The sequence below is a fragment of the Nocardioides antri genome, assembly GCF_008373765.1.
Classification (GTDB): domain Bacteria; phylum Actinomycetota; class Actinomycetes; order Propionibacteriales; family Nocardioidaceae; genus Nocardioides; species Nocardioides antri.
The window spans coordinates 54,817-109,971 of the sequence record NZ_VUJW01000012.1 but is presented as its reverse complement, the minus strand read 5'-3'; the positions used below and the strand labels follow the sequence as shown (position 1 = coordinate 109,971).

Sequence of the window (55,155 nt, the reverse complement as noted above, 5' to 3'; positions counted from 1 at the left end):
CGATCAAGGCCGCCGAGAAGGGTCGCGACCGGCTCGACGAGCGGGGGAGGGTCACCGAGGGCCTCCCGCCGGGCCTGCCCGCCCTGCTGTACGCCGACAAGGTGCTCGGCCGGCTCGAGCGCGCCGGTCGTCCGGTGGTGCGGGAGGGTGATGAGGTCGGCGACCGGCTGCTCGCCGTCGTGGCCGACGCCCGCGCGAGCGGCGTCGACCCGGAGCAGGCGCTGCGCGACGCCGTGCGCCGGCTGCTCTGAGCGCCGGAAGTAAATTCCCCCGCAAGATCCGGGGTCGGTTCGTCGTTTCTCTGCGAGATTTGTGCGCATCGCAGATAGTTGAAACGTGAACCTTCGCAATCTCGGGGCGGCGTCCGTCCTCGCCACCGCGGCCGCGCTCGCAGTGGTCCCGCACGGTCCTGCTGCAGCCGACCCGACCGCACCTGCTGCACCGACCGTGTCGGACCCTCCTCCGACCGCGCGTGCCGCGGCGGACGAGGTCGTCGCGGCGCGTGCGCCGCAGCTCCACCTCGGCCCGCATGATGCGGTGCACGCCAAGCCGACGCTGCGGTCGGACGACCTGCGGTTCGTGCCCTACGAGCGGACCCACCGCGGCCTCCCGGTCGTCGGCGGCGACTTCGTGGTCGTGGTCGACGGAGCCGGCGACGTGGTCCACCTCAGCGTGGCGCAGACCGACGAGGTGCAGCTGCCCGACGTGGTTCCGTCGGTGGCCGCCCCGGTGGCGCGGACGAAGTCGGCGGCGAAGGTCACGCGCGCGAGACTGGGCCGCAGCCGGCTGGTCGTCCTGCAGCGCGGCGACCGGTCCGACCTGGCGTGGCGGACCACCGCCAGCGGGCGCCGCGACGGTGAGCCGTCCCGGCTCGACGTCTACGTCGACGCCGACAGCGGCCAGGTCCTCGAGACGAGCGAGAACGTGCAGCACGGCGAGGGCAACCCCGGGTGGTCCGGCCCCGCGCCCGTCAGGATCGACACCCTCCGCACCGGCCCGACCTACGCGATGACCACCCCGGGCGCGACCACGCTCACCTGCCAGGACTCGGCGACGAACCGGACGTTCACCGGTCCCGACGACGTCTGGGGCAACGGCAACCCCGCGTCGAAGGAGACGGGCTGCGTCGACGCGCTCTACGGCGCGCAGCAGATGAAGCTGATGCTGTCCCGCTGGCTGGGGCGCGACGGCATGGACGCCATGGGTGACTGGCTCCCGATCAAGGTCGGGATCGACGACGTGAACGCCTACTACGACGGCACCCAGGTGCAGATCGGACACAACACCAGCGGCCAGTGGCTCTCCGCGATCGACATCGTCGCCCACGAGTACGGCCACGGGATCGACGACCACACGCCCGGTGGGATCTCCAATGGCAACACCTCCGAGTTCGTGGCCGACGTGTTCGGCACGGCGACGGAGTGGTTCGACAACCAGCCTGCGCCGTACGACACGCGCGACTTCCTGATCGGGGAGCAGGTCGACTTCGACGGCACCGGGGAGATCAGGAACATGCACGACCCGTCGCTGGAGAACGACCCCAGCTGCTACTCCGCCACGGTCGGCAACCCGGAGCTGACCGGGGTCCACTCCGCCGCCGGCCCGGGCAACCACTGGTTCTACCTGGCGGCGATCGGCAGCAACGCCGCCGGCCAGCCGCAGAGCCCCACCTGCAACGGGGCACGGGTCCACGGGATCGGCGTCCCCAAGCTGATGAAGATCATGTACACCGCGATGCTGATGAAGACGTCGGCGTCGTCGTACCCCATGTACCGCCAGTGGACGCTCATCGCGGCCCGCCAGCTCTACGGCGCGTCCAGCTGCGTGGAGTTCAACCGGGTCAAGGCCGCCTGGAACGCCGTTTCGGTGCCCGCGCAGCCGGGTGAGGGCACCTGCACGCCGGGCCAGGACACCCTGCGGGTGACGAATGCCACCTCGCGCACCGCCACCGCGGGCACGACGATCTTCCCCTTCACGATGACGGCGACCGGCGGCACGGGGCCCTATGCGTGGTCCGCCTCGGGCCTGCCTGCCGGCCTGACGATCGGCAGCAACACCGGTGAGGTCGACGGCTCGCTCGGCACCGACACCGCCGGGAGCTACGTCGTCACCGTGACCGCCATCGACCAGGCCGGCCAGATCGCCCGCGGGTCCTTCACCATGACGGTGAACGGGTCGCCGTCGCCCTTCTGCACCGGACAGCGCCTCGGCAACGCGGGGTTCGAGAACCAGACGCGGGCGCCGTGGAACATGCCGCCCTGGCTTTATGAGGGGACCAGGTTCACGAGCCGCTCGGGGCTGAACCACGTGGTGATGGGTGGCATGGGCGTGGCCGGGTCCGACACGATGTCGCAGGAGGTGCGGATCCCCGAAGGCTGCCGGGCCACGCTGACGTTCTACGTGTCGTCGAGGACCGACGAGGCAGCGCCTGAGGCGCTCGACACGCTCACGGTGAGGGCCAACAGCTACACCCTGCTCACCCGGAGCAACCTCGATGCCTGCCTGTCGCCGTGCGCGAACAGCTACGTCCAGGTCACCAAGGTCCTCCCCGCGTTCTTCGCCGGCCGGACCGTGACGCTGTCCTGGACCTCGCAGGAGAACGCGATGAACCGGACGTCGTGGTACGTCGACGACGTCGCGGTCACGATCACCCCCGTGCCATGACGGTTCCTCAAATTTAGCCAGCAGTACGGGCATTCGCCTGCGGCGCGCGACGGGGGCGGGGACCATCGAGCATGCAGGCCCCGCGACGTACTCGACGGCCGCGGTGACGACCACTCCTGCACGGTGACCGCTCGGGCCGGGCAGGGGAGGGGTTGCGTGTCCCCCACAGCGCGCATCCCCTCCCCGTACCCCTCCACCTCGAGGATGAAATTTCCGCGGTTTCGGGGACGCCGGTGGGCGACGGTGTGACGATGCCGGGATGCTGCTCAGCCGCTCCCTCGTCACCTCGACGATCCTCGTTGCCACGGCCGCGCTCGCGGTCCTGCCGGGCGGGTCTGCCTCTGCGGACGACCCGAAGACGCCGCCGTCGAACCCGATCCCGACCAAGACCGTCGACCGCGACGCGGACGCACGCGCCGCGGCCGACGAGGTCATCGCGGCGCGCGCCCCGCAGCTGCACCTGAGTCGTCACGACAAGGTGCACGCGAAGCCGACCCTGAGGTCGGACCAGCTGCGCTTCGTCCCGTTCGAGCGCACCTACCGTGGCCTCCCCGTCGTGGGCGGCGACTTCGTCATCGTCGTCGACGGCGACGGCAACGTCGTCCACGCCAGTGTCGCGCAGACCGACGAGGTCAGCCTGCCGGACGTCAAGCCGTCCGTGGCGACGACGGCGGCCCGCAGCAAGGCGGCGGCGAAGGTCAACAACGCACGCCTGAGCGGGACCCGGCTGGTCGTCCTGCAGCGTGGCGACCGGTCCGACCTGGCTTGGAAGACCACCGCGACGGGCCGCCGCGGCGGCCATCCCTCGCAGCTCGACGTCTACGTCGACGCCGACAGCGGTCAGGTGCTGGAGACCAAGGAGAACGTCCACGCGGGCGACGGCCAGGCGGGCTACTCCGGCCCGAACCCCGTGCCGCTCAGGACGACGAAGGTCGGCACGACGTACTACATGACGACGCCGGGCGCGAGCACGCTGACCTGTCAGGACTCGGCCACCAACACCACGTTCAGCGGCGCGGACGACCAGTGGGGCAACGGCGTCACGACCAACCGTGAGACCGGCTGCGTCGACGCGCTCTACGGCGCGCAGCAGATGGACCTGATGATGAAGGGCTGGCTCGGCCGCAACGGGATGGACGGCATGGGCGGCTGGCTTCCGATGCGGGTGGGCCTCGACGACCTCAACGCCTTCTACGACGGCAGCCAGACCCAGTACGGGTACAACGAGGCGGGGGAGTGGATCACCTCGGTCGACGTGGTCGCCCACGAGTACGGCCACGGCGTCGACGACCGCACGCCGGGCGGCATCTCGAACAACGGCACCTCTGAGTTCGTCGGCGACACGTTCGGCGCGTCGACGGAGTACTTCGACAACCAGCCGGCGCCCTACGACCAGCGCGACTTCCTCGTCGGCGAGGAGATCAACCTCGTCGGAGAGGGTCCGATCCGCAACATGTACAACCCGTCGATGGTCGGTGACCCGAACTGCTACTCCGCCGCCGTCGACACGATGGAGGTGCACGCGGCAGCGGGCCCGGGCAACCACTGGTTCTACCTGGCCGCCATCGGCAGCAACGCCGCCGGACAGCCGGCGAGCCCGACCTGCAACGGCCAGGCGGTCACGGGCATCGGCGTCTCGAAGACGATGAAGATCATGTACACCGCGATGCTGATGAAGACCTCCGCGTCGTCGTACAAGAACTACCGGAAGTGGACCCTGATCGCCGCCCGTGAGCTGTACGGGCAGACCTCCTGCCTCGAGTTCAACCGGGTCAAGGCGGCCTGGAACGCGGTGTCGGTGCCGGCGATGGCCGGCGAGGCCACCTGCGTGGTCAACCAGGGCGCGGTGAAGGTCACCAACGCCACGTCACGCACCTTCACGGCCGGGACGACGATCTCGCCCTTCACCATGACCGCGACCGGCGGCACGACGCCGTACACCTGGTCGGCCACCGGACTGCCCGCGGGTCTCACGATGAGCCCGGCGGGCCAGGTCTCCGGCTCGCTCGCCCACGAGACCACGGGCAGCTACGTCGTCCAGGTGACCGCGACCGACAACGTCGGGCGGATCGGGCGGGCGTGGTTCACGCTCGCGGTCAAGGGCTCCGTCGCTCCGGCCTGCTCCGGCCAGCGTCTCGGCAACCCGGGGTTCGAGAATGCGGTGCCGGCGCCGTGGAACCTCTACGGCGGCATGCTGTTCGGCGACACCCCGCACAGCGGGCTGAGGTACGCCTGGATGGGCGGTTGGGGAGACGCGGTCGAGGAGTCGATCTCGCAGACCGTCCGGATCCCCGCGGGGTGCAAGGCCACGCTCACGTTCTGGATCAACATCTCCACGGACGAGAGTGGGACCACGGCGTGGGACACCTGGACTGCCAAGGCCGGCAACGCGACACTGATGACCCTCAGCAACGTGGACGCCACCAACACCTGGGTGAAGAAGACGAGGGTGATCCCGGCGGCCTTCTCGGGCAAGAACGTCAACCTGTCGTTCTGGAGCGATGAGGACGGCTCCCTGGCCACCAGCTTCAAGGTGGACGACTTCGCCGTGACCATCACCGCCCCCTGAGGAGAGTCCGGCACGGAGGGGTCTCGCGCTCACGAGAGTGCGCGGCCCCTCGTGTCGTTCACTGGTAGCGCGCGACGACGAGGTGGCGGCTGCCGTCGTCGCCGGTGGCGCCGGAGACGACGATCCGGCCGTCGTCCTGCAGGGCGAGGCTGCCGAGGCTGTCGTACCCGCTGACGTCCGTCTCGACCCGACCGCCGTCGCCGAAGCTGCTGTCGAGCGCCCCGCTCGGGCGGTAGCGGGCGAGGGCGAAGTCGCCGTCGCCGACCGGACTCACCCGTGCGGACCCGACGACCACGATCCGTCCGTCCGGCTGGATCGCCACGTCCTTGGCATAGTCGTACGTCGCCCCGAACGCCGTCGTCAGCCGGCCGTCGCCGTGGAACGAGGTGTCGAGCTCTCCGGCCGCGGTGTAGCGGGCGAGCGCGAAGTCGGAGCCGCCGCCGACGCGCCAGCCGGCGACCACCAGCCTGCCGTCCGGCCGGAGCGCGAGGCCTGCCGCCTTGTCCGAGCCGCCGAAGTCGGTGGTGACCTTGCCGTCGAGGTGGAAGCCGTGGTCGAGCGCGCCGCCGCTCCTGAGCCGCGCGACGGCGAAGTCGTGGTCGGCCGTGCCGCCGGCGTCGGTCCGCCCGGCCACGACCACCTTGCCGTCCGCCTGGACCTCGACGTCCATCGCCTCGTCCGCGACCCCGCCGAACCCGACGGTCACGCGCCCGTCGCCGCTGAACGCACCGTCGAGGGCCCCGGTCGCCGTGAACCGGGCGACCAGGAAGTCGAACCCGCCGCCGACCTGGGACCGTCCCGCCACCAGGATCTTCCCGTCCGGCGTGGCGGCGACGGCGTGGGCCCCGTCCCGGAAGCCGAGGTCGAGGCGGGCGATGCCGTCGCCCCGGAACGTCGTGTCGAGCGCGCCGCTCGCCGTGTAGCGAGCGATCGCGAGGTCCGAGTCGTCGGCGTCGGCGGGCACCGCGCTGGTCCCGGCGATCACGATCCGGCCGTCGGCCTGCACGGCCATGCCCCAGATCTCGGTGGGGGCGCCGAAGTCGGCCACCACCTCGCCGTCGCCGCCGAACGAGAGGTCGGGCGCGCCACTCGGCAGGAACCGCTGGACGACGCCGCCAGCGGGGCCGAACCCGGCGACGACGATCTTGCCGTCCTCCTGGACCTCGACCGACGGCCCGATCACGCCGTCGGCCGGGTCGACGTGGACGCCGTCGCCGCTGAAGCCCGGGTCGAGGTCGCCGGCGGCGGCTGCGGCCGCTGACGGTACGACGCCGAGGCCCGTCGCGACCAGGACGGCGCACAGCAGACGGATCCGGCGGTGCCGCACCTGCACCAGTGTCGCACCGCTGGACCCTCACAGGTAGGGGTCGGTGATCCTGCAGCGCCGCCGTGCGGACGACCTGAAACGATCGGATCAGGAGTTCCCGCGAATCCGAGACGCCCGGGCGCCCGCACCGCTAACGTTTCAACCGGACTAGGGAGAGTCCCGGCGCCTACGGGCGCTGACGACATTTTGGGAGGGACTCACATGGGCATGCCCCGACGTATCACCGGTGGGATCGCTGCGGTCGCGTTCGGCCTTGCGACGTTCACGGCGACGGGCGCGCACGCGGCCGACGACGCCACGGCGGTCGCCGAGACCACGACGGTCGTGCAGAGCACGAGCGACGACGCGCGCACCAAGGAGGAGCGCGTCCACCCGGCGCGCACCAAGGAGGAGCGGGACGCCGCACTCCGCACCAAGGAGGAGTGAGCCTTCGCTCACGACGGCTTTCGAAGACGTCCGATGGTCGGTGACCTGTCACCGGCCGTCGGACGTCTCGCATTTGCGGGACGTCAGGCCACGGGGAGCCCGGCAGCGGCCCGGTCGGCGCGCACGGCCGTCAGCAGCTCGTCCAGTGGCATCGGCCGGTAGAGCAGGTATCCCTGCACGTACTGGGCCTCCGTCTGCTCACGCAGTACGGCGAGCTGCGACTCTCGCTCGATGCCCTCGACCACCACGTCCAGGCCGAGGGACTGGCCGATGAGCGTCACCGACCGGAGGAGCACGCTCGCGCGCTCGTCGGTGTCGATGGCCTGGGACAGCGACGCGTCGACCTTGATGATGTGCACCGGTAGGTCGGCGAGGTAGCTGATCGACGAGAACCCGACACCGAAGTCGTCGATGGCGAACCGGACGCCCATCGCCGAGATCTCACGCATCGCGTCGAGGACGACCGGGTCGAGGTCGATCCCTTGTCGCTCGGTGATCTCCAGGGTCAGGTCGGCGCCACCCATGGCGGCCGCTGCTCGTGCGACGCCGTCCACGAAGCCCCGCGCCCGGAGCTGCACGGCCGAGATGTTGACCGCCATGCCGACCGACGCGCCGGCCACCGCCCGGAGCGCCGCGGTGTCGGACGCCACCGTGGTGAGGACGACCTCGCCGAGGTCGGTGATCAGGCCGCTCTCCTCGGCGATGCCGATGAAGAGCTCCGGTGACACGGGAGTGCCGTCGTGGCGCCACCGCGCGAGGGCCTCCGCGGCGACGATCCGTCCGCTGTCGGCGGCGACGATCGGCTGGTAGACCACCTCGATCTCCCGTCGGCGGACCGCACCTCGCAGGTCGTCGACCATCACCAGCCGATCGAGACGAGAGCGACCGATCGCGTCCTCGTACACGACGACCGCGGCCTTTCCGCGAGCCTTGGCCTCGTACATGGCCAGGTCGGCCTTGCGCAGCAGTCCCTCGGCATCGTCGGTCGGCGCGTTCCACGCGATGCCGGCGCTGGCGCTCAGCCGCACCCGCTGTCCGGACACGAACACACCGTCCCGCACCGCTGCGAGCACCCGCTCCCACACCTGTTCGACGGCGGCGTCGTCGGCGTCCTCGAACAGGACGGCGAACTCGTCGCCACCCAGCCGGGCCACCGTGTCCGCCTCACGGACGCACGACCGCAGCCGGCCGGCCAGCTCGACCAGCACGGTGTCGCCGGCCGCATGTCCGTAGCGGTCGTTCACGGGCTTGAATCCGTCCAGGTCGATGAACAGCAGTGCGACGCTCGAGCCACGCCTCCGCGCGAGCTGCTGGGCGTGGGTCAGCCGGTCCAGCAGGATGCCCCGGTTGGGGAGGTCGGTGAGCGGGTCGTGCCGGGCGACGTGCACCATCTCCTCGGTCAGCCGGAGCCGGGCGAACGCGTCCGACGCGACTGCCGCCAGCGCCTGGAGCGCCTGCTCGTCCGCGGCGATCGTCGACCGGGCCCGTTCCAGCGCCCGCGCGACCAGCCAGCGGGAGCTGTCGCCGTCATGGACCTCCGCGCCGATCTCCAGCCGGTTCGGGGGAGTGTCCCGGAGCGACACCCGCTGGAGGTGCAACAGCTCGCGCGCGTCGTCGACCAGTGCGGCCACGACCTGTTCCCGGTCCGGCAGTGTCTGCGCCCGCACGGCAGCGGCGAAGAGGACGGCCAGCCGGCGCGCGTTCTCGCGACCGCGCGTCACCGCTCGGGTGGCGATCAGGAGCGTCGCGAGGGGCACGGCGAGCAGGATCAGCGTCCAGTTGGGCTCGGCGCGGTAGACCACCGCGCCGAGGTAGCCGAGGGTGTCGAAGGGCACGAAGCACGCGACCGCGAGCAGGGTGCCGCGCTGCAGCAGATGGCGTCGAACGCTGGTGCTGGAGCTGATCGCGACCGACACGGCCGACGTCACGTAGTCGGTCGTGAAGTAGGCCACCGCGGCCAGCATCACCGCGGCGAGCTCGCGAGGCGTCCCCAGGTAGTCGGCACGGACCAGGTCCAGGACGCCTGCGGCGACAGTCCCGGCGATGATGCCGACGCCGATGTTGAAGGCCTTCGACGACCAGCGCTTCCCCGTGGTCAGTTGGGTCATCACCACGCCGATCGACCACACGAACAGGGCGTCATGGGTCTCGAGCGTGCACAGCAGGAACATCAGGATGCTCGAGTCGAACCCGACCTCGATGCCACCCTCCTGGTTGTCGACGACCATCGGGAAGCGGGCGACGACGAGGATCAGTGGGGCGCCGAGGAGTGCCGGCAGCGTGTGGGACATCCCGTCCTCGAGCACGTGGGTGAACGCGAGGGCGAACAGGGTGAGGCCGACACAGCACACGCCGAAGTCGAACCACCATCCGGCGGGCTTGCGCAGAAACGCGGGCGTGTTGGGCATTTCCGGCAACTCCCCGGACGCGGTCGACAGAACCCCCTCAGTCTCGTGGCTGGAGCAAGCCCCTGGTGCCGAACGCCCGAGGATCCACTGGTCGGCCCTGCGGCCTAGCCACTTCGGACTAGGTGGGCCGCAGGACCGTGTCGGAGGTCAGGGCTGTCGGACGAGGTCGGGCAGGGCGATGTGCCGGTCGCGGCTGCGGGCATCGGCCGGCCCGCCGACGAGCCGGCGGATCGGGTCGATCGCGTCCCAGTCGTTGACGTGCATCCCGGCCACGACGCGGCCGGCCCGGAGCCAGAGGGCGGTGACGACCCGGGCCTCGACGTCGCCGCGGATCACGACCTCGTCTGCCCCCTCGGCACCGACGTGCCCGACGTACTCCATGCCGAGGTCGTACTGGTCGGTGAAGAAGGAGGGCATCCGGACGTAGGGGGCGTCGTCGCCGAGCATCGTGCGAGCCGCGTGCTTGCCCTGCTCGATCGCGTTGTCCCAGTGCTCGACCCGGAGCCGGCCGAGGAGCGGGTGGTCGTGGTCGGCCACGTCGCCGGCGGCGTAGACGTGCGGATCGATCGTGCGGAGCCGCGCGTCGACCAGCACGCCGTTGTCTCCCGCCAGGCCGGCCGCGGCCGCGAGCCCGGTGTCGGGTACGGCGCCGATGCCCACCACGACCAGGTCCGCGTCGACCGCGCTCCCGTCGGCGAGCTCGGCGCGGCCGCGGTCGATCGCGGTGACGCCGGTGCCGAGCCGGAGGTCGACGCCGTGCTCGCGGTGCAGCTCGGCGAAGAGGGGAGCGATCTCCGGTCCGAGGACACCGAGGAGGGGGATGGGCGCCGTCTCCACGACCGTGACGGTCGCGCCGACCTGCCGAGCGGCTGCAGCGACCTCGAGCCCGATCCAGCCCGCCCCGACGATCAGGACGTGGCCGGTCAGCCGGGGCCGGAGGTAGAGCGCGTCGGCGAGGGTGCGCAGGTGGACGACCGGTTCGCCCGGGTGCGGGAACGGCAGCCGTCGTGGAGTGGCTCCGGTCGCGAGGAGGAGCCGGTCGTAGGCGATCGTCGTGCCGTCGAGGCCGACGTGGCAGCGGTCGAGGTCGAGCTCGGTGACCGGCGAGCCGAGACGTACGTCGACCTGCTGGTCGTCGTACCACTGGTGGTCGTGGACGAACACCGATCCCGGATCGGCGGCGCCGAGCAGCACGCCCTTGGAGAGCGGCGGTCGTTCGTAGGGCAGGTGAGGCTCGGCGCCGATCAGCGTGATGTCGCCGGTGTAGCCCAGGGTGCGGAGCTCTTCCACGGCGCTCGCGCCCGCGAGCCCGCCGCCGACCACGACGACGTTCACGGCGTGCTCCTGGCCCAGGCGAGAGCCGTGAGCGCGAGGGCGCCGACGAGGAGCCCGAAGTCGCGCAGGGCGATGTCGTAGAACTCGCCCATGGTGACCAGGTTGAGGATGATCCCGGCGAGCCAGGCCGCCACGAGCGGGCCGCCGAAGCGGGGGGCAAGGGCGACGACGAGACCGGCCGCGATCTCGACGACGCCGACGGCGAGCATCGCGTCGTGGGCGGAGCCCGGGACCAGGTCGTCGACCCACGGCGCGAGGTACTGCTCCCAGTCCGTCATCATCTCCGCGAACTTGTCGAGGCCGAAGGCGATCGGGGCGACGGTGAAGACGGTGCGCAGGAGCAGGAACGCCCGGTCCGCGCCGAGGTCGGTGCGGGTAGGGGAGGAGGTGGTGGACGTGGCCATGGTGCGCTCCTTGAGTTCTAAAATTGATGAACTTCGAAACTAGAACTGAACAGCGTCTTGTGTCAAGAGTCATCTGTTTTAGACTGGGGGCATGGACCTGCAATCGACGGCGGCCGGGATCGGCGCGCTGGCGGACGAGACTCGCCGTGCCCTCTACGAGTACGTCGTTGCCCAGGCCGAGCCGGTCGGCCGCGAGCAGGCCGCTTCGGCGCTCGGGATCGCCCAGCACAACGTCAACTTCCACCTCGACCGGCTTGTCGCGGAGGGCCTGCTCGAGGTGGAGTTCCGCCGCCTGTCCGGCCGGTCCGGGCCCGGCGCGGGACGCCCCAGCAAGCTCTACCGCCGAGCCGCCCGGGAGTTCGCGGTCTCGCTGCCTCCGCGCCGCTACGACCTGGTCGGCGACATCCTCGCGGCCGCGGTCACCCGCGCCGGCGAGGGCTCGTCGCTGCCGGAGTCGCTGCAGGCCGCCGCGCACGACATCGGCGTCGACGTGGGGCGCTCGGCCGAAGGCCTCGACACCGGCGAGCCGCTCGGCGCGATGGCGGAGGTGCTGCGCAGCCAGGGGTATGAGCCCCGCGTGGCGGACGACGTCGTCGAGCTGTCCAACTGCCCGTTCGACACGCTGGCGCACAAGCACACCACCCTGGTCTGCGGGCTGAACCGCGACTTCGTGGAGGGCGTGGCCGACGGCCTCGGTTGCTCGCAGGTCGCCGCCTGCCTCGAGCCCGAGCCCGGCATGTGCTGCGTGAAGGTGCGCACGGCGAGCTGAGATGGACCCGAGCGCCGACGTTCCCGAGGTCCTCTCCCGCTGGGAGGCCACGGGCGGGTCGTGGCGCGTCGTGGGGCGCTCGGCGGAGCGCGTCACCGTCGCGCTGTGCAGCTGTGAGGACCAGGAGATGGACCGGGTCGAGGTGACCGACCCGGACTTCGCACGTCGGTCACAACTCGGGGACGAGCCGGCCGGCTGAGTTCTCCACAGCTTGGTTCTTCCTCTCGCCAAGCGGGTTCCGGTCCCCTACGGTTCATCTGCCGCCGGATCTCATTCTCGGGAGAGTCGCCATGGCCATGCTGCAGCCTGCCCAGCCGCCGCCCCTGTCCGGGGCGGCCGACGCCACTGGGCGCAGGGTCGCGGTGCTGCGCACCCAAGACGACGTGGTCGGTCACCTCGACGAGGCGCTGCGCGCCGCCGTACGCCGCGACGGGCTGGACCCGCAGCGCGAGATCATTGCCGTCCGGAGGCTCGCCGAGTCGCTGGTGCGGGAGCACGACGACCGCAGCCTGACCGGAGTGGTGCTGCCGGTCGCCGACGCCGACGGCGTCGTCGACGAGCTGGTCGCGCGGGTGTCCGGCTTCGGTCCCCTGCAGCCCCTGCTCGACGACCCGACGGTCGAGGAGGTCTGGATCAACAGTCCGGACCGGGTGTTCGTGGCGAGGAACGGCCGCCACGAGCTGACCAACCTGATGCTGACCGAGGCCCAGGTCTCCGAGCTGGTGGAGCGGATGCTCAAGACGACCGGCCGCCGGGTCGACCTGAGCCGGCCGTTCGTCGACGCGATGCTGCCGCAGGGCCACCGGCTCCACGTCGTGCTGCAGGGCATCAGCCGTGGGTTCTCGGCGGTCAACATCCGCAAGTACGTCGTCCGCGCCTCCCGGCTCTCCGAGCTGGTCGACCTGCAGAGCCTGACGCCCTCCGCGGCGCTCTTCCTCGAGGCGTCGGTGCGCGCCGGTCTCAACATCCTCGTCAGCGGAGGGACGCAGGCCGGCAAGACGACGATGCTCAACTGCCTGGCGGCGGCGATCCCGGGCGGAGAGCGAGTGATCTCGGTCGAGGAGGTCTTCGAGGTGCGGTTCCCCCACCCCGACTGGGTGGCGTTGCAGACCCGGCAGGAGGGCCTGGAGGGCACGGGCGAGATCCGGCTGCGCGACCTGATCAAGGAGTCGCTCCGGATGAGGCCGAGCCGGATCATCGTCGGCGAGGTCCGCGCAGAGGAGGCGCTCGACCTGCTGCTGGCCCTCAACAGCGGGCTGCCGGGGCTGTGCACCATCCACGCCAACAGCGCGCGCGAGGCGCTGACCAAGGCCTGCACCCTGCCGCTCCTGGCGGGCGAGAACATCTCGGCCAGGTTCGTGGTGCCCACCGTGGCCTCCTCGGTCGACCTCGTCGTCCACCTGGAGGTCGACCACCGCGGCACCCGCCGGGTCACCGAGATCGTCGCAGTCCCCGGTCGGATCGAGCAGGACATCATCGAGACGGAGCCCGTCTTCGAGCTCCGGGAGGGACGGCTACGGCGCGGGATCGGGACCCCGCCGCGGGTCGAGCACTACGAACGGGTCGGCATCGACGTACGCCGTCTCCTTCACGAAGCCGAGTGACATGGGCGCGCTGGTCGGTCTGGGGTTCGGGCTCGGTGCCCTGCTGATCTGGTCCGCGTTCGCCACCCCGCGCGCGCCGCGACCGGCGGCCACCACGCCGGGTCGGCTCGAGCGGATGCTGGCCGAGGCGGGCCTGGCCGGGGTGTCGCCCCGCTCGCTGCTGTTGCTGTGCGGCGCCACCGGGGCGGTCGTCTGCCTGACGGTCCTCGCCGTCTCGCGCACGACGCCGCTGGCGGTCGTGGTCGGGGCGCTGGCGGCGTACCTCCCGGTGGCGGTCCTCTCCGGCCGCGTGCGAACCCGTCGAAGGGAGTACGCCGAGGTGTGGCCCGAGGCGGTGGACGACCTCGCGTCCGCCGTACGTGCGGGGATGTCGCTGCCGGACGCGGTCGCCGCGCTCGCGGTGCGCGGCCCCGAGCCGCTGCGGCCGGCGTTCGAGGCGTTCGCGTTGGACTACCAGGTGTCGGGCCGGTTCGGCGACTGCCTCGACCGGCTCAAGGGACGGCTCGCCGATCCCGTCGGCGACCGCGTTGTCGAGGGGCTGCGGGTGGCGCGCGAGGTCGGCGGCGGCGAGCTGGGCCGCCTGCTCCGCAACCTGTCGGGCTACCTCCGCGACGACCTGCGCACGAGGTCCGAGCTCGAGGCGCGCCAGTCCTGGACGATCAACGGTGCGCGGCTCGCGAACGGTGTCCAAGAAGACGTTTGCTGCGTACGATCGTTCCCATGACGAAGCGCGCGATCCTCTACGCGAGGAAGAGCACCCTGCAGGACAGGTCCGAGGAGCAGTCCGCCTCGGTGGCGGATCAACTGGTGATCACCCGAGCCTACGCCGAGCAGCAGGGTTGGATCGTTGTGGCGGAACACGACGACGACGGCAAGTCGGGCCTCCTCGATCGGTCGAAGCGCCCTGGCCTCGATAGCGCCCTCAAGCTGATCGAGGCCGGTGACGCGGACGTGTTCGTGACGCGGTGGACGTCGCGTCTCTCCCGTGAGGAGCGCGATCGAGCAGAACTCCTCGACCTGTTTGACCTCATCGGCGTTGAGTGGCACGCCGTTCACGACGGCGGCAAGATCGATCGTTCGACGTACGCAGGCTACATCCAGTACGGCGTCCACACCGTGTTCGACGTGGCCTACTCCAAGCGCGTCGGGGAGAACTGGAAGCGCGCCCACGAGAGGCGCATCGAGGCAGGTCTCCCGAAGACAACGAACCCGCAGTTCGGCTACGACTACAAGTTCGACCTCACCTCTGGTGGTCGCCGCGAGAACGGGCGCTACGTCATCAACGAGAGCGAGGCCGAAGCCGTTCGCGAGGTCTTCCGTCGGTACACCCGTGGCGAGGGTTTCACACCGCTCGTGCGCTGGTTGAACGACAGTGGGTGGCGGGTCAAGGCGACGGGATCGGAGTGGTCGGTCCGAACGCTGTCACGGTGGATGGATGCCGGGTTCAGTGTCGGTTTCATCAGCAAGGAGAAGGACCTCCGCGACATCCGAGGGGCACACGAGCCGATCATCACCGAGGCCGAGTGGTTGGCGTTCCAGGCCGAGCGCGAGCGCCGCGCGCCCTTGGGCAAGAAGGCCTCCGGTGCCGGCGAACGGTGGTGGCTCGCCGGATTCGTGAAGTGCGGAATCTGCGGCGGCTCGACCTTCATCGACTCGTACGAACGGCCGACCTCGCTGGCGGTCTGCTCGACGCATCGAGCTAATCCCGGCGCCTGCTCCGGCACCTCGATCCTGCGCGCGACCGTCGAGCGCGTTGTTGGGTCATGGCTCCTGCCTCACCTAGACGCACTGGAGGCCCTGACGCAGGCCGAGACGCAGACGGCGAGGGACGCGTCAGCCGCGGCGTACGCGACCGCCGTAGAGACGCGGGACAAGATCCGCGACGGCCTCGCTGACCTCGAGGTCCGTCGATCCCTCGGCGAGATCGAGGCGAACGTCTTCCACGCCGCGCAGGCGAAGCTGAACGCCAGGCTGTCGAAGGCCGAGGCGGCGGTCGCAGATGCGGCGGTCGCCCTTACCGGTGACGAGCCGGACATCGACGGACTCCGCAACATCGCCGACACGGGCTGGACCCCCGATCAACGAGCTGCGTTGCGCGGCGTCCTGGATCGTGTCGAGCTGACCAAGGAACAGCTCGTGGTCGTGCCGGTGCACGGTGACAGCGTGATCTACAACCGCGCCGACCTGGCGGCGACCTGCGAGATCTTCGGCTGCGACAAGAAGCACTACACCAAGGGCCTCTGCAAGAGCCACGGGATGCGGGCGCGGAACTACGGGGTTCTCGACGAGCTCGCAGAGCGGATCGCCCAGGCTCGCGAGAACGCCTCCCTGACGGTCACGCTGGATGAGGTCGAGACGGTCCTCGCGGCGGCGCGGGGGCTGAACAGTTAGTCCATAAAGACGAGCTGTACAAATAGGCGCAGTTATCGGACTGTGCACAAGAAGAGCGAACGTAAGGACGTTGATAATCGCCTGAGATTATCGGCGCTAAGGCCGAATCCGCCGGATTCCCTGGTAACTTCGATATCAGCGACACCGCAAGGATGTGCAGGAGGCGGGTCGCTCTTGGCAGAAGCGGATAACGCCGCCGACGCAGCTCGGCAAGTAGAGCGACGGGACCCTGGTTCCCCACCTCGAACATCGGATTAGCTGTTGACGCCGCAACCGCCTAGTGCCGGTAATCGACCCTAGGTAGATCGCGTCGAGCTTCCATGGCTCGGGTTTGCGACCAGGGGAACGGACCAGCGAGAAGCTGAGGGGTCGACCGTTCAGGAATCTGGGACCGGCGTGCCGATGGTTGGCGCGCCGGTCCCTTCCGCCATAACTACAGAGAAGGAATCGCATGAGCGAGCTTCTGGACCGACTCACCAACGTCAGGTGGGAGGCACCCCGATGCGCCGACTGCGGCGGCACCGAGGATACCGAGACCGATCCCGAGTGGCTGGCTGGCTGCCGTGCTCGGTCGCAGGTGTTGTGCGGGCCGTGCCGAAGAGCGTCATGACCGGCGACAACGAGCTTCTGCCCTGCAGCACCAGCGGCTGCGAGAGGAAGACCCGAGGCCGGTCCGAGGACGGCACCGTTCCGATCTGCATCGGCTGCTGGATGGCGCACTACCTCGCTGAGCCGGTAATCGACCGGTAGAGCGAGCCCCCGTTCCCAAGCAGTATTCACGCCTGGGGGACGGGGGTTAGTCACTTTTGCGATTTATGGTCGTAAAGGAAGCCTGCCAACAAACAAAGCGCTGGCGGGCGTCCAAGAGAGAAAGAACCTACAAAGAGATCGTATCTAATGTCTATCAATACATATGAACTTACAGAGTCGCATGCCGACCTTGTCAGGTGGCTTGTGACCTATCACGACCTGATCGAGCAGAAATACGGAAAGTGGTACTCGCTCACGAAAGCAGTCCTCTACTCGTACTCAAAGATGCTCAATGAACGCGATGAGGCCGATGTCGACCGTTTGGTGCCACATATCGCGAAGCTGCTCAACGTCGCCGGAGGCGGAAACTTGCTGCACAAGACCGGCCTGGTGGTGAAAAACCCGGACGGTAAGCGAGGTCTGTATCGCTTGGACTTGGAGGTGGCCGAAGCCTGGTTGCGCGGTGAAGGTCTCGTCCAGCGCGGCATCTACATCCAGAGCGATCCCCGCATCGAGCACGAGCAGGGCGTCCTCGAGGACGAGGTCGACGCCGACGAGGTCGCGGCGAAGCCCGACCAGGAGTTCCCGTACGAGATCGGAGACTCCGAATGAGCAACGAGTTCGAAGTCGATCAGAACGGCGTCCACTGGTACATCGAGAACGGCAAACGCGAGACCGGGATCAAGCCGGACGAGGTCTCGGCGCTGGACTTCTTCAGACCGGACTGGCGCGACCTGCCACGAGCTGAGGTCGTGAAGATCCTGACCACCACGGAGAAGCAGAAGGCGAAGCCATCGCCGCTGGTGTTCTCGTGGGAGATCGACCTCGACGCCGAGACACCGGCCCTGGTCGAGAGGTGCTTCCCCGCCGTTGGTGTCGGCTGCATGTACGCGCAGCCGGGCATCGGCAAGTCCGCCGTCGCCATCGACCTGTCCTACCGGATCGCGTCCGGAGCGGCCGAGTGGGCGCACCAGAGCATCAACCTGCACGGTGACGTCGTGTACGTCGCCATGGAGGGCGGCGAGTCCCTGAAGTCCTTCATCCGGGGTTGGCGGCGCGAACATCCGGCGGACTACGACGGCGCGCGGGTCGCGTTCTACTTCGCGTCGGAGACGGATCAGGAGCTGCAGCCGCTGGTGCAGCGGATGGACCCGAGGGACGGTCACTTCTATGAGGTCGGCATTCTCCAGCTCGACGAGTGGATCAAGGGCAAGGACCTCACACCGCGCCTGATCGTGCTGGACACGCAGGTGGACATGATGGATCCGGACAGCAGCGAGAACGACTCCGCGCCATCGGCGCAGATGTATCGCGCAGCAGGTCGGCTCGCCGAACGGCTCGGGTGCTTCGTCCTGTTCCTCCATCACGCGGTCAAGACCGCCAACCGGACCGACAAGCCGACCTACCGAGGCAGCTCGGCGTTCGCCGCGAAGGCGGACGTCATGGCCTACCTCCAGGGCGTCTCGTCGGGTCGCGGGAATGGCAAGCTGGTGTTCGAGAAGCGGAAGCCGTTCGGCGGCGACGACCCGAAGGTCAACTACCAGGGCGTGCGCGACGACATCGGCGACGACCTCTGCGTCTCGTGGGGATCGCCGAACCTGGCCGAGCTCGCTGACACGCCTGAGGCGGAGGCAGAGGAACGTCGGGCACGGACCCGCGTCGCGATCTGGGAGACCCTCCACGAGGCCACTAAGGCCGTTGTGGACGCCGACACGGGTGCGACCGTTGATGCCCCCGTCCCGTTCTCCGGCACCGGCGTGGTGAACGCCATGAAGGAGCTGGCGACGCGCGAGGACGACCGCCTCGACGTGTTGTTCGGCAGCAACGTGATCCGCGACCTCCTGGTCGAGATGAACGAGGCCGGCCAGATCGTCAACGTCGCCGACTCCGTGGGTCAGGGCAAAAGCGCTGCGTGGGTCGCTGGTCGTAGACCTTCGCCGGGGGGTGAGGACTGAACGTGGCGCTGCTTGTCGATCGGTGCCGTTCCGGCCCCTCGGAGAGGGGGGCGTAGCCCTCCGGTCGATAAGTAGCCCGACGTCCTTCGACTTTGTTTGTTCCCCCTGACTATTGGGGCCACAAATAAACGAAACAACTACACGAACCGTCAGTACGAATACCTTATCGAAATGAACACCAAATGGACTTTCACGCAGAACTCCCCTTCCTGAGTTGGGGGATCGAGGGACCGGACAGCAGCGCCGGGTGGAACTGCACCCGAACCGCCTGCTTCAAGATCGACGGGTGGGTGGTGAACTCCCGCAGCGGCACGTACAACGTGCGCGTCGAGGAGCAGGGTGCCTGGATCAACAGCATCCCCGACAGGTTCCTCGACATACATCCCGCAGGTAGCGACACCTGTCACGAGATCGCCTGGCCGGACTACTCCCCCGATCCCGACCTGGTGAAGCTCGCGCGCCGGGTCAGCGACAAGACGGGTGCTTGCTGATGAACAACACCAAGGCCGTGGAGTGCCTGATCTGCGGACTGAGGTTCGTGCCGGTGGTGGACGCGCTGCGTCACGCCGAGGGGACCGGCCACGTGCAGGCGAAGGTGGTGGACCGATGAGGATCCACGAGCTGATCAGCGGGACCGGGGATCACGTCATCGAGGTCACGGAGTACGGCGACGAGCTGGCGGACGACGTGGCGCAGGAGGTCTGGACCGTCAAGGTCTACCGACACCACAACGGCAACGTGGCGCACATCGCCTGGAACCTGTGGAGCGGCATGACGCGGACAGCCGCGATGGAGAGGTTGGCCGAGTACCTGGACTACCTCGACGGGGATGTCGATGAGACTCACTGACGAGGAACGCCGCCGCGCAGCTCGACAGGCGCAGGCCACGGCGAAGGCCAACAAGCAGAAGGTGCTGGACGATGCGGCGGCGTACGGCCGGACGATCTGCACCGCCGACCACACCACGTGGCAGGAGAAGGCCCGCTGCCTGTGGCCGGGGCTGCAGGTGGAGGGTGAGGGTCCGTACGCCGTGGTGGTGGGTGGCGTCGTCTACCTGACGGACAAGCCTCAGGTCGTGCGCCTGCACCGTGGGATCCACCGACCGGGTGGTGGCGGATGAGCAACCGGGGATGGCAGGGTGCGGCACATGGCCGAGTACGCGACGCGCATCATCGACTGCCCCCGCTGCGGGAAGGAGATGACCGTCACCGACAAGGTGGTCTTCGACTCGGGCGACGGCGACAAGGTGTGGGCCACCGTGAGAGCCGAGTGCGTCAGCCTGTGCACAGGGATCGAGGACCACGAGATCCCTCGGCGCCAGTAGGTCAGCGCCGCCCCCACCGCGACCACGCCTCACCGACTGCGCGTACAACCTCAGGCCGCTGCTCTGGAGGAACGCCGCGCAGTGCGACGGTGCCGAACCTCAACTTGCAGACCGCGATGACGGCGAGCGACACCGTCACCACCACCGGGACGATCAGCCAAACCATGTGCTTCCCCTACTTCAACAACGCAGCGAACAACTACGGCGGTCGGGGAAACTCCTGCGCAGCGTATCTCGCGCGAGCCACAGGTTGAGGTAGGCCGTCAACTTCGGCGTGTTGCCCATCCTCACGCCGCAGCAACTCAACTCAATACCTAACGACGGTAACGACACCCATTCCTATTGAAGGGAGTGCCAGGTGTCGGCACCGAAGGCGTGGTCAGGCCCGCGCGTAATGCAGATCAGGGCGCGTATGGCGACCCAACTACCCCAGCCGTGCGGACAGTGCGGGAAGCCCGTGAACCCCGGCGACAAGTGGGTGGTCGGGCACAAGATCCCCCAGTGGGAACGCCCGGACTTGATCTGGGTTAGCGCGAACTGGCAGCACGAACACGCGTCATGCTCGGCCAGCACCGGCCAGCACGAGGTGATGCGAAAAGCCTACGAAGCGGGCAGAAACGGCGAGAACTGGCCCGGTTTTTCGAGGAACGGCCGCCTAGACAACCCCCGCTCGTTTCAATCTCTCTCTCACGGTGTTGAAGCAGAGCCTGAGCAAGACGCCACGGACTGGAACGATCTCTGCGGATCCATCGAGTGGATGGCGGAGTTCCGCGAGGTTCCGCAGGATGGGGTCGCCCCTAGGTTCATGACAGGGCCGCATCCGCGCGCCACGGGCACCTACGGACCCGACTTCTGCGCGTGGGCGGACGACAATCCTGGTCTGCACGCCAAGCGGACCGGAGGGCTGCGCTGGTGGCAGCGCGCCGTGGCCTATCGGATGCTGGAGCACGACGCCGAGGGCGAACTCGTGTGGCGCAACGTCCTGGTGACGATGGCGCGGCAGTGCGGCAAGTCGTGGCTGCTGCGCGCCCTGCTGATGTGGCGCATCCAGCAGCGCGACCTGTTCGGCGACGAGGACCAGACCGTCCTCTCGGTGGCACACAAGGCGCAGACCGCCCACGAGATCATGCGGCCGGCCTCGCGGTGGGCGATGGAGCGCAAGGACCTGGGCTGGCTAGTCCGGCTCGCGTCTGGCGACATCCGTGTCGAGTCACCGGACGGCGGTAGGTGGCTTCTAGCAGCCGCCAACGACGGGATGGGCGTGGGCTACTCGCTGTCGATGATCGTCGTGGACGAGGCGTGGAAGGTGCACCGCAGCGTCGTGGAGGCAGCCGACCCCGCCCTGACGGAGGCGGTTTCGCCACAGCTGATGTTGATCTCGACTGCGGGCGACTCCGCGAGCGACCTTTTCATGACCTACCGGCAGCAGGCGCTGGACACGCTGCTGGAGCCGGAGTCCACCTTCATCGCGGAGTGGTCCGCGCCGAAGAGCATGGAACCTGGGGACCCCGAGTCCTGGCGGATGGCGTCGCCGTTCTGGTCAACGCGGCGCTTCAAGGAGATCGCGGACAAGGTCGAGAAGTTGGACCCGCTGGAGTTCAAGCAGAACTACTGCAACCAGTGGGTGTCCATGGCGGGCGGCCGGAACAACAACCCGGGCGAGCCGGTGTTCGGCGAGAACGAGTGGATCGACGCCTCAGCGCCGACACCTACCGGCACACCAGCCGCGTGCGCGGTCGAATCGTGGTTCGGAGAGGGCCTGAGTGTCGCTCTGGCGTACTTGCAGGACGACGGCGGGGTCGTCGTCGCCGTGACGTCGTTCATGACCGCCAATGAGGCCGCAGCGCACATCAAGCAGGCGGGCGCACCATCCGTGCTGTGCGGGAAGAGCCTCGCCCTCGACCCGGCGTTCGCCCAGATCCCGCTGACGCCGAAGGGAGGCACATCGAAGGTCGCCGTGCAGGACCTGCGCCGCCTCCTCGATGAGGGCGTGTTCCTGCATGACGGCTCGGAGTCTCTTGCCGAGCAGGCTCTCGCCGCTCGTGCCGTCCCGTCCGCAGATGGAATCCGCATCAGGTCGAGTGCCCGACTCGACGCAGTGAAAGCGGCCGTGTGGGCGTGCGCGGCAGCCCGCGCTGCCCAGGAACCTTCAGCCATCTACTGACAACTGTTACAACTGAAAGGTGACCGCCTGCTCGTTGTAGAAGTCGTCTGCGAACAACGGGAACGTCAGAGTGCCGCCCAGGTCCGAGTTCGCGTAGGCCACGCGCACCGTACCGAGCGAATCTGGCCCCAGTTCTAACGGGCCGAACACACCGCTGCCTTCGGACTCGACCTGACGACCGTCCTTGTTCCGGTAGCTGGAACTTCCCCAACCGACCTGGACCGGTTGAGACGCGGAACGCACATTCAGGACAACGAATAGGTTCCCTTCACTGTTCACTCGCGCTGCCACGAGTTCGATGGTGCCTAGGTTGCCTGCCTGTTGCGGCTTCCCGTCTCCAACGATGACGTTGCCGCGCAGCGGCTCTCCGTTCACCTTGTGGTCCACGATGAGCCCGTTTTCGCCCTCGAAGTCGGTGTACTCGTTGCAGTCGTTGGGTTCCGACGGATAGCAGGCTTCGAACCCGTTTTCGATCGGCGTCACTGTTGCCTGCTCCATCAACCCGGCGTCCCCGCTGGATATGACGGCAGTCGAGTTGCCGACCAGGTAGGTAGCGTACGCGTGAGCGAGGGACCCCTTGGCGGTGAATCGAAGAGAATCCTCGATTTCTCCAACAGTGTCAGATGTGGTGGCTTCGACGTACGCCTGCAGGTCTTCGTTCGACGGCAGGTTCGGGTCCCCGGTAGCCGACGTTTCCTCAGTGGCGCCATCGCCCTCTGAGACAGTGGTAGTGACGGTGGCGGTCACGACCTCCGCACTGTTGTCTCCGGATGCCGGTTTCGCTTTGTCGTCGTCGCTACATGCGGTGAGACCGACGAGAGAACCCACGAGGGCGAGTACGGTTGCGGAATAGCGGCTGGGCATAGCGCCCATCTTGGCGGATCTCGGCCTGTCAGCGGGCGATTACGATATTTCCACAGGCCAGAGTCGCGCCTTCCTTTTGTCGTATCCAGAGGAGCGCGATGCCGAACCCACCCCGCAGGCTCGCGGGTCACACCGAACAGCGCGGTTTGTGGCACCGGGCAACCGGCAATCTCCAACTAGCCGGAGGCGAGGGAATCGTCTACATCGGGTCCGATATGTGGCCTGGGGTTCTTGGGTCTAGCTCGACTGCCGAGGCGCTTCCCGTCGTGACGCGAGCGACGTCCCTCATCACGGGACCGCTCACCGCCGCACCGTTCAGGGTGCAGCAACTCGGCGCAGGCTCGCCGTTGCAGACGCCGCGCTGGGTCACCGACCCGATGCTGTTGCGTCCGGACAACCGGCTCGTCACCTCGGAGTCTGTCTACCCCGCCGTGAACCGGCTGTCCCGTTCCGACTTCTGGACCGGGTTCCTTCGCTCCGCGATCTGGTGGGGGCTTGGCGCGTTCGTGTGCCAGGAGGACGAGTCCGGCGCGCCGCTCGCTGGGACGCTGCGCCTGATCAACCCGAACCTGCTGAGCACGAAGCGCGCCAAGGATGACGGCTCGCTGAGGTGGGTGCTCGGTGATGGCGGCGATGAGGTCCTGTTCACGCGTGACGGGTACGCCACGGTTGGCCCCGTCACGTATCGCCTCGTAGCGATGCGGAATCCGCACTCGCCGGTCGATGTCGATGGCCGCAGCCAGGGCGTGTTTGGAATGCACCCCGCGACGTTCGGCCTCGCCTCGCAGGTCGACACCTACGCGTCGGGCACGTTCCGCAGTGGCGTCCCTGCCGGGTACATCAAGGTCAACCAGCCGGGACTCACGCAGGAGCAGGCGACCGCGCTCAAGGAGGCATGGCTCGGTGCCCACGGCGGTGACAGCCGCTCGGTGGCGATCCTCAACGCTACGACGGACTTCTCGCCGATCTCGATGTCGCCTGTTGACACCGCCCTCGTGGAGGTCAAGCGACTCGTCATCGCGGACGTGGCCTTCTCGTTCGGCATCGACCCCATGAACCTCGGAGTCTCGCTCGCCAACAGCGCGACGTACTCCAACACCCGCGACGCGTGGCTCAACCACCGCGACTTCGGCCTCAGCCCGTGGATCACCGCTCTGCAGGACACGTTGTCTGCGCTGCTGCCCGGCGACCGGACCGTGAAGGTCGCCGTTGACGGCTTCGCCAACCCGCCCGCAGGCGAGCGGTATCAGGCGTACAAGGTCGCAATTGACGCGGGGATCTTGACCGTGGACGAGGTCCGCGCACTCGAAGGACTGCCCGCGCTTGAACTCGAAAAGGCACCAAAGACGCCTCCTGACACCGAACTCCCAAGCATTTCTGAAGAAGAGGAAGCCACTAATGGCGACACGTAGACCCGCACCGCCCAAGAGGCGTTACGACCGCGCTCCGCAAGAGGCAGAGCAGCCGGTCGAGCAAGCACCGGAGGAAGAGGAAGACACCGATGAGCGTGACAGCGATTGAGCAAGGCTTGATCCTGCCGAAGCGCTTCGCCGAGGTTCAGCAGCGAAGCGTCGAAGCGGTCGACGTAGACGACGCGACCGGAGAGGTTCGTCTCCGCGCGGTGCCGTACGAGTACGAGACGCAACTCGGCGAAGGGCTGTTTGAACTGTTCGAGCGCGGGGCTTTCGCCAACGCATCGAAGGCACCCACGCGCTGCAAGTTCTTCCACAACCACAACGGACCGCTCATCGGCCACGCCCGTGAGGTCGAGGACCGCGCGGATGGCGTCTACGCCACGATGAAGTTCGCATCGACGCTGGCGGCGCAAGAGGCGCGGGTCCTGACGGTCGACGGGTTCATCGACCAGTGCTCGATCGAGTTCCGCGTCATGCGCGACCACGTGAAGGTCGCGCGGAAGCCGGACGGCCTGCACGTCCGGCACGCTCGCGGTCACCTGCTGGGCGTAGCCCTGGTCAACCACGGCGCATATGCCGATCAGTCCGCCGTGCTTTCTGCACGTGAGGCAGATCTAAACCGCGAGCGCGAGGAAATCATCGCTCGGTTGAGGTCACTAAACCACTAAGCAGTCGCGTTAACGTATTAACAACAGAATATCTGCGGCTATCGGTTGATGCCCTCGGAAAGCCACGGCTTTACGCCCCGGTAATCCCGAACGCTCGCCTCCCCCGCACTCCACAGATGTGTAAGTCATCCGTCTATGAGTGCCGAGGAGGCGCTTTTTCATGAAGAACCCAGTTCTTGAGCAGCTAGACCAGCTGCGTTCAGCCCGTGACTCTGCACGGGACGCCGCCATCCAGATGGCAGCCGCAGAAGACTTCGACCCGAATGACTCGTCGTTCACCGACCTCGAGGCACGCGCCGCGAAGTACGACTCTCAGATCGAGCGCCTTGTTGGTCTGCTCGATGCACAGAAGTCCGCCGACGCTCTCGACGGCAAGTTGTCCCGCTCCGCCACGCGCGTTGAAGAGCGCGCTGAGAAGCCCGACAACAGCACCTGGGGCGAGACGTTCGTCCGCAGCGATGCCTACCGCGAGTACAACTTCCGCGGTACTTCCAGCAAGGTTGACATCGAGATGCGGGCGCTGCCCCACTCGCTCGCCAGCATGGCGGACGCACTCCCGTCCAGCCCGATCTACGACCTGACGCCGACAGCAACTCCGAACCTGATCCTGCCGCTCGTCAGCACGGTCCAGGTGTCGGGCAACTCGGTGGACTACATCGTCTGGTCGAAGGTCAGCGGCAACGCAGCCGTGGTCGCTGAGAACACTCTCAAGCCGTCCATCGAGTGGGAGCCAAGCGTCACCAGCCGGTCGCTCGCGACCATCGCAGCGCATACGTCCTTCACTCGCCAGTTGGCCGAGGACGCAAGCGCAGTGCAGTCGTTCCTCACGAACGAACTGCAGAACGAGGTCCGCCGCAAGGTCGAGGCCGAGGCAGTCGCTGCGATCAGTGCAGCCGTCCTCCCCGCTGCGACTGGCCCTGCCGGTGCAGGCCTGCTCGGCGCGATCCGCAAGGGCAAGGCCGAGGTCGAGGCCAACGGCTTCACGCCGAACGCGTTCCTCGTCAACGCCGACGACCTGATCGAACTCGACATCGAGGTCATGTCGACCGCAGGCACTGCGCCGAACCAGACCAACTCCTACTGGGGACTCACGCCCGTGGTTGACACCGCAGGCGTCGTGGCGGCAGGCACGGTCATCGTCGGTGACTTCAAGCGCGGCGTGCAGCACTACGCCCGCAACACGGTCTCGCTCTACCTGACCGACAGTCACGGCGAGAACTTCCGCTACAACATCCTCGACGCCATCGCTGAGACGCGCGGCCTCACCGCCGTTGTCCGTCCCGACGCTCTGGTCGAGACAACCGCCGGAGTCTGAGCCTGATGCCCGCGCCGTCGCTTGACGATGTCCTGTCCTACCTGAGCCAGGCCGGCCACAGTTGGGACTCCTCGGACATTGAGTCCGCCTTCAAGGCGGAGAAGGCCGCACAGGCGCGTGCCTGTGCAGTCCCAGCAGACGACGCGGTGTGGCCGTCCGACCTCACTGAGGCGCTTTGCCGCCGAGTCGCCGCCAACCTCGCTGTCCGCGCCCTCCCGCTTGGCATCCAAGCCTCGATGTCGGAGATGGCCGTGGCGACAGCTCGGGTTGGCGGCGGCGACCGCGAGGTCGAACGACTCGAAGGCCCCTGGCGATCCATCCCCGTCGCTTGAGAAGGAGCAACTAAATGGCCGAGAAGAAGAGCACCGAGAAGGCCGCTGTCGGGTCTGTGTGGGAAGTGCCCGACCCGGCACGAGTTACGCGCCCTGACGGCTCCACGGTCGAGGTCACCGGTGGGCAGTTCGTGCTGTCGCAGCCCGGTGAGTACACCGAGGAGTCCGGCGCCAAGGTCACGGCGAAGTGACCTGAATGTCCGCTCAGGTCCGTGCCGAGATTGCTGCCGCCGCCAACACGGTCAGCGGCATCAATTGCTCACCGTACTTCCGGCAATCCGTGAAGCCCGGTGACGGCATGGTCCGACGCGAACGGACGAACTACCCCAACCCATTCGGCGGCATCGTCACTTGGCAAGTCATTGTGGCGCTGCCTCAGGACCTCGCTGCCGCTGAGAAGTACCTGGACGAGCACCTCCCCGATCTCGTGGAAGCCATTCAGGAATCGCTGGTCGTCACTTCAACGACGCCCCAGCAACTGGCACTGGACACAGGTGCAGTGCCCGTCGTCGTAATCGAAGGCCATCGAGAGGAAGACAACTAATGGCTGCATTGGGCACACGCCTTCTAAAGATCAAGATCGACTCTGTCGAGTACACCGCCCAGGTGTCAAAGGCAGTTATCACCAGCGGCGAAGCCGACGCTGACTTCGTAACATTCGCCGACGCTGCCGCAGGCGGCGCCCGTGAATACCGCTTGGAGTTCACAGCGGTTCAGGACATGGCAACAACCACGTTGTGGGAGAAGGTCTGGAGCAACTCCGGAACGACTGTCGCCTGCACCCTCAACCCGTACGGCGTCGGCACTTTCGCGCCAGCCACACCGGGGTTCACCTTCAGCGCTGTGATCGCCGAGCCCGATGGCGACTTCATCGGCGGCGAGGCCAACTCGTCTAACTCGGCGCGCATGACCTTCGACTGCTCGTGGGTCCTCACCGCCAAGCCGACCCGCGTCACGACCGGCTCCTTCTGAGACTAGGAAACAGATACACATGGCATCACTCGGAACAAGGACGCTGGTCATCACGATCGGCGGCACTGATTACACGGCGTCTGTCTCGAAGGCAGTCATCACTTCCGGTGAAGCGGACGCCGACTTCGTGACGTTCACCAACGCCGCAGCCGGTGGAGCGCGGGAGTACCGCTTGGAGTTCACCGCCGCGCAGGACCCGGTTGGCGCTTCGCTCTGGAACACGGTGTTCACAGCTGCGGGAACGAGCGTCGCTTGCGTTCTCAAGCCCTACGGCAACACGACGGCGTCGCCCACCCAGCCGCACTTCACGTTCAACGCGGTAGTGGCGGAACCGGACGGCGACTTCGTTGGTGGCGAGGCAAACTCCAGCGAGTCCGCGCGTATGACGTTCGACTGCTCGTGGATCTTGGACGCCAAGCCCGTCAAGGTCGTGGCCTGACCCGATGGCCAACCGGACCGGCTTCAAGGTGGAGGGGCTGACCCAAGTGGTCCGCGCCCTCCAGCAAATGGGGCTGGACGTGGACGACCTCAAGGAAGCGTTCTCCAACATCGCGCAGGCCGGTGCGGAAAGCGCCTCGCGTCACGCACCCAAGAGGACAGGGCGACTCGCCGCCACCATTCGCGGCAACCGCGCCAAGTCCAAAGCGGTCGTCACAGCCGGACGCGCGTCCGTCGTCTATGCGGGACCCATCAACTACGGCTGGCCGTCTCGCAACATCGCCGCCGCTGGGTTCATGCAGGCAGCAGACCAAGAGATCCAACCTCAGGCACTCCAAATGCTGGAGGACGAGATCAACAGAAAGATTAGAGAGAAGAACTTCCAATGAGTGCAAACAGAGTGCCTGTCGATGAGGTTATCGAGACACTTACCGGCTTCGAAGAGATCGCCATCGAAAAGCAGTTCGGCAACAACTGGCAGGACCTCGCAGGTGACGCGCAGACAATGTTCCTGCGGGCCCTGGTGTTCGTTTTGCTTCGGCGCGACGGCAAGAACGATCTAGAGGCCAAGCAAGAGGTCATGGAAATGACCTTGCGTGAGTGCAAGGACCGCTTCCTCGATGACGAGGAAGAGCCGAATCCTGACGAGCCTGTTACCGAGTCGGGAAAAGACGACACGCAGCCCGCCTAAGCGCGGAGGAAATGGCGGCGTTCTGCCTTCTGACGGGGCAACCGCCTGAGGTCTATTACTCGCTCACGATCACGGAGCGAAACGCGTTCATCAAGTTGGCGATGAGGAGGAGTTAGGAATGGCAGGTCCAATCCGCATCTCCGTCCTAGCCAACGCTTCTCAGGCCAAGCGCGAGTTCGGGTCCGTCGCCGACTCGGGCCAGCGAATGGGCGGCAAGTTCTCGTCCATCGCCAAGGGCGGCGCGCTCGCCCTCGCGGCGGGATTCGCCATCGCGGGCAAGGCCGCCATCGACTTCGGCATCGACGCTGTGAAGGCCGCGTCGGACGCGGAGCAATCCGTCGGCGCGACCGAGACGGTGTTCGGCAAGTGGGCGGACAAGGTCATCAAGGACTCCAACCGCGCTGCTACGGAGTTCGGCCTGTCGGCGCACGAGTACCGGACCAACGCCAACCTGATCGGGTCGCTCTTCAAGAACCAGGGCATCGCCACCGACCAGTTGGCGGGCAAGACCAAGGGCATGATCCGCGTCGCTGCGGACCTGTCAGCGACCTTCGGCGGATCAGCCACTGACGCGGTGCAGGCGCTGGGGTCTGCCTTCAAGGGCGAGTTCGACCCGCTGGAGAAGTACGGAATCTCCATCAAGCAGTCAACGGTCAGCACCGAGGCCAACATCCTCGCGCAGAAGAAGCACGGCAAGTCGCTCGACGACCTCTCCCTCAAGCAGCAGACCGCGCTCAAGCAGCAAGCCACCGCCAACCTCATCACCAAGCAGAGCGCCGACTCCACCGGGGCGTTCGCTCGCGAGGCCGACACTCTCGCCCACAAGCAACAGGTGATGGGCGCGCAGTGGGACAACCTCAAGGTCAAGATCGGTAACGCCTTCCTGCCCGTAGCCAGTGAGGCCATCGGCTGGATCTCCGGCACCGCGATCCCTGCCATCTCCGACTTCGTCAACGTCCTACGAGGCGAAGGTCTTGGAGGCGCAGGAGGCGGCCCTCTAGGCGCGATCATGGAGACGGTAGGGAACAACGCCCGCCGCATCGGCGAAGTGCTCTCGCAACTCTGGGACGGCATCCAATCAGGATGGGAAAGCCTGCAGGGCTCCGTGGCCAAGGTCATGGAGAAGCACGGCCCGATGATCGAGCAGTTGGCCGGTTGGTTCGACACGCTCGCTCAGAACGCCACAGACGTCCTCGGACCCGCGCTCAAGTGGATCGCCGAAGAAGGCCTGACCTTGGTCGGCAAGGCCTTCGAGCACCTGATGGACACAGTCAAGCTAGCGGGCAATGTGTTCTTCGACTTCGCCGACATCGTGCTCGCGGTGGTCGGTCCAGTGGTCGGCACTGTGGGTGAGATTGTCTCTGGTGTCATCGGCCACTTCCTCAACCTCGCCGAGGCCGCAGACGCCATCCCCGGCGTCGACATGAGCGGCACCATCGAAGACCTAACCGGCATCCGCGAGAACGTCAGCAGCACGACCAGTGCCATCGAGGTCGCTGCCAAGAAGTGGCGCGGAGACCTCAACGAGGCTCAGTGGGCATGGAACCTCACATCGAAGGAAGCCGAGAAACTAGCGAACCGGATCCGGCTCTTGCCGGATGAGGTCGAGACGAAGGTCAAGACGCCTGGTCTCATCAACTCTTTCCGCGACGTGCGCAGGCTGGGCCACGAATACAAGTTGACGCCCGACGAACTGGTCACGGTGGTTGAAGCGACAGGGACACGGCTCACGCTCAACCAACTGAACAGGGTCAACAAGCAGTACGACCTCACGCCCAAGCAGGTCGCGACCCTCGTGCAGGCGACCGGCACGAAGACCACCATCGGTGACCTGAAGAAGGTCCTGAAGCAGGCCGACATCACTGACAAGGAAGACATCGCGATGGTCTTGAAGACCCTCGGCGTCGACCTGTCCGTGAAGGAGTTCAAGAAGGTCAAGGACGAGGGCGACAAACTCAACAAGTACGTCTCCAAGCCCAACGTCGCGGTCCAGGGTGGGGCCGGTGCGAGGGACACCATCAACGGCGTCAAGGGCTTGATGAACGAACTCAACGGCGACACGTCGCACGTCTACATCAAGACCCACCGCGTCACTGTCTACGAAACCGAGGGCACTCCGCCCCGTGAGAACAGCGCCCCAAGGTTGCAGGGCGAAAAGGATGGCTTCCAATACGGTCGCGCGTTCGCCGACGCAGTAGCCAAGGCGAGCGCGGGCTTCGGCCTCTCCTTCTTCAAGAACGTCTCGTCTGGCCTCGCCGCAATCAACCAGGCCCTTGAGCGGGCGACAGCCTTCATCCAGAAGAAGATCAACCTTTCCAACGACGCGAAGGAGCGCGAGCGCGAGAAGCGGGTCCTGAGGAACCTCAAGGACCAGTACAAGGCTTTGCGCGACGTCGGCGCTGCCATCGACCGGATGAAGGAAAAGATCTCCGCATCACGCGAACGGCTCCAGCGCTTGAAGGAAGAGGCGAAGGCCTACTCCGAGCAGATCAAGCAGTCGTTCATCGACACCGGCAACGTCACCACGATGGGGCAGAACGAAGACGGTTCAGCCTCGCTCCCCAACATCCTTGACCAACTCAGAGACAAGGTGGTCAAGGCTCAGCGCTTTGCCGCCCTCATCCGCGACCTGACCGCCAGGGGCCTCAACGAGACGACGCTTCAGCAGTTGCTCGCTGCCGGTCCGGACGCTGGCCTCGCTACTGCGGAAGCGTTGGCAACTGGAAGCCAAGCAGCGTTGGACGAGATCAACTCCCTCACGGGTCAACTCACTAACGCGGGCGCATCGCTCGGCCAGAGCATGGCGGACGAGTTCTTTGGCGACGAGATCGCGGACGAGGAAAAGACTCTCGACATGTTGCTTGGCAAGTTGGAGGTCCTGAAGAGGAAGGCAGAACGTCGGGCTCGGCAGTTGTCCGCCGCGATCCGCCGCGCGCTGCGCGGGTCTGGCAGTGGCGACGACGACAACAACGACCGGCGTCGGGGACGTCGGACCGCCGAGGGCATCCTTGAATCGGAGGAGCGCCTGGCGAGAATGTTCCGTCGCCTCGGACGACGCGCTGGCCAGGGCACCGAAGACCATCTGAACCGCCGAGGTCTAAAGGTCAGGTTGGGAATCCCCAACAACATAGAGGACAACCTCCGTCGCCTCGGTCGAATCCAGGGCAACACGACGGCGCGGACTATCGTCGCTCGCGAGGACGAACTCCAGGCGCTTATGCGTCGCATGAGCCGGACGCTGTTCCGGATCAACTCCGATGACTTGACCGGAAAGATGCGAGTCAGGCTCGTAATCCCTGAGACGGCGACGGACAGCGTCCGCAGTCTCGGACGCGTGCAAGGCAACGCGGCGGTCAACGCCCTGGGTGCACGACGCGAAGAGTTGCGCGGTCTTGGCCGCTCTCAGGGCAGCGCTGCTGTTAACGCGATCAACGCACGTGAAGACGAGCTGACGTCCTTGATGCGTCGCCTCGGTCGCGAGTGGGCGGGCGCTGCGTCTCGGAACCTCGACCGCGCATCCGCGCGTGACGCGATGAACGCGACCGCCACCAAGAAGGCGCGTGCGGAGACGGTGCAGTTGATCTTCCAGGTCCCGCCCACCGTCAACAAGGCCGAGATCGGACGCGAGGTCGTCTCCGCTGTCCAGTCGTACTACGCCGCTGGCGGGAAGAGGCTCGCATGAGCATCGGCTTCGCTCCCCACGGTGTCCTCCGGTTCGAGATCCAGAACGACTGGCCGGACCTCCCCAACCTCATCCCCAACCCGGCTGGCGTGACGGGTCCGTGGGGATGGGTTCCGGCTGTCGCTGGCGGACCGACAATCTCGGCCAATAACGGGATTCGAGCCACTAAGTCTGCTGCAGGCGCGCAGACGGTGACGTCTGATGCGATTGCAGTTCCAGAGGTGACCGTCTCCGGAAACCAAGCCGTCGCATATTGGACCCTCAACACCGGCGCTACTGCTGCTGTGTCCGGCGACGTTGCTGCCTACGACGCTGCGGGCGCTCTGCTCGGTACCTCCACCGCCACAACCGCTACGACCGCCGCAGGCACGTACTCGACGACCGCCTACACCCTGCCGGTAGGTACGACGACTCTGCGGCTTCGCATGATCCTGACCGGTGCATCCGGAACCTCCGCGACGTTCACGAACGCCGTTCTCTATTCGGGATCCGCCGCCGCCGTGGCAGCATCGAGTCCGCTCGCCGAGCCGGGGTGGACCAACGTTCTTGGCTCCGCGTACGAGATCAACCTTGAACGTCGAGAACTCGACGCAGGCACTCTGACGGTTCACCTACGTGACGCCGACCTCGACCCGTCCGTAAACCCGCTCATCCGACCGGGCAAGAGGTGGCGGCTGTCCGTGTGGGCACCTACCGCGAAGGGCGGATCCACCTACGCGTGGAACGTCTTCGGCACTGGCGTGCTTTCCGCGCCTCTGACGAAGTACGACCTCAAGGACCCCGACCTCCCCGACGACCGCCGCACGGATATCAGCGTCACCGGCACTGACGACACCGCCACACTGGCGGCGGCTCTCCGCCCCAAAGGCGTCGCCACGATCAACGGGTTGTCTGTGGTCCTGGCCTCCACCGCCGTCCCGTTCATCGTGAACGGCAACAAGGCTGTGGTGGACCCCTCAACCGTGCCCATCGTCTCGGTCAACGAGAACGCGTCCGCGCTTGACCAGATCGCCATCACCCGTGACTCGGCACTCGGCTTCGCATGGCTCGACAGGCGAGGAATCCTCCAGGCATGGGACGCCTCCGCCTTGCCCATCAACACCATCACCTTCAATGGGACGTTCGACACCGACACATCCGGATGGACAGCCACCAACGCCGCGCTGGCCCGCGTTACGACTCCCACCCATCAAGGTGCAGGTGCGCTCCGTCTCACCGCTACCGCTGACGGTTCCGTCACTGCCTCGACCGCTGCAGGAACGTCGGGCTTTTCGGTAGTTCCGGGCGCCTCCTACACCGTCCGCTCCTACTCCCGCACGGCTGCTACGGCCAGGAACACCCGTGTCCAACTCCGTTGGTACAGCGCCAGCGGCGCGACCCTGGCCAATGACATCGGCGCCCTCACCTCCTCGACCACCACATACACCGAGAGGACTCTCACAGTCACAGCCCCAGAGGGCGCGCGCTACGCCACGATCATCTTGTTCGTGGGCTCGGCCTTGGCCGGGGAGGTGCACTACTTCGACACCGTGACCATGACGGGTGGCCCCGTCGACTTCCTCGCCGATGCCAACTACTCCGACCTCGACATGGACTTCGACCTTGAACGGTGCATCAACACCGTCAAGCCAAAACTCGTGCGCATCAACGCCGCCACGGGCGAAACCGAGGAAGTGAGTTTCGGTCCCTACGTGGCTCCTGAATCGGTGCGCCAGTGGGGTCAAAGGCTGGCCGAGCCCACCGTTCACGGCCTCGCCGACACGGCTGTCCCTGGCTACGCCGCCGCGATCCTGGCCGCGAATGCCACCCCACGCCGACGCGTCAACAGCGCGGTCCTGCCGCTTCGCACCACCGCAGAGATGGAGAGGTGGTCGCTGACAGACCTCTACGACCTCCTCGGGGTGACCAACAGCCGCGCTGCCTACGCAGCCGCGGAGCGCGTGACGGGCATCAAGCACGAGATCACACCCGACAAGTGGACGTTGACTCTCGACTTTGCCGGGGAAGGGACAGTGGCTCCGCCCATTGTGACCCCGCCGTTGACGGTGGACTCCCAGACCTTCGCGGCCCTGCTCCGTCCTGTTGGCGAAGTGACGATGTATGGCGGGTCCAGCGCGCCAGCGGGTTGGCTCGTCTGTAACGGCGGGACCTTCTCCTCGAACGACTACCCCGCACTCGCCGCTCTCCTTGGCGACACCTGGGGCACCCATTCGGACACGACCTACTACCTGCCGAACTTCACGGACCGCTTCCCCATCGGAGCAGGCACCAAGGCCGTGGGCACGTCGGGCGGCAACGCCTCGGTGGTCCTGACCGCTGCCAACCTGCCGCCGTTCGACTCGTCCAACGCTGACGGTTCGACGGCGACGCGAGTGGCGCGCGGTACCGCTACCAGCGCGGGCAACGTGGCTGTCGGATCGTCCACGCCGGTGGACATCCTCAACCCGTGGCGCTCCATCAACTTCATCATCAGGGCTCTCTAGGAGAACCCATGCAGAGCGTGGAGTGAGACGTGAATGAGTGTCGGACGGACTGCGCAGCGTTCTCATCGTCGTCGTGACCTGTGTCTGGGCGGCGAACTTCATTGCCCCGATCTTCAAGAAGGACTACGCCCCGTCACCGGAGCTGAACGTGGCGTTCATGGCGATCATCGGCGTCCTGACGGCGAGCTACCGAGCGGACCCACCCGATGATGGGCCTGGAACTCCATGAGGTCGTGCGCCTGCTCAACGTGGTGCTCGCCGTGGTAGTGCTCGTCCTGGGTATGCAGAAGGGGGTTCGGCTGTGGAATCACCTGAACACGCCAGGGCGCTTGTTCTACACCTCGTTCCTCGGGCTGATCGCAGCGATCCAGTACGGCACCGCCGAGAACCTGGCGCTCGACACCGAGCGCGGCCTCCGCGTCTACCTCACGACCGGGGCGCTGGCGGTCGCTCTGGCCGGACCTAGATCTTCGCTGGATGACCTTCTGGCAGCGGATCGTCAGGCGAACTCTGCGATGATGACCGCCGCGATCACGGTCCCCACCACAGTGACCACCAGCGGAAGGACGATGTAGAGCACCCACCATTTGTGCAGCAGGTCGGTGCTTGCAGGCGCCGGCGCAACGTCGGCGGATGCGTGGACGGGAACGGACGGCGGTGGCGGTGGCGGCGGCGGATAGATCGGTGTCGTCTGCTCCTTGATGTCTGCCTCAATCTCGCGCTCCAACTTGGTGAGCCAACCCCACATAAAGTGTTCTTCCAACGAGTTCACCTTGATCTCGAACTCGCGGGTTGTCTCGTGGTTCCACGCCCAGATTTCGATCCCCTCGTCGGCTGATCTGAAGGAGCTGAAGTTGACGCTGTAGAGGGTCGCCAGGTCCTCCTTCGATAGCTCGGGTCGCACAGCGTCCATGGAGTCTTCGCGAAGGGTTCCCCCGTCGAAGGTCACGCGTGCTGCCGTAATCCAACTACTGCTTTCCGGGTGGCCAGCCTTAAAGGCTGCTGCGGCGCGCTCAATCGGACGCAGCAGGTCGATCTGCGCGTCGGTTTTCACAACTTTCTTACGGCCATGTGACTTCGGCACGGCAAGAGCCTAGAGCCTGCGCCCGCCTGTACGTCCGTTCACGCACTATCGGCGCGCTTGCTGTGTACATGTCATTGACAACTGCGTACTTTGGTCCTTACGAAAGTCTAGTGTCGCGCTAGGCAATGACGAAAGGACACATCATGTCGAACACCGTGATCCACGAGGTCAAGAACCGCCAAACCCGCACGCTCATCAAGATCGTCCAGGTCAGGAACGCCAAGGACGGATACGGCTGGGCGGCGCAGTGCGACGACCACGGAGCGCAGGTCAAGGTCAACACCCGGCGACTGGCGCACGAGGCCGGACGCACCCCCGCCGCGTGGTGCACCGCCTGCAAGAAGGGCGTCGCCCCGGCATCCGCCGCGACGAAGGCTCCGGCGAAGAAGACCGCAGCTGCGCCCCCCAAGAAGGCCGCACCGGCGAAGCGCGCGGCGGCGAAGAAGACCGCGCCCGCCAAGAAGGCGACGACGAGCCGCAAGAAGTGACCGACCCGCACGACGGCGCGAGCCCCGCTGAGGATTCCCTCGGCGGGGTTCCGCGCGTCTACCCCCACTGCCGCCACTGCTCGTGGTCGCACCCCGCGCACGTCGAGGTGCACTACAACGCGTGCGGCTGCGACGAGTGCCCATACGATTACGAGCCTCCCGACCAGGCGACGCTCTTCTGAGCACGAGTGTACTTAATGGTCGCTTCTGGCGGTCGCGGCGCCGTGGCTGGTGCTGCTCCTGATGTCGTTCCAGACCGAGGTGATCACCCGCTACCGATCGGCGACCGGGGCGATTGTGCTGGTGGCCGGCGCTGCCGCGTGCGTGTTCGCCTACCGGCTGATGATGCGGATCGGCCGGCTCCCCACCGAGCGGCGGATCTTGGCATGACGACCGCGGCGTGGGGTGGCGTGCTGGGCGGTACGACGGCGCTCGGCGTCCTGCTCGTGGTCGTCCGGGTGGCGGCGCTCCGGCGCCCCCAGCTCGAGGCGCGGGTCCTGCCCTACCTGCGGGACCTGACGTCGAGCTACCCCGCCCATGCGCGCGGGACGGGCGAGTCGCGCTCGGCGCTCGTCGCGCTGGTCGCGCCGGCCCTGCGGTCTGCGGCCGACCTGGTCGAGCGGGTGCTCGGAGGCGCTCCGTCCGTCCGCCGCCGTCTCGCCCGGGCGGGCCTCGACCGCAGCGTGCACGACTTCCGGGTGGAGCAGGTGCTGTGGGGACTGAGCGGGTTCGCCGTCGCCGCGGCCTACTCCCTCATCGCCGCCCTCTCCCGCCCCGGCGACGTCGTCCCGCTGGTGGTCGTCTGCGCGGTCGGCTTCGTGTCCGGCGTGCTCGCCCGCGACCAGCACCTGACGGCACAGGTGCGGAAGCGGGAGCGCGCGATCGTCGAGGAGTTCCCCACCGTCGCCGAGCTGCTCGCGCTCGCCGTCGCGGCAGGGGAGGGGCCGGTGTCCGCGCTCGACCGGGTCGTCCGCCGGTCGCGGGGAGCGCTGTCCGCCGACCTGGCGGCCGTGCTCGCCGCGATCCGCACCGGCGAGCCGATCGCCGACGCCTTCGACCGGCTGGCGGCGACGACCGGCGTACCCATCGTCGCGCGGTTCGCGCACGGCGTCGCGGTCGCGGTGGAGCGCGGGACTCCCCTCACCGACCTCCTCCACGCGCAGGCCGGCGACGTCCGGGAAGCCGGCCGCCGGGAGCTCATCGAGCACGCCTCCCGCAAGGAGATCCTGATGATGGTCCCCGTCGTCTTCATCGTGCTGCCGGTGACCGTCCTGTTCGCCTTCTGGCCCGGCCTGGTCGGCCTCTCGCTGACCGCCCCCTGACCACTGCTCCATCGGATCCGCCTCGGGAAGGAACGACAAGAATGGACCCACTTCTCCGCCTCTGGTGCTGGTGCGCCGCCGCCACACACCAGCGCGACGACCGGGGCGACGTGCCCGGCTGGGTGCTCGTGACCGTGATGTCGGTCGGTCTGGTGACCGCGTTGCTCACCTTCGCCCGCCCGGCGCTGGTCGGCATGCTGCGCAACGCCCTCAGCTCTGTGCAATGACGGCGGGGTCGCGGCGCGGCCAGCACGGCTCCGCGGTCGTCGACTTCGTCCTGGTGCTCGTCGTCCTCGCGCCTCTCGTCGCGGGGCTGCTGCAGGTCGCGCTGGTCCTCCACGTCCGGGCCACCCTCGCGGCCGCGGCCTCCGAAGGCGCTCGCTACGCCGCGACCGCGGACCGCGGACCCGCCGACGGCGTCGCCCGCACCCGGTCGCAGATCGACACCGCCATCGCAGGGCGGTTCGCGGAGCAGGTCTCGGTCACGCAGGCGTCGGTCGACGGGCTGCCCGGGGTGGTCGTCACCGTCACCGGGAGGTCCCGGCCCTGGGCATCGGCGGCCCCGCCGTGCGGTTCTCGGTGTCGGGACGAGCCGTCGAGGAGGCCTCGTCATGAGGTCCCGCGACGACCGGGGGAGCGCCATCGTCGAGCTGGTCTGGCTCGGGATCCTCCTGCTGGTGCCGCTGCTGTGGATCGTGCTCTCGGTCTCGCAGGTCCAGCAGGGAGCGTTCGGTGTCAGTGCCGCGGCCCGCGCCGCCGGCCGTGCCTACGCCCTCGCGCCGGACGACGCCACGGGGCAGCGGGCCGCCGAGGAGGTCGCCCGCCGCGCGCTCGCCGACCAGGGCCTCGAGGACGCGCCGTTGCGGGTGACGGTCACCTGCACGCCGTACCCCCGCTCGTGCCACAGCGGCACGTCGGTCATCACCGTCCGGATCAGCTCCAGCGTCGAGCTACCGCTCCTGCCGGACGTGCTCGGCGGCGGCCGTCCGCGGTTCGCGCTCGACGCGATCCACACGGTGCCGATCGGGCGCTACCAGGAGATCGACCGTGGCTGACGCAACCCGTGATGACCGCGGCCAGACCAGCGTCCTCATCATCGGGTTCGCAGCGGTCGTCCTGCTGCTGGTCGTGGTCGTCGTCGACGCCGGCGCGGCCTACCTCGAGCGCCAGGGCCTCGACTCCCTCGCCGACGGGGCCGCGCTCTACGCCGCCGACGCCGCCGCCGAGGGCCGCGACGTCTACCGCGGCGGGCTCGACGACGGCGACCTCCACCTCAGCGCCGACGTGGCCCGCGCCGCGGTGGGCGACTACCTCCGCTCCGCCGGCGCGTACGACGCGCACCCCGGCCTGCGCTACTCGGTCGCCGTTCGCGGCGACCGGGTCGTCGTGGAGATCGCCGCTCCCGTCGACCTCCCGCTCACCCTCCCTGGCGGTCCGCAACGGCCGACGGTCCGCGCCACCGGGTCGGCCGTCGTGCGACCCTCCTCGGCCTAGCTCGCCCGCCGCTGCCACGCCTCGCTCTCGGCGTAGTGGTTGTCGTACAACGCGGCGGTGGCCATCAGCTCGTCGAGGGTTGCGGTGCCGCGGTGGAGACGCTCCAGAAGGCGGTAGTAGGCGAACCGCTCCTGCCCGGGCGCGAAGATCGCGAGCATGTCTGCGCGGTGTCCTGCCGCCGGAGCGAACGCGTGGGCCGTGCCCGGCGTGAGGACTGCCAGGTCACCGGATCGCAGCGTGTGCACCTCGTCGTCGACCAGTACGTCGAGCGCCCCGTCGATCACGTAGAGGCACTCGGTGGTGTCGAGGTGCCGGTGGACGGGCGCGCCGGGAGATCCGAGCTCGAGCAGGGCCCGGTTGATGGTCACCCCGCCGTTGGTGTGCTCGCCGTCGGCGAGGAGGACGATCTCGCTCGTCGGGCCGTCCTGAACCCGCTCGGCTTCGGCGGCGCGCACGACCAGGGGGACGGACGTGTCGGGGTTCCTGTCGGCAGTGATGGGGGACATGGGTGTTCCTCTCGATGGGTTGTGTGCATTTCTCTCAATCGTTACTAGTCTTTATCCAGAATCGCGGGATGCCGCCGCGGACGCTTGCGCTCGTTCAGCGACGCACGTTCCGGAACCACTCCCGCGTGGCATCCGGCGCGCGGGGGGAGACCTCGAGGACGCGGCCACGGATGTCGGCCAGCGTCTCCGAGGCCAGGACCTGGCGCCACGCCAGCTCGGCGCGGGACATGGTCTGGGCGATCACGCAGGCCTCGCGGTAGTCGGTCCGCGGGTCCGCGCCCGGGCCCTGGTGGAGGATCTGGTTGCAGGCGAAGGCGGGTGCTCTCCCCTCGATGGCGACCACGACGTCGAGGACCGTGATGTCCTCGAGCTGCCGTGCCAGCCGGAAGCCGCCGCGGGGCCCCGGCGTGGACGAGAGGATGCCGGCGCGGACCAGAGCCTGGAGCTGCTTGTTGAGATAGGCCGGCGGGAGGTCGTAGAAGGCGGCGAGACGTGCGGTCGGAGCCGCCTCCCCCGACTCCTCGATCCAGCCGAGGTTGAGGCACGTGTGCAGCGCCCACTCGACACCCTCGTTCAGCTTCACAATCTGGATATTAGACGTCCAGATCTTTGAACGCAACACTTCCGCACGCTGCTGAGGTGTCAGCGCCCGCGAGTACCTTGCCTCTGTGATCACCTGCGTCGTCGAGTACACCGTTGACCCCGCCAAGATGGAGGCGTTCGAGGAGTTCGCCCGGACGTGGATCAGCCTCGTCAACCGGCACGGCGGTCAGCACCACGGCTACTTCCTGCCCGGGGAGGGAGCGAGTGATCGGGCCCTGGCGCTCTTCTCCTTCCCGTCCTTGGCGGACTACGAGGAGTACCGGTCGCGTTTCGGTGTCGACCCGGATTTCGTCGCTGCCGACCAGATCCGGGACACCAGCGGCTGCGTGCTGCGCTACGACCGCTCCTTCATGCGTCCTCTCCTGGAGTCCAGCGAAACGGCCTGACCGCGCCGGCGGTGCAGCGTCCGAGGCAGGGGTGACGGAAGCGCGCCCGGGTACCGCCGCCGCATGACCAAGAGGTGGCGCGTCAAGTTCTCCGCCGGGATGCAGGGCGCGGTCGCGGCGGCCGGCTCGCCGGCCGCCCTCGTGGGTGCGGTGGTGCTGGTCCTCGTCTGGATCGTGGTCGGCGGGTTGTGGCGCTACAACAACCTCTGGTTCGCGCTGCTCCACGCCGGCACGGGGGTGTCCGCCTTCGTCATGGTCTTCCTCATCCGCCACGCCGAGGGGCGGGAGGCGAGCGCGATGCTCGTGAAGCTCGACGAGCTCGTCGCAGCGACCTCCGGTGCGAGCGACCGCGTCATCGGCGTCGAGCAGGAGTCGCTCGACCGCCAGGAGGAGATCGAGGAGGGAGCGCCGCACGGCGGCGTGGCGGGCAGGGAGGCAAGCCTGGCGGAGCCGGAGGCGGCGCGCCGCGAGGCTTCGTACGACGACGACCTGCCGCTGCTCGACGACCTCGCCGCCGTCACCGCCCTCGTGCAGGAGCACGACGAGCTCTTCGTCCGCTACTCCGAGGGACCTGCGCACGACAGCGAGCGGGGCGGCAGCCGTGACGACGAGGCGGGGATCGACCTCCCCGGCCTGGTGGTGACGACCATCATTCCCGAGGACTGGTGGTCCGGGTCGCTCGAGGACTGGGTCGCACGCCGCATCTGCAAGTACCAGGACCTAGGGGAGGCCGAGGGTCGCTACCCCTGGTTGCTCACCGGGTCGCAGGTCGGCTGGGGACCCGACCACGAGCCGCTGGTCAAGCTCGGCGAAGCCGTCGGCCGGATCGGCCCGGAGGCGTTGCGGGAGGCCAAGCAGCGCTACCACGAGAGCTTCGACGTCGGCAACGACTCCCGGCCGGGCTGATCGTCAGTCGACCTCGTCGGCCGCGGGGTCTGTCGGGCACTCCGGCAGGTCCGTCGGGTCGTCGGTCGGCTCCTCCGTCGCGGAGGCGGACTCGGTCGGCACGGTCGGCACCTCGGTCGGGCCGGTGGTCGCGTCGGTGGGGGTCTCCGTCGGGGTCGCCAGGTCGGTGGACTCGGTCGTGCACGGGTCGTCAGTGGGCGTGTCCGAGGAGGGTGTGTCCGACGGAGGCGGTGTGGTAGGGGTGGTCGGGGTGGGGGACACCGAGTGGGTCGGCATCGCCGTCCAGGTGACCGGGTCGGTCGGTTGCGACGACGGGTCCTCGGGCTCGGGGAGCGTCGGCGCGTCGGACGGCATGCTGGCGCGGGCGTCGGTCGGGACGGCGGTCGGCAGGTCCGTCGGCAGGTCGGTCGGCGGCTGGGAGGGCGCGACGACGACCGGGTCGGCGTCGAGGCTGTCGACGAGCTGGGTCCGGTAGGAGCGGTCCACGGCCAGCACCGTCGCGATGAAGGTGGGGTCGTCGTTGACCCGGCTCACGCCGTCGACCCGCCCGGCGCGGTGCGCCAGATTGCCGTCGCCCGAGCAGAGGAGGACGGCCACCGCGAGCGCGGCGTCGTCCACGTCGTGGGCGTTGCGGCGGCCGTCGCCGTCGCTGTCGACCCCGACGACCGCCCAGGTCGCGGGGGAGAGCTGCATCGGGCCGACGGGGCGGTCGAAGCGCTCGTCGCCGTCGACGCGGCCGGCGTCACTGTCGGGCAGCCTCTTGCCGTCGTCGCTCTTCAGCGGGTCGCCGGCATGCCGCGGGTTCATCACCCCGCGGTCGTTCAGCTCGCTGCCGCCGGTGGTCCCGTGCCCGGTGACGACGTGGCCGACGGCCGCGAGGAGGGTCCAGTCGAGCTGGCACCGCTTGTCCGCCTGGGCCAGGACGGCCTCTGCCCGCTGGTAGGCGGCGAGTGCCGGCATCGGGATGTCTGCGAGCCTCGAGCCGTCCGCGGCGACGAGCGCGATCTCCGGAATGCCCAGAGGTGCGTCCTCGACCTCGACCGGCGCGGCGAGCGCGGCGGATGAGTCGGCCGCCGTGGACGTCTCCGCTGTCGGCCCGGCCGCGGGCGTCGGCTGCGGCTCGGCGTTGGTCAGCGTGATCGCGGCGGCGGTGACGGTGACCGAGGCGAGGCCGAGCGCGGACAGCACCGACGTCAGAACCGCACGGCGCACGGCGCCGCCGTTACGCGCCGGCTGCTGGCGGTGTCGGGGAGTCATCGGTTCACCTCGGTAGTCAGGTCCCCCAGGATGCCTTGCACAGGCGCTCCGACAAACCCAAATCCGAAGATTTCATCCGACGGGGTGATAAGGCCCCCCGGAATGACTAGACGACGCAGATCGGCGCGGCCGGATTGCTCACCCGGCCACAACTCCTCGCGGCGGGTCCGTGGTGGTCAGCCGGCGTTCCGCGGAGGCGGAGTCTGCTGCCAGGGGAGCGAGTCGGCCTTCACCGCTCCCCGGTCGCCCAGCGGCTCCGGCGGGCCGACGGTGGTGTCGCGAACGGTCTGCTGCTCGGCCTCGGCGTTGATCTCGGCGCCCAGCAGGACGACGTACATCGTCAGCCAGAGCCACAGCAGGAGGACCACCACGCCGGCGAGGGCGCCGTACGTCTCGTTGTAGGAGCCGAAGTTGTCGACGTACAGGGAGAAGCCGAGGCTGGCGACCAACCAGACCACGGTCGCCACGACCGCCCCGACCGACACCCACCGGAAGCGCGCGTCGTCACGGTCGGGGGCGAGCCGGTAGAGGATCGCCAGGGCCGCTGCCATGGCGACCAGCAGGCCCAGCCAGCGCGCCGCCTCGAGGAGCCAGCGGAGCGGGCCGGACCCGATCACGTTGTCGAGCACGGCCGGCGCGACGGCGACCAGCCCGAGCGCGACCACGGCGAAGAGGATGGCGCCGAGGGTCAGGCCAAGCGCGAGCGCCTTGCGCTTCACGAAGCCACGGGTCTCCTCCTCGTCGTACGCGAGGTTGATCGCGGTCATCAGGTTGCCGACGCCGCCGGAGGCTCCCCACAGCGCCAGGACCAGGCTGACCAGGAGGCCGAGACCGAGGGACCCCGACGAGGTCGCGGCCACCGCCTCCAGCTGGTCGGTCAGCAGGCGCGCCGCGTCGGCGGGGAGCGTGCGGGTGAGCTCCGCGGCCTGGGCCCGGACCTCGGCCGGGTCGCGGACCAGGCCGTAGAGCAGGACTGCGGCGATCATCGTGGGGAAGATCGCGAGGAACGAGTAGAACGCCACGCCGGCGGCGAGCAGCGGCACCTGGTCGTCGGACGCCTCGCGCACGGCGCGGCGCGTGATCTGCCACCAGCCGCGGGGCGGGATGTCGTCCGGGCTCTTCGCGGTGCCCCCGGGGATGTCGCGGGGTGCTGGCTGTGCCGTCATGCCGCATCGGTACCCGGGGGCGGGCGGTGCAGCCGCCGCGAATGGCCGCGACCCACGCCCGGCCCGTAACCTTGGACCTTGTGGCAGGCCCCGAGTACGACAGCGAGATCAAACAGCTCACCGCGACGATGCACACCATCGAGCAGGTGCTCGACCTGCCTGCGATGAAGCGTGAGATCGAGGACCTCGGCGTCCAGGTCGCCGCTCCCGACCTCTGGGACGACCAGGCCAACGCGACGCGCGTGACCGGCCGGCTGTCCTTGCTGCAGGGTGAGGTCGACCGGTTCGAGGAGCTCCGCGGCCGCATCGCCGACCTCGAGCTGATGGTCGAGATGGCCAACGAGGAGGGCGACGCGGAGTCGCTCGCCGAGTCCGAGAAGGAGCTCGGCAAGATCAAGAAGGCCGTCGAGGCACTCGAGATCCGCACCCTTCTCTCCGGGGAGTACGACGAGCGCGAGGCCATCGTCACCATCCGGTCGGGCGCCGGCGGCGTCGACGCAGCCGACTTCGCCGAGATGCTGATGCGGATGTACACCCGCTGGGCCGAGCGCAACAAGTACCCCGTCGAGGTCTTCGACGTCTCCTACGCAGAAGAGGCAGGCATCAAGTCGGCCGAGTTCGCGATCCACGCGCCGTACGCCTACGGCACCCTCTCCGTCGAGGCCGGCACCCACCGCCTCGTGCGGATCAGCCCGTTCGACAACCAGGGCCGCCGGCAGACCAGCTTCGCTGCGGTCGAGGTGGTGCCGGTGCTCGAGCAGACCGACGAGATCGAGGTCGACGAGAACGAGATCCGGGTCGACGTCTTCCGCTCCGGCGGCCCCGGCGGCCAGTCGGTCAACACCACCGACTCCGCGGTGCGGCTGACCCACATCCCGACCGGCATCGTCGTCAGCTGCCAGAACGAGAAGTCGCAGCTGCAGAACAAGGCCTCCGCCATGGTCGTCCTCAAGGCCAAGCTCCTCGCGGTCAAGAAGGCGGAGGAGGCGGCCCTCAAGAAGGACCTCAAGGGTGACGTCGCCGCGAGCTGGGGCGACCAGATGCGCAACTACGTGCTGAACCCCTACCAGATCGTCAAGGACCTGCGGACCGGCTACGAGAGCGGCAACCCGCAGGCGGTGTTCGACGGCGACCTCGACGACTTCCTCGAGGCCGGCATCCGCTGGCGCCGAGGAGCCGAGAAGGCCGACGACAACTGACCGACCGGATCAGTCGAGGTCGGCAGCGTCGAAGACGACCTCGGCCACCGCGAACGCGACCAGCACGGCGATCGCGCCCGCCAGGCTGCGCTGCGCGAGCAGGCCGAAGGCGATCAGGCCACCGGCGGCCCGCCAGGCGCCACGGGGAGGGATCCGGTCGTACCAGCGGCCGAGCCGATCGTGGTCGATGACGCTCATCGTTGCCTCCTATTTCGTCACTTAAATCTAGTGAATAAGTCGACAAAAGACAAGAGGCGGTGGTGCTCCGCGGCACCGCTCACCCGCGCGAGGCGTCAGCGATAGGTCAGCAGGCGGCGGTCGTGCTCGACATGGCTGTGGTCGTTGTACGACGCCAGGGTCAGCCCGCTGCGGCCGTGGATCACCTTCGTGACGGCGGTATTGACCGCGACCTTGTTGAGCTGGGTCCACAGCGACGCGTCGCCCGCGAGCAGGTGGGACACCGCGAGACCGATCGGGCCGCCGGACGTGACGACGACCGCGGTGCCCTTCTCCGGCAGGTGCGCCGCTGCCGCCAGCAGCGCCGCCTCGATCCGGCCGGCGAAGGCGGGGAAGGACTCGCGGTAGTCGTGGTCCGCCTCGCCGCCGGTCCAGCGCGCGGTGGCCTCCTCGAAGATCGCCTGGAACTTCTCCCGCGGCGCCCGGCTGCGGGCGAGGTCGGCGAGCATGACCGCGCGCGACCGGTAGAGCGGCTTGTGCACCTCGACCACGTGCTGGAAGTCGAACTCGTCCCACCCGGCGTCGACCTCGACCGGCATCGGCTTGTCGACGCCGACGTCGGCCAGCCCGGCGACGATGCCCTCGGCGGTCTCGCGGTGCCGCCGCAGCTCGCCGCGGATCACCACGTCGGGCACGACCTCGCGGACCGCGAACGCGCGACCAAGCAGCCGTGACTGCTCGTGGCCGAGCTCGGACAGCGCGTCGTAGTCGCGCTTGCCGAAGGACGCCTGGCCGTGCCGCACCAGGTAGATCAGCCTCATCAGCCCACCCGGCGGATGATCGCGCGCGCCCGGCGGTGCAGCACCCAGGAGGCGATCCAGAACTTCCGGAACCGCGGGTTCGTCGTCTGCTTGTGGTGGTAGCGGTAGTAGATCTGCTGCAGGATCACCGCCAGCCGGAACAGCCCGAAGACCTCGTAGAACGCCCACTGCTCGTCGGTGAGCTCGATGCCGGTGCGGGCGCAGTAGTAGTCGACGGCCTCCTTGCGGGTGAGCATCCCCGGCAGGTCCGTCGGCTGCATCCGGAACATCTGGTACATCCGGTCGTCGTCGGCCTGCACCCAGTAGGACATGACGGCACCGAGGTCCATCAGCGGGTCGCCGAGGGTGGCCATCTCCCAGTCGAGGAGCGCGATCGGCTTCGTCGGGTCGTCGGCGTCGAGGACGACGTTGTCGAACCGGAAGTCGTTGTGGATCAGGCAGGTACGACGGTCGGCGGGCTGGTGCTCGTCCAACCACTGCATCGTCCGCTCCCAGGAGGGGACGTTCCAGGTCTTCGACTTCCGGAACCGTGCCGACCAGCCGCCCACCTGGCGTGCGACGTAGCCTTCGCCCTTGCCGAGCGACTCGAGGCCGGCCGCGGTCGGGTCGACGGAGTGCAGATCGACGAGCAGGTCGAGGACGTTGGTGCACAGCTCGCGCACCCGCTCGGTCGGCAGGTCCACGCCGAGGTCGCGCCGCGGGATGTGCCCGGGGACGCGGTCCATGACGTAGAACTCCGACCCGATCACCGACGGGTCGTCGCAGTAGCCGACCATCGTCGCGACGTACGGGAAGACCGGCGCGAGGGCCGCCTGGATCCGGTGCTCGCGGCCCATGTCGTGCGCGCCCTTGGCCTTCGTGCCGGCGGGCGGTCGCCGCAGGATCAGGTCCCGGGTCCCGCCGTCGTCCTGCGCGACCCGCAGCAGGTAGGTCAGGTTCGAGGCGCCACCACTGAACTGGCGGACCTCGGCGATCCGGCCAGGGGCCCCGTCGAGATGGTCCTGCAGCCACGCCTCGACGGCGTCGACGTCGAACGCGTCCTCGTCGCGGACGGCCTGCGACCCGGCTACGTCGGCCCCTGTCACATGAGCCTCCGCACGACGGGCATGGGCAGGTTCCTCAGGGCGAAGCCGAGCGGCACCCACGGCCACGACGGCACGAGCGCCTTCTCCTTCCGCTTCTCGATCGCGTCGACCATCGCCTTCACGCCGGTCTCGGTGTCGACCATGAACTTCGTCCGCTGCGCGACCTTCTCGTTCATCTCGGACCGGATGTAGCCGGGGTAGATGATCGAGACGTCGATGCCCTTGGCCTTGACGTTCTCGTTGATCAGGCCTTCGGCGAGCGCGGCGACGCCGGCCTTGGTGGCGGCGTACGTCGTGATCGTCTTGCGCATGCCGCGCATGGCGGAGACCGACGAGATCATCACCAGGTGGCCGCTGCGCTGGGCGCGGAAGATCTCCATCGCCGCCTCGGTCTGGGCGAGCGCGGCGACGAAGTTGGTCATCGCGGTGGCCTTGTTGGCGTCGTAGCGGCCGGTGCCGAGGGGCGCGCCCTTGCCCAGGCCGGCGTTGATGATCACTCGGTCGAGGGTGCCGAACTCGGAGGCGAACTCCTTGAACACCGCGAACACCGCGTCGTCGTCGTTGACGTCGAGCGCCTTGACCGCGACCGTGCGGTCGGGGTGTGCCGCCGCGATCTCCGACCGGAGCGCCTCGAGCCGCTCGGTGCGCCGCGCGCACAGCGCGAGGTCGTAGCCGAGGGCCGCGAACTGCCGCGACATCTCCTCGCCCAGGCCCGAGCTGGCGCCGGTGATCAGGATCGTTCCCTTGCTCATGCTTTCTCCTCTGTCATGGCGAAGATCCGGGCAGCGAATCCGCGCTGCTGGCGGTCGTAGAGCGGGCGCATCGTCCGCTTGGTGAGGACGGCGATCCGCGCCGTCCGGTCGGGCACGATCACCATCTGCCTCTTGTCCATGCCGGCCATCACGGCAGTCGCGATCTGCGCGGCGGTGTAGGGCGACTTCTCGATCAGCCGCGCCGCGATCTTGTTGGCGGCCGTGTCGCTGCCGCTGATCGAGGACGCGAGCGGAGTGCGCACGAAGCCGGGGCACACCGCCGAGACGACGATGCCGAACGGGTCGAGCTCGTAGGAGAGCGTCTCACTCAGGGCGACGACGCCCGCCTTCACTGCGGTGTAGGACCCCATCGCCGGCGGGTGGACCAGGCCGGCGAGCGACGCGGTGTTGACGATGTGGCCGCTGCGCTGGGCCTTCATCATCGGGACGAAGGTGCGGCAGCCGCGGACCACGCCGAGCAGGTTGATGTCGATCACCCGCTGCCACTCGTCGATCCCGACCACGTCGATCCGGCCGCCGGCCGCGATGCCGGCGTTGTTGACCAGCACGTCGAGGCGGCCCCACCGCTCCTCGACCCAGGCGAGCGCCGCGGCCCAGTCGCGGTCGGACGTCACGTCCAGCTCGATCTGCTCGGCGCCGGCGACGAGCTCCGGGTCGACCGGAGGCTGCAGGTCGGCGATCACCACCTCGTCCCCGCGCTTCAGGAGCTCGGCCACGAAGGCGGCGCCCAGCCCGGACGCGCCTCCGGTGACCAGGACTCGTCGGCTCACCGCGAGACGCCGTACTTCATCAGCTCGAGGCGGGCGATGAGCCCGAGGTGCACCTCGTCCGGCCCGTCGGCGAACCGCAGCGACCGGGCGCCGGTCCACGCCGCGGCGAGCGGGAAGTCGTCGGTGAGCCCGCCACCGCCGTGGATCTGCATTGCGAAGTCGATGATGTCGAGGGCCATCTTCGGCGCGGCGACCTTGATCTGCGAGACCTCGCTGATCGCGTTCATCGGGCCGCCGACGTCGAGCTTCCAGGCGGCGTTGAGGACGAGCAGCCGGGTGGACTCGATGGCGATCCGGGCCTGGGCGATGCGCTCGCGGTTGCCGCCGAGGTTGACCAGCGGCTTGCCGAACGCGACCCGGTCGGTGCCGCGCTGACAGGCCAGCTCGAGCGCCTTCTCGGCCAGGCCGATCAGCCGCATGCAGTGGTGGACGCGGCCCGGGCCGAGCCGGCCCTGGGCGATCGCGAACGCCTCGCCCGGGCCGGACACGAAGTTCTCCACCGGCACCCGGACGTCGGTCAGCGACACCTCGCCGTGCCCGTGCGGCTCGTCGAAGTAGCCCATCGTGGAGAGCATCCGCTCGACCTTCACTCCCGGGGTGTCCCGCGGCACCAGCACCATCGAGTGCCGGTGGTGACGGTCGGCCTCCGGGTCGGTCAGACCCATGACGATGAAGATCTCGCAGTCGGGGTGACCGACGCCGGTCGAGAACCACTTGCGGCCGTTGAGGACGATCTCGTCACCGTCGACGACGGCGCTGAGCTCCATGTTGGTGGCGTCGGAGGACGCGACCCCGGGCTCGGTCATCAGGAACGCGCTCCGGATCCGGCCGTCGAGCAGCGGGTCGAGCCACTGGTCCTTCTGCTCCTGTGAGCCGTACTTGAGGAGGACCTCCATGTTGCCGGTGTCGGGTGCGTTGCAGTTGAGGACGTACGGCGAGATGAACGACCGCCCCATCAGCTCGGCGATCGGCGCGTAGTCGACGTTGGACAGGCCGGCGCCGCCGAGCGTGCCGTACTTCTCGGCGTACGGCCCCTCGTGGCCGGCCGGGAGGAAGAGGTTCCACAGGCCGCGCTCGCGCGCCTTGTCCTGCAGCTCCTTCATGACGGGGAGCTCCTGCCACTGCTCGCCCCCGCCCGCCTCGCGACGGTGCTTGATCTCCTGGTGGTAGGCCACCTCGACCGGCTCGACCTCGGTCTCGAGGAAGTCCTTGACGAGCGCCGTCAGCTCGGCCGCGCGAGGGGAGGGTGCGAAGTCCATGGGTTGACCCTCGCACACTATTGAGCGATGCTCAATAGCGTGAATGCGGATCACACGGCCCCGGGAACGGCGAAGGCCCGCACCCGGCTGAGCCCCGAGGAGCGCCGTCGCCAGCTCCTCGGCATCGGCCTCCGGATGCTCGTCGAGAAGCCGATCCAGGACCTGTCGCTCGACGTGGTCGCCGCCGAGGCCGGCATCTCGCGGGGCCTGCTCTTCCACTACTTCCCGACCAAGACCGACTACTACGACGCGGTCGTCGGCGCCGCGCTGCGCCGCGTCCTCCGCAACATCTCGCCCGACCCCGGCGTCGCCCCCGAGGTCGCGCTCCGCCAGTTCGTCGAGCGCTTCTACGCCCAGGTCGAGCGCCGCCGCGAGTTCTACTTCGCGCTGGTCTTCGGCAGCGGGGTCATCTCGCTCGGGGGAGAGGGCGTCGAGTCGCACCGGATGACCGTCGCCCGCCGCGTCGTCGACGCCCTGGGACTGGACCAGAGCTCCGTTCCGGTCGTGCACGGGTGGGCGGCGTACGTCGAGGACCGCGCGCTCCTGTGGTCCGGGACCCCGGTCGCCGACCGAGCGCCGCTCGCCGACGAGGTCGACCACTGCTGCCGGGCCGTCCGCATGCTCCTCGCGACGTAGGCCGCGCAGGGCGGGGAGGGCTCAGTCGCTGATCGCGGCGGCCTCGGCGACGGCGACGCACCAGCGGCCGGCGCGGTCGAGCAGCTCCTGCTCGGCGAGGGCTGCCGGTGCGGCCAGGCTGCAGGCGAGCCAGGCGTCACCGAACAGGCCGCGGAACGACACCCAGCGGCGACTCCCGGCGGGACAGACCAGGGCGACGCTGGGCTCGCCGTACGCCGGCGCGCCGGCCGGCCGCGTGCACGACCTCCGGGACGCGGCCTCGTCCGCCAGGGCCTGCGCCCGCGACCTGGTGACCGGCGGCGCGAAGAGCCAGGCCCGGACCACTGCACCCCTGTCGCCCGCGACGTGGCAGCCGTACTCGTGCGCGACGTCGCGGACGCCCGGAGCCAGGTCCGCTGCCTCACCGTTGGCGTAGGTCGTCGTGGTGGCGGCGTCGCCGTCGAGCGCCTCGGCCAGCGCCTCCTCGGGGATCCGGTCGCAGAAGGGACCGCGGCTCAGCGTGACCGTCGAGGTGTCGTAGTCGTCCAGCGCCGTACCCGTGTAGGCCGGGGGAGGGGGCGGCGCCGTGGCCGGGGCGTCTTCGCGCAGCACCAGGACCCCCGCCGCGACCGGAAGAGCGGTCAGCACGACGGCGAAGGACAACCATCGAAGGGACCCCGGCACCCGGTCACGATAGACCGCGGCCGGAGGGCGGCGACGGCGTACCCGACGCTCCGACCCGCGGGCGTCCGATCGCCGATTGGGGGTCTCGCGTAGCCTCTGGTCAGTGATTCGCTTCGAGAAGGTCACCAAGAACTACCCCGGCCCCGGCAAACCGGCGCTCGACCAGGTGACGGTCGACATCGACAAGGGCGAGTTCGTCTACCTCGTCGGTCAGTCCGGTTCCGGCAAATCGACCGCGCTGCGGCTCGTGCTGCGCGAGCTGCGGCCGACCAGCGGCCGCGTCTACGTCGCCGGCAAGGAGATCAACCGAATGGCCGGTTGGAAGGTGCCCCGGCTGCGCCGGCAGGTCGGCACCGTCTTCCAGGACTTCCGGCTGCTGCCCAACAAGACCGTCACCGAGAACGTCGCGTTCGCGCTCCAGGTGATCGGCAAGTCCCGGCGCGAGATCAACAAGGTGGTGCCCGAGACCCTCGAGGTCGTCGGCCTCAAGGACAAGGCCACCCGGATGCCCGACGAGCTCTCCGGTGGTGAGCAGCAGCGCGTGGCGATCGCCCGCGCGTTCGTCAACCGGCCGATGATCCTGATCGCCGACGAGCCGACCGGAAACCTCGACCCGCAGACGTCGGTCGGGATCATGAACCTGCTCGAGGAGATCAACCAGCGGGGCACGACCGTCGTGATGGCCACCCACGACCACGGTCTCGTCGACCAGTTCCGCAAGCGCGTGGTCGAGCTCGACCACGGAAGAGTCGTCCGCGACGAGGCGGCCGGCAGCTACGGCTTCCAGCACTAGCCCGTCGGCCAGTCCCCGACCGCACCGCGCCCTTCCCGCCCCGGCCCGCTTCCCGCCCGGACCACCAGGAGAGCCCACCCCACCATGCAGCTCCGCTACGTCTTCACCGAGCTCCGCTCCGGCCTGCGTCGCAACCTGTCGATGCACCTGGCCGTGGTGCTCACCCTCTTCGTCTCCCTGACTCTCGCCGGCTGCGGCCTGCTCCTGCAGCGACAGGCCGACAAGACCGCCGAGACGCTGGGCAACGAGCTCCAGATCCTGGTGAACCTCTGCGTCGCCGACGACCCGTCCGAGAGCCCCAACTGCAGCGCGGGCGAGGTGACGAAGCCGCAGCTCCAGGAGATCGAGCGCGCGCTCAACGACAGCCCCGAGGTCGACTCGTTCGAGTTCCAGACCAAGGAGGAGGGCTACGAGAAGGCGAAGGAGATCTACTCGCCCGAGGTCTTCGAGGGCTCCGACCCGGTGATCACGGTCGATGACTGGCCGGCCCAGTACTGGGTGACGCTCAAGGACCCGAAGGAGGCAGACGGCGTGATCAGCGCCGTCAGTGGCCTCGACGGCGTGAGCGGCATCAAGGACCAGCGCGAGGCGCTGAGCCAGATCTTCGGGATCATGACGGCCTTGAAGTACGGCTCCTGGGTCGGCGCCGGCTTCCTGCTGTTCGCCGCGTTGCTGCTCGTCGCCAACACGATCCGACTCGCGGCGATGGCCCGACGCCGCGAGATCGGCATCATGCGGCTGGTCGGCGCCTCGACGCTGTACATCGCGCTGCCGTTCCTCCTCGAGGCGCTGGTGACCGCTGCGATCGGCGTCGGCCTGACGGCGGGGGCGCTGGCGGCGTTCATGCACTGGGGCATCGGCGGCCTCGAGGGGACCATCCAGTTCCTGCCGTGGATCGACTGGACCGACTACGTCGAGTCGCTGATCGGGCTGGTCCCACCGGGCATCGCGCTCATCGGCCCAGCGCTGACGCTGATCCCGACACTCCTGCTGACCCGCAAATACATCAAAGTCTGACCGGGCGCGGATACGGTCGAGGCGGTCACTTCCCCGATCAAGATTGGCTGTACCTGTGCGCTCCTTCCCCAGCGCCCCGTCCGACTCTCCTGCCCGTCCCACGTCCAGTCCCTCCCGAAGCCAGCGCGTCGCCGCGCTGGTCGTCGCCGCCGTCGCGGTGGGGAGCTTCGCGGCGCCGTTCGCGAACGCCGAGGGCGAGGATGACCTGCGGGACAAGCAGGCCGAGGTCGAGGACAAGATCGACGAGGTCCGCGACGACCTGCACGAGGCCAGTCGTGCGGTCGCCCGCACCACCCGCCGCCTCGACCGTGCCAACGCGCGGCTCGGTGACGCGCGGACACGCCTGCAGCGGCTGCGCTCCGACCTCTGGGACGCACGGGCGGAGCGGGAGCGACTGGCCCGCCGCCTGGTGCGCGCCGAAGACCGGCTCGACCGGGTCGCCGCGTCGCTGCGCGCCGCCCGCGCGGAGGTCGCCGAGCAGCGCGCGTCGCTGCGCGGCACCGTGATCGGGCTGGAGACGCAGGGCAACCCCGAGCTCGCCGTCGTCGACGCGCTGACCTCGTCGGGCTCGATCGAGGAGCTCCTCATCGCCGACACCGCGGGGACGATGGTCCTCGGCCGCGAGAACCAGGCCCTTGAGAGCTACGAGGCCGCCGAGGACGCGCTCGCGGACTGGAAGGACGACGTCCGCGACGCGCGTGACGCCGTGGCCGAGCAGAAGGAGGCCGCGCGGCTGAACCTGCTCACCATCCGCACCCTCTTCGGCGACGCCCGTGACACCCGTGCCCAGGTCTCCCGACTGGTCGAGCGCTCGCGGACCGCACGCAAGGCAGCCGTCCGCGCCCGCGAGCACGACAAGGCCGCCCTGAAGCGGCTCAAGGATCGCGAGGCACGGATCCGCCGCGAGATCCTCCGGCTCGCGAACCAGAACCCCGGTCCGACGTACAAGGGGAGCACGAACGGGCTCCTCCACGTCCCGGTGGTGGGTCCGGTGACCTCGCCGTACGGCTGGCGCACGCACCCGATCTACGGCTACTGGGGCCTGCACGACGGCACCGACTTCGGTGCCGGCTGCGGCTCGGCCCTGTGGGCGGGGAAGTCCGGGACCGTCATCAACACCTACTACGACGAGGTCTACGGCAACCGGCTGTACCTCTCGGTCGGCTCGGTCAACGGAGCCAACCTCACGCTCGTCTACAACCACCTCTCGAGCTACAACGTCTCCGAGGGTTCCCGGGTGGGCCGTGGCGACGTCGTGGGCTACGTCGGGTCGACGGGCTGGTCCACCGGCTGCCACCTGCACTTCACGGTGCTGCGCAACGGCTCGCCGGTCGATCCGATGAACTACCTGTAGGGCGTAGCCAAACCCGTTGACCCAGCCTGGGAGAATGGCCGAATGGCTGGGAAGTCCGGGAAGACCGGTGCGAAGGACGCAGGCGAGCAGCGCAAGCTCGTCGCGTCCAACAAGAAGGCGCGCCACGACTACCACGTCGAGGACGTCTTCGAGGCCGGCCTGGTCCTCCAGGGCACCGAGGTGAAGTCGCTGCGGCTCGGACGGGCCAACCTGACCGACGGCTTCGTCGACATCGACGGCGGCGAGGCCTGGCTGCACGGCGTGCACATCCCGGAGTACGCCCAGGGCACCTGGACCAACCACGCCGCGCGCCGCAAGCGCAAGCTCCTGCTCCACCGCGCCGAGATCGAGAAGATCGAGCGGAAGGTCAGCGAGAAGGGGCACACCGTCATCCCGCTGTCGCTCTACTTCGTGAAGGGCCGCGCAAAGGTCGAGATCGGCCTCGC

62 protein-coding genes and 1 pseudogene (2 of these 63 cut by a window edge) are annotated in these 55,155 nt (G+C 68.3%); 45 read left to right on the top strand and 18 right to left on the bottom strand.

Annotation, left to right across the window (positions count from 1 at the left end; all coding sequences use genetic code 11):
• From F0U47_RS19075 to F0U47_RS19065, 3 genes are all read left to right on the top strand, one after another.
• Positions 1-251, top strand: the 3' end of a protein-coding gene (locus F0U47_RS19075) for a nucleoside triphosphate pyrophosphohydrolase (protein WP_149752068.1). 373 nt of this gene lie to the left of the window's left edge; 251 of the gene's 624 nt are visible here — the last part of the coding sequence; its start codon lies off the left edge, out of view; its stop codon occupies positions 249-251.
• An 85-nt stretch (positions 252-336) separates the two neighbouring features.
• The gene (locus F0U47_RS19070; RefSeq protein ID WP_149752067.1) at positions 337-2,664 is read left to right on the top strand and encodes a M4 family metallopeptidase; all 2,328 of its coding nucleotides are present in this window, start codon (positions 337-339) and stop codon (positions 2,662-2,664) included.
• Positions 2,665-2,923: 259 nt separating this feature from the next.
• Positions 2,924-5,233 carry a M4 family metallopeptidase gene (locus F0U47_RS19065; RefSeq protein ID WP_149752066.1) on the top strand — a complete coding sequence of 770 codons (2,310 nt, stop codon included), beginning with the start codon at positions 2,924-2,926 and terminating at the stop codon, positions 5,231-5,233.
• A gap of 58 nt (positions 5,234-5,291) precedes the next feature.
• On the opposite strand, the gene F0U47_RS19060 is transcribed toward F0U47_RS19065, so the two are convergent.
• Positions 5,292-6,560 carry an NHL repeat-containing protein gene (locus tag F0U47_RS19060; protein WP_149752065.1) on the bottom strand — a complete coding sequence of 423 codons (1,269 nt, stop codon included), beginning with the start codon at positions 6,558-6,560 and terminating at the stop codon, positions 5,292-5,294.
• Positions 6,561-6,767: 207 nt separating this feature from the next.
• Here F0U47_RS19060 and F0U47_RS19055 point away from each other — a divergent pair, with 207 nt between their 5' ends.
• Positions 6,768-6,986, top strand: coding sequence for a hypothetical protein (locus F0U47_RS19055; RefSeq protein ID WP_149752064.1), 219 nt, complete (start codon positions 6,768-6,770; stop codon positions 6,984-6,986).
• Between the two features lie 83 nt (positions 6,987-7,069).
• Here F0U47_RS19055 and F0U47_RS19050 read toward each other — a convergent pair whose 3' ends face one another.
• The 3 genes from F0U47_RS19050 to F0U47_RS19040 all read right to left on the bottom strand — a co-directional run bounded on the left by F0U47_RS19050 (position 7,070) and on the right by F0U47_RS19040 (position 11,133).
• Complete coding sequence (locus F0U47_RS19050; RefSeq protein ID WP_149752063.1) at positions 7,070-9,394, bottom strand: putative bifunctional diguanylate cyclase/phosphodiesterase; 2,325 nt, start codon at positions 9,392-9,394, stop codon at positions 7,070-7,072.
• Positions 9,395-9,541: 147 nt separating this feature from the next.
• On the bottom strand, positions 9,542-10,729 hold the full coding sequence (locus F0U47_RS19045) for an NAD(P)/FAD-dependent oxidoreductase (RefSeq protein ID WP_149752062.1): 1,188 nt from the start codon (positions 10,727-10,729) through the stop codon (positions 9,542-9,544).
• Positions 10,726-11,133, bottom strand: coding sequence for a hypothetical protein (locus F0U47_RS19040; protein WP_149752061.1), 408 nt, complete (start codon positions 11,131-11,133; stop codon positions 10,726-10,728). The genes F0U47_RS19045 and F0U47_RS19040 overlap by 4 nt, the downstream gene beginning before the upstream one ends.
• Before the next feature lie 91 nt (positions 11,134-11,224).
• On the opposite strand from F0U47_RS19040, the gene F0U47_RS19035 reads away from it, so the two are divergent.
• The 12 genes from F0U47_RS19035 (at position 11,225) to F0U47_RS18985 (ending at position 22,090) form a co-directional block, all read left to right on the top strand.
• The gene (locus F0U47_RS19035; protein WP_149752060.1) at positions 11,225-11,902 is read left to right on the top strand and encodes a helix-turn-helix transcriptional regulator; all 678 of its coding nucleotides are present in this window, start codon (positions 11,225-11,227) and stop codon (positions 11,900-11,902) included.
• A gap of 1 nt (position 11,903) precedes the next feature.
• Complete coding sequence (locus F0U47_RS19030; RefSeq protein ID WP_149752059.1) at positions 11,904-12,101, top strand: hypothetical protein; 198 nt, start codon at positions 11,904-11,906, stop codon at positions 12,099-12,101.
• Positions 12,102-12,192: 91 nt separating this feature from the next.
• The gene (locus F0U47_RS19025) at positions 12,193-13,506 is read left to right on the top strand and encodes a TadA family conjugal transfer-associated ATPase (protein ID WP_246159698.1); all 1,314 of its coding nucleotides are present in this window, start codon (positions 12,193-12,195) and stop codon (positions 13,504-13,506) included.
• 1 nt (position 13,507) lies between these two features.
• The gene (locus F0U47_RS19020; RefSeq protein ID WP_149752058.1) at positions 13,508-14,230 is read left to right on the top strand and encodes a type II secretion system F family protein; all 723 of its coding nucleotides are present in this window, start codon (positions 13,508-13,510) and stop codon (positions 14,228-14,230) included.
• Positions 14,227-15,897: a recombinase family protein gene (locus tag F0U47_RS19015; protein WP_149752057.1), complete on the top strand. Its 1,671-nt coding sequence runs from the start codon at positions 14,227-14,229 to the stop codon at positions 15,895-15,897. The genes F0U47_RS19020 and F0U47_RS19015 overlap by 4 nt, the downstream gene beginning before the upstream one ends.
• Before the next feature lie 954 nt (positions 15,898-16,851).
• Positions 16,852-17,259, top strand: a complete 408-nt coding sequence (locus F0U47_RS19010; protein ID WP_149752056.1) for a hypothetical protein — start codon at positions 16,852-16,854, stop codon at positions 17,257-17,259.
• Positions 17,256-18,602: an AAA family ATPase gene (locus F0U47_RS19005; protein ID WP_149752055.1), complete on the top strand. Its 1,347-nt coding sequence runs from the start codon at positions 17,256-17,258 to the stop codon at positions 18,600-18,602. Before F0U47_RS19010 ends, F0U47_RS19005 begins: the two co-directional genes overlap by 4 nt.
• A gap of 182 nt (positions 18,603-18,784) precedes the next feature.
• Positions 18,785-19,093, top strand: coding sequence for a hypothetical protein (locus F0U47_RS19000; protein ID WP_149752054.1), 309 nt, complete (start codon positions 18,785-18,787; stop codon positions 19,091-19,093).
• Between the two features lie 115 nt (positions 19,094-19,208).
• The gene (locus tag F0U47_RS18995) at positions 19,209-19,451 is read left to right on the top strand and encodes a hypothetical protein (protein WP_149752053.1); all 243 of its coding nucleotides are present in this window, start codon (positions 19,209-19,211) and stop codon (positions 19,449-19,451) included.
• Positions 19,438-19,722, top strand: a complete 285-nt coding sequence (locus F0U47_RS18990; RefSeq protein WP_149752052.1) for a hypothetical protein — start codon at positions 19,438-19,440, stop codon at positions 19,720-19,722. Before F0U47_RS18995 ends, F0U47_RS18990 begins: the two co-directional genes overlap by 14 nt.
• 27 nt (positions 19,723-19,749) lie before the next feature.
• On the top strand, positions 19,750-19,926 hold the full coding sequence (locus tag F0U47_RS21380) for a hypothetical protein (protein WP_188111430.1): 177 nt from the start codon (positions 19,750-19,752) through the stop codon (positions 19,924-19,926).
• A 457-nt stretch (positions 19,927-20,383) separates the two neighbouring features.
• Entirely contained in the window at positions 20,384-22,090 is a 1,707-nt protein-coding gene (locus F0U47_RS18985) for a terminase large subunit domain-containing protein (RefSeq protein ID WP_149752051.1), read from the top strand.
• 6 nt (positions 22,091-22,096) lie between these two features.
• Here F0U47_RS18985 and F0U47_RS18980 read toward each other — a convergent pair whose 3' ends face one another.
• Positions 22,097-22,837, bottom strand: coding sequence for a hypothetical protein (locus F0U47_RS18980; protein ID WP_149752050.1), 741 nt, complete (start codon positions 22,835-22,837; stop codon positions 22,097-22,099).
• A 383-nt stretch (positions 22,838-23,220) separates the two neighbouring features.
• On the opposite strand from F0U47_RS18980, the gene F0U47_RS18975 reads away from it, so the two are divergent.
• From F0U47_RS18975 to F0U47_RS18915, 14 genes are all read left to right on the top strand, one after another.
• Positions 23,221-24,366, top strand: coding sequence for a phage portal protein (locus F0U47_RS18975; RefSeq protein WP_188111429.1), 1,146 nt, complete (start codon positions 23,221-23,223; stop codon positions 24,364-24,366).
• A gap of 89 nt (positions 24,367-24,455) precedes the next feature.
• Positions 24,456-25,037 (top strand): HK97 family phage prohead protease, encoded by a 582-nt coding sequence (locus F0U47_RS18970; RefSeq protein WP_149752048.1) that lies wholly within the window; start codon positions 24,456-24,458, stop codon positions 25,035-25,037.
• A gap of 160 nt (positions 25,038-25,197) precedes the next feature.
• Entirely contained in the window at positions 25,198-26,352 is a 1,155-nt protein-coding gene (locus F0U47_RS18965) for a phage major capsid protein (protein WP_149752047.1), read from the top strand.
• 5 nt (positions 26,353-26,357) lie between these two features.
• Entirely contained in the window at positions 26,358-26,684 is a 327-nt protein-coding gene (locus F0U47_RS18960; RefSeq protein WP_149752046.1) for a hypothetical protein, read from the top strand.
• Between the two features lie 14 nt (positions 26,685-26,698).
• A complete protein-coding gene (locus F0U47_RS21375; RefSeq protein WP_188111428.1) occupies positions 26,699-26,875 on the top strand; it encodes a hypothetical protein in 177 nt (58 codons plus the stop codon).
• Positions 26,876-26,880: 5 nt separating this feature from the next.
• Positions 26,881-27,228 carry a hypothetical protein gene (locus F0U47_RS18955; RefSeq protein ID WP_149752045.1) on the top strand — a complete coding sequence of 116 codons (348 nt, stop codon included), beginning with the start codon at positions 26,881-26,883 and terminating at the stop codon, positions 27,226-27,228.
• Entirely contained in the window at positions 27,228-27,656 is a 429-nt protein-coding gene (locus tag F0U47_RS18950) for a hypothetical protein (RefSeq protein WP_149752044.1), read from the top strand. The genes F0U47_RS18955 and F0U47_RS18950 overlap by 1 nt, the downstream gene beginning before the upstream one ends.
• 19 nt (positions 27,657-27,675) lie before the next feature.
• Positions 27,676-28,095, top strand: a complete 420-nt coding sequence (locus F0U47_RS18945; RefSeq protein WP_149752043.1) for a hypothetical protein — start codon at positions 27,676-27,678, stop codon at positions 28,093-28,095.
• 4 nt (positions 28,096-28,099) lie between these two features.
• Positions 28,100-28,483: an HK97 gp10 family phage protein gene (locus F0U47_RS18940; protein WP_149752042.1), complete on the top strand. Its 384-nt coding sequence runs from the start codon at positions 28,100-28,102 to the stop codon at positions 28,481-28,483.
• An 11-nt stretch (positions 28,484-28,494) separates the two neighbouring features.
• Positions 28,495-28,785, top strand: coding sequence for a hypothetical protein (locus F0U47_RS18935; RefSeq protein ID WP_149752041.1), 291 nt, complete (start codon positions 28,495-28,497; stop codon positions 28,783-28,785).
• 118 nt (positions 28,786-28,903) lie between these two features.
• Positions 28,904-32,467, top strand: a complete 3,564-nt coding sequence (locus F0U47_RS18930) for a coiled-coil domain-containing protein (RefSeq protein ID WP_149752040.1) — start codon at positions 28,904-28,906, stop codon at positions 32,465-32,467.
• Positions 32,464-34,950 carry a phage tail protein gene (locus F0U47_RS18925; protein ID WP_149752039.1) on the top strand — a complete coding sequence of 829 codons (2,487 nt, stop codon included), beginning with the start codon at positions 32,464-32,466 and terminating at the stop codon, positions 34,948-34,950. The genes F0U47_RS18930 and F0U47_RS18925 overlap by 4 nt, the downstream gene beginning before the upstream one ends.
• A gap of 37 nt (positions 34,951-34,987) precedes the next feature.
• Complete coding sequence (locus F0U47_RS18920; RefSeq protein WP_149752038.1) at positions 34,988-35,179, top strand: hypothetical protein; 192 nt, start codon at positions 34,988-34,990, stop codon at positions 35,177-35,179.
• Positions 35,160-35,525, top strand: a complete 366-nt coding sequence (locus F0U47_RS18915; protein ID WP_188111427.1) for a hypothetical protein — start codon at positions 35,160-35,162, stop codon at positions 35,523-35,525. Before F0U47_RS18920 ends, F0U47_RS18915 begins: the two co-directional genes overlap by 20 nt.
• Here F0U47_RS18915 and F0U47_RS18910 read toward each other — a convergent pair.
• Positions 35,450-36,034, bottom strand: coding sequence for a hypothetical protein (locus F0U47_RS18910; RefSeq protein ID WP_149752036.1), 585 nt, complete (start codon positions 36,032-36,034; stop codon positions 35,450-35,452). The genes F0U47_RS18915 and F0U47_RS18910 overlap by 76 nt on opposite strands.
• 143 nt (positions 36,035-36,177) lie before the next feature.
• Here F0U47_RS18910 and F0U47_RS21370 point away from each other — a divergent pair, with 143 nt between their 5' ends.
• From F0U47_RS21370 to F0U47_RS21910, 5 genes and pseudogenes are all read left to right on the top strand, one after another.
• Complete coding sequence (locus F0U47_RS21370) at positions 36,178-36,522, top strand: hypothetical protein (protein ID WP_188111426.1); 345 nt, start codon at positions 36,178-36,180, stop codon at positions 36,520-36,522.
• Between the two features lie 243 nt (positions 36,523-36,765).
• Complete coding sequence (locus F0U47_RS18900) at positions 36,766-36,912, top strand: hypothetical protein (protein ID WP_188111425.1); 147 nt, start codon at positions 36,766-36,768, stop codon at positions 36,910-36,912.
• Positions 36,909-37,844, top strand: a complete 936-nt coding sequence (locus F0U47_RS18895; protein WP_149752035.1) for a type II secretion system F family protein — start codon at positions 36,909-36,911, stop codon at positions 37,842-37,844. The genes F0U47_RS18900 and F0U47_RS18895 overlap by 4 nt, the downstream gene beginning before the upstream one ends.
• A 41-nt stretch (positions 37,845-37,885) precedes the next feature.
• Entirely contained in the window at positions 37,886-38,071 is a 186-nt protein-coding gene (locus tag F0U47_RS18890) for a hypothetical protein (protein ID WP_149752034.1), read from the top strand.
• Positions 38,068-38,166 (top strand): annotated as a pseudogene (locus F0U47_RS21910) (pilus assembly protein); the annotation flags it as partial. The gene F0U47_RS18890 and the pseudogene F0U47_RS21910, both read left to right, overlap by 4 nt.
• Before the next feature lie 59 nt (positions 38,167-38,225).
• On the opposite strand, the gene F0U47_RS21905 reads toward F0U47_RS21910, so the two are convergent.
• Positions 38,226-38,375, bottom strand: a complete 150-nt coding sequence (locus F0U47_RS21905; protein ID WP_246159697.1) for a hypothetical protein — start codon at positions 38,373-38,375, stop codon at positions 38,226-38,228.
• Between the two features lie 80 nt (positions 38,376-38,455).
• Between F0U47_RS21905 and F0U47_RS18880 the strand changes: the two genes are divergently transcribed.
• Both F0U47_RS18880 and F0U47_RS18875 read left to right on the top strand, forming a co-directional pair.
• The gene (locus tag F0U47_RS18880) at positions 38,456-38,899 is read left to right on the top strand and encodes a hypothetical protein (protein WP_149752033.1); all 444 of its coding nucleotides are present in this window, start codon (positions 38,456-38,458) and stop codon (positions 38,897-38,899) included.
• The gene (locus F0U47_RS18875) at positions 38,892-39,338 is read left to right on the top strand and encodes a pilus assembly protein TadG-related protein (RefSeq protein ID WP_149752032.1); all 447 of its coding nucleotides are present in this window, start codon (positions 38,892-38,894) and stop codon (positions 39,336-39,338) included. Before F0U47_RS18880 ends, F0U47_RS18875 begins: the two co-directional genes overlap by 8 nt.
• Here the strand turns inward: F0U47_RS18875 and F0U47_RS18870 are convergent.
• Both F0U47_RS18870 and F0U47_RS18865 read right to left on the bottom strand, forming a co-directional pair.
• A complete protein-coding gene (locus F0U47_RS18870) occupies positions 39,335-39,844 on the bottom strand; it encodes a cupin domain-containing protein (RefSeq protein WP_149752031.1) in 510 nt (169 codons plus the stop codon). The two genes, F0U47_RS18875 and F0U47_RS18870, sit on opposite strands and share 4 nt — an antisense overlap.
• Before the next feature lie 94 nt (positions 39,845-39,938).
• Positions 39,939-40,427 (bottom strand): RrF2 family transcriptional regulator, encoded by a 489-nt coding sequence (locus F0U47_RS18865; RefSeq protein ID WP_149752030.1) that lies wholly within the window; start codon positions 40,425-40,427, stop codon positions 39,939-39,941.
• An 85-nt stretch (positions 40,428-40,512) separates the two neighbouring features.
• On the opposite strand from F0U47_RS18865, the gene F0U47_RS18860 reads away from it, so the two are divergent.
• Positions 40,513-40,833 carry an NIPSNAP family protein gene (locus tag F0U47_RS18860; protein WP_149752029.1) on the top strand — a complete coding sequence of 107 codons (321 nt, stop codon included), beginning with the start codon at positions 40,513-40,515 and terminating at the stop codon, positions 40,831-40,833.
• 63 nt (positions 40,834-40,896) lie between these two features.
• Positions 40,897-41,739, top strand: a complete 843-nt coding sequence (locus F0U47_RS18855; protein ID WP_149752028.1) for a DUF6098 family protein — start codon at positions 40,897-40,899, stop codon at positions 41,737-41,739.
• A gap of 3 nt (positions 41,740-41,742) precedes the next feature.
• Here the strand turns inward: F0U47_RS18855 and F0U47_RS18850 are convergent, their stop codons facing one another.
• Together F0U47_RS18850 and F0U47_RS18845 are read right to left on the bottom strand one after the other, a co-directional pair.
• Positions 41,743-42,996 carry a lysozyme family protein gene (locus tag F0U47_RS18850; protein ID WP_149752027.1) on the bottom strand — a complete coding sequence of 418 codons (1,254 nt, stop codon included), beginning with the start codon at positions 42,994-42,996 and terminating at the stop codon, positions 41,743-41,745.
• A 176-nt stretch (positions 42,997-43,172) separates the two neighbouring features.
• A complete protein-coding gene (locus tag F0U47_RS18845) occupies positions 43,173-44,162 on the bottom strand; it encodes a YihY/virulence factor BrkB family protein (protein WP_149752026.1) in 990 nt (329 codons plus the stop codon).
• 80 nt (positions 44,163-44,242) lie between these two features.
• On the opposite strand from F0U47_RS18845, the gene prfB reads away from it, so the two are divergent.
• The gene (gene prfB, locus F0U47_RS18840) at positions 44,243-45,361 is read left to right on the top strand and encodes a peptide chain release factor 2 (protein WP_149752025.1); all 1,119 of its coding nucleotides are present in this window, start codon (positions 44,243-44,245) and stop codon (positions 45,359-45,361) included.
• Positions 45,362-45,370: 9 nt separating this feature from the next.
• Here prfB and F0U47_RS18835 read toward each other — a convergent pair whose 3' ends face one another.
• The 6 genes from F0U47_RS18835 to F0U47_RS18810 form a co-directional block, all read right to left on the bottom strand.
• Positions 45,371-45,559 carry a hypothetical protein gene (locus F0U47_RS18835; protein ID WP_149752024.1) on the bottom strand — a complete coding sequence of 63 codons (189 nt, stop codon included), beginning with the start codon at positions 45,557-45,559 and terminating at the stop codon, positions 45,371-45,373.
• A gap of 95 nt (positions 45,560-45,654) precedes the next feature.
• Positions 45,655-46,359, bottom strand: a complete 705-nt coding sequence (locus F0U47_RS18830; protein ID WP_149752023.1) for a histidine phosphatase family protein — start codon at positions 46,357-46,359, stop codon at positions 45,655-45,657.
• Positions 46,359-47,444, bottom strand: a complete 1,086-nt coding sequence (locus F0U47_RS18825) for a phosphotransferase family protein (protein ID WP_149752022.1) — start codon at positions 47,442-47,444, stop codon at positions 46,359-46,361. Before F0U47_RS18825 ends, F0U47_RS18830 begins: the two co-directional genes overlap by 1 nt.
• Positions 47,441-48,196: an SDR family oxidoreductase gene (locus F0U47_RS18820; protein WP_149752021.1), complete on the bottom strand. Its 756-nt coding sequence runs from the start codon at positions 48,194-48,196 to the stop codon at positions 47,441-47,443. The genes F0U47_RS18825 and F0U47_RS18820 overlap by 4 nt, the downstream gene beginning before the upstream one ends.
• Positions 48,193-48,987: an SDR family NAD(P)-dependent oxidoreductase gene (locus tag F0U47_RS18815; RefSeq protein WP_149752020.1), complete on the bottom strand. Its 795-nt coding sequence runs from the start codon at positions 48,985-48,987 to the stop codon at positions 48,193-48,195. The genes F0U47_RS18820 and F0U47_RS18815 overlap by 4 nt, the downstream gene beginning before the upstream one ends.
• Complete coding sequence (locus tag F0U47_RS18810; protein WP_149752019.1) at positions 48,984-50,246, bottom strand: acyl-CoA dehydrogenase family protein; 1,263 nt, start codon at positions 50,244-50,246, stop codon at positions 48,984-48,986. Before F0U47_RS18810 ends, F0U47_RS18815 begins: the two co-directional genes overlap by 4 nt.
• A gap of 39 nt (positions 50,247-50,285) precedes the next feature.
• Between F0U47_RS18810 and F0U47_RS18805 the strand changes: the two genes are divergently transcribed.
• A complete protein-coding gene (locus F0U47_RS18805) occupies positions 50,286-50,882 on the top strand; it encodes a TetR/AcrR family transcriptional regulator (RefSeq protein ID WP_223162828.1) in 597 nt (198 codons plus the stop codon).
• Positions 50,883-50,903: 21 nt separating this feature from the next.
• Here F0U47_RS18805 and F0U47_RS18800 read toward each other — a convergent pair whose 3' ends face one another.
• Entirely contained in the window at positions 50,904-51,545 is a 642-nt protein-coding gene (locus F0U47_RS18800) for a hypothetical protein (protein WP_149752018.1), read from the bottom strand.
• A 103-nt stretch (positions 51,546-51,648) separates the two neighbouring features.
• Between F0U47_RS18800 and ftsE the strand changes: the two genes are divergently transcribed.
• The 4 genes from ftsE to smpB form a co-directional block, all read left to right on the top strand.
• A complete protein-coding gene (ftsE, locus tag F0U47_RS18795) occupies positions 51,649-52,338 on the top strand; it encodes a cell division ATP-binding protein FtsE (protein ID WP_149752017.1) in 690 nt (229 codons plus the stop codon).
• Between the two features lie 84 nt (positions 52,339-52,422).
• On the top strand, positions 52,423-53,355 hold the full coding sequence (gene ftsX, locus F0U47_RS18790) for a permease-like cell division protein FtsX (protein WP_149752016.1): 933 nt from the start codon (positions 52,423-52,425) through the stop codon (positions 53,353-53,355).
• Between the two features lie 55 nt (positions 53,356-53,410).
• On the top strand, positions 53,411-54,709 hold the full coding sequence (locus tag F0U47_RS18785) for a M23 family metallopeptidase (RefSeq protein WP_149752015.1): 1,299 nt from the start codon (positions 53,411-53,413) through the stop codon (positions 54,707-54,709).
• Between the two features lie 42 nt (positions 54,710-54,751).
• Positions 54,752-55,155, top strand: partial view of an SsrA-binding protein SmpB gene (gene smpB, locus F0U47_RS18780; protein WP_149752014.1) — the 5' portion only. 106 nt of this gene lie beyond the right edge of the window; the window shows 404 of its 510 coding nt (coding positions 1-404); the start codon lies at positions 54,752-54,754; its stop codon lies beyond the right edge, outside the window.

Bases quoted from the DNA above. Each gene is read 5' to 3' on its own strand.
- F0U47_RS19065 (WP_149752066.1), top strand. From the start codon at position 2,924: ATGCTGCTCAGCCGCTCCCTCGTCACCTCGACGATCCTCGTTGCCACG.
- F0U47_RS19055 (WP_149752064.1), top strand. From the start codon at position 6,768: ATGCCCCGACGTATCACCGGTGGGATCGCTGCGGTCGCGTTCGGCCTT.
- F0U47_RS19050 (WP_149752063.1), bottom strand. From the start codon at position 9,394: ATGCCCAACACGCCCGCGTTTCTGCGCAAGCCCGCCGGATGGTGGTTC.
- F0U47_RS19040 (WP_149752061.1), bottom strand. From the start codon at position 11,133: ATGGCCACGTCCACCACCTCCTCCCCTACCCGCACCGACCTCGGCGCG.
- F0U47_RS19035 (WP_149752060.1), top strand. From the start codon at position 11,225: ATGGACCTGCAATCGACGGCGGCCGGGATCGGCGCGCTGGCGGACGAG.
- F0U47_RS19030 (WP_149752059.1), top strand. From the start codon at position 11,904: ATGGACCCGAGCGCCGACGTTCCCGAGGTCCTCTCCCGCTGGGAGGCC.
- F0U47_RS19025 (WP_246159698.1), top strand. From the start codon at position 12,193: ATGGCCATGCTGCAGCCTGCCCAGCCGCCGCCCCTGTCCGGGGCGGCC.
- F0U47_RS19020 (WP_149752058.1), top strand. From the start codon at position 13,508: ATGGGCGCGCTGGTCGGTCTGGGGTTCGGGCTCGGTGCCCTGCTGATC.
- F0U47_RS19015 (WP_149752057.1), top strand. From the start codon at position 14,227: ATGACGAAGCGCGCGATCCTCTACGCGAGGAAGAGCACCCTGCAGGAC.
- F0U47_RS19005 (WP_149752055.1), top strand. From the start codon at position 17,256: ATGAGCAACGAGTTCGAAGTCGATCAGAACGGCGTCCACTGGTACATC.
- F0U47_RS19000 (WP_149752054.1), top strand. From the start codon at position 18,785: ATGGACTTTCACGCAGAACTCCCCTTCCTGAGTTGGGGGATCGAGGGA.
- F0U47_RS18995 (WP_149752053.1), top strand. From the start codon at position 19,209: ATGAGGATCCACGAGCTGATCAGCGGGACCGGGGATCACGTCATCGAG.
- F0U47_RS18990 (WP_149752052.1), top strand. From the start codon at position 19,438: ATGAGACTCACTGACGAGGAACGCCGCCGCGCAGCTCGACAGGCGCAG.
- F0U47_RS21380 (WP_188111430.1), top strand. From the start codon at position 19,750: ATGGCCGAGTACGCGACGCGCATCATCGACTGCCCCCGCTGCGGGAAG.
- F0U47_RS18970 (WP_149752048.1), top strand. From the start codon at position 24,456: ATGAGCGTGACAGCGATTGAGCAAGGCTTGATCCTGCCGAAGCGCTTC.
- F0U47_RS18965 (WP_149752047.1), top strand. From the start codon at position 25,198: ATGAAGAACCCAGTTCTTGAGCAGCTAGACCAGCTGCGTTCAGCCCGT.
- F0U47_RS18960 (WP_149752046.1), top strand. From the start codon at position 26,358: ATGCCCGCGCCGTCGCTTGACGATGTCCTGTCCTACCTGAGCCAGGCC.
- F0U47_RS21375 (WP_188111428.1), top strand. From the start codon at position 26,699: ATGGCCGAGAAGAAGAGCACCGAGAAGGCCGCTGTCGGGTCTGTGTGG.
- F0U47_RS18955 (WP_149752045.1), top strand. From the start codon at position 26,881: ATGTCCGCTCAGGTCCGTGCCGAGATTGCTGCCGCCGCCAACACGGTC.
- F0U47_RS18950 (WP_149752044.1), top strand. From the start codon at position 27,228: ATGGCTGCATTGGGCACACGCCTTCTAAAGATCAAGATCGACTCTGTC.
- F0U47_RS18945 (WP_149752043.1), top strand. From the start codon at position 27,676: ATGGCATCACTCGGAACAAGGACGCTGGTCATCACGATCGGCGGCACT.
- F0U47_RS18940 (WP_149752042.1), top strand. From the start codon at position 28,100: ATGGCCAACCGGACCGGCTTCAAGGTGGAGGGGCTGACCCAAGTGGTC.
- F0U47_RS18930 (WP_149752040.1), top strand. From the start codon at position 28,904: ATGGCAGGTCCAATCCGCATCTCCGTCCTAGCCAACGCTTCTCAGGCC.
- F0U47_RS18925 (WP_149752039.1), top strand. From the start codon at position 32,464: ATGAGCATCGGCTTCGCTCCCCACGGTGTCCTCCGGTTCGAGATCCAG.
- F0U47_RS18915 (WP_188111427.1), top strand. From the start codon at position 35,160: ATGGGCCTGGAACTCCATGAGGTCGTGCGCCTGCTCAACGTGGTGCTC.
- F0U47_RS21370 (WP_188111426.1), top strand. From the start codon at position 36,178: ATGTCGAACACCGTGATCCACGAGGTCAAGAACCGCCAAACCCGCACG.
- F0U47_RS18900 (WP_188111425.1), top strand. From the start codon at position 36,766: ATGTCGTTCCAGACCGAGGTGATCACCCGCTACCGATCGGCGACCGGG.
- F0U47_RS18895 (WP_149752035.1), top strand. From the start codon at position 36,909: ATGACGACCGCGGCGTGGGGTGGCGTGCTGGGCGGTACGACGGCGCTC.
- F0U47_RS18890 (WP_149752034.1), top strand. From the start codon at position 37,886: ATGGACCCACTTCTCCGCCTCTGGTGCTGGTGCGCCGCCGCCACACAC.
- F0U47_RS18880 (WP_149752033.1), top strand. From the start codon at position 38,456: ATGAGGTCCCGCGACGACCGGGGGAGCGCCATCGTCGAGCTGGTCTGG.
- F0U47_RS18870 (WP_149752031.1), bottom strand. From the start codon at position 39,844: ATGTCCCCCATCACTGCCGACAGGAACCCCGACACGTCCGTCCCCCTG.
- F0U47_RS18855 (WP_149752028.1), top strand. From the start codon at position 40,897: ATGACCAAGAGGTGGCGCGTCAAGTTCTCCGCCGGGATGCAGGGCGCG.
- F0U47_RS18850 (WP_149752027.1), bottom strand. From the start codon at position 42,996: ATGACTCCCCGACACCGCCAGCAGCCGGCGCGTAACGGCGGCGCCGTG.
- F0U47_RS18845 (WP_149752026.1), bottom strand. From the start codon at position 44,162: ATGACGGCACAGCCAGCACCCCGCGACATCCCCGGGGGCACCGCGAAG.
- F0U47_RS18835 (WP_149752024.1), bottom strand. From the start codon at position 45,559: ATGAGCGTCATCGACCACGATCGGCTCGGCCGCTGGTACGACCGGATC.
- F0U47_RS18830 (WP_149752023.1), bottom strand. From the start codon at position 46,359: ATGAGGCTGATCTACCTGGTGCGGCACGGCCAGGCGTCCTTCGGCAAG.
- F0U47_RS18820 (WP_149752021.1), bottom strand. From the start codon at position 48,196: ATGAGCAAGGGAACGATCCTGATCACCGGCGCCAGCTCGGGCCTGGGC.
- F0U47_RS18810 (WP_149752019.1), bottom strand. From the start codon at position 50,246: ATGGACTTCGCACCCTCCCCTCGCGCGGCCGAGCTGACGGCGCTCGTC.
- ftsX (WP_149752016.1), top strand. From the start codon at position 52,423: ATGCAGCTCCGCTACGTCTTCACCGAGCTCCGCTCCGGCCTGCGTCGC.